General features: G+C 52.4%; 56 protein-coding genes and 1 pseudogene (1 of these 57 only partly in view). 9 read left to right on the forward strand and 48 right to left on the reverse strand.

Translation table 11 applies throughout. From position 1 onward, the window contains the following. Positions 1-93, reverse strand: the 5' end (the start) of a protein-coding gene (locus QZX60_RS05070) for an MBL fold metallo-hydrolase (protein WP_295362026.1). The gene continues 636 nt to the left of window position 1, outside the view; the window shows 93 of its 729 coding nt (coding positions 1-93); its start codon is at positions 91-93; the stop codon falls past the left edge of the window. A gap of 41 nt (positions 94-134) precedes the next feature. Further along, the gene (locus QZX60_RS05075; protein ID WP_295362028.1) at positions 135-626 is read right to left on the reverse strand and encodes a GNAT family N-acetyltransferase; all 492 of its coding nucleotides are present in this window, start codon (positions 624-626) and stop codon (positions 135-137) included. Between the two features lie 264 nt (positions 627-890). Between QZX60_RS05075 and QZX60_RS05080 the strand changes: the two genes are divergently transcribed. After that, positions 891-1094, forward strand: a complete 204-nt coding sequence (locus QZX60_RS05080) for a hypothetical protein (protein ID WP_295362030.1) — start codon at positions 891-893, stop codon at positions 1092-1094. Between the two features lie 42 nt (positions 1095-1136). Here QZX60_RS05080 and QZX60_RS05085 read toward each other — a convergent pair whose 3' ends face one another. Next, complete coding sequence (locus QZX60_RS05085) at positions 1137-1658, reverse strand: TetR/AcrR family transcriptional regulator (protein WP_295362031.1); 522 nt, start codon at positions 1656-1658, stop codon at positions 1137-1139. A gap of 255 nt (positions 1659-1913) precedes the next feature. Between QZX60_RS05085 and QZX60_RS05090 the strand changes: the two genes are divergently transcribed. From QZX60_RS05090 to rho, 4 genes are all read left to right on the forward strand, one after another. Next, on the forward strand, positions 1914-3335 hold the full coding sequence (locus QZX60_RS05090; protein WP_295362033.1) for a B12-binding domain-containing radical SAM protein: 1422 nt from the start codon (positions 1914-1916) through the stop codon (positions 3333-3335). 111 nt (positions 3336-3446) lie between these two features. Continuing rightward, positions 3447-3752, forward strand: coding sequence for a hypothetical protein (locus QZX60_RS05095; RefSeq protein WP_295362035.1), 306 nt, complete (start codon positions 3447-3449; stop codon positions 3750-3752). Positions 3753-3802: 50 nt separating this feature from the next. Next, the gene (locus QZX60_RS09295) at positions 3803-3904 is read left to right on the forward strand and encodes a hypothetical protein (RefSeq protein WP_363174773.1); all 102 of its coding nucleotides are present in this window, start codon (positions 3803-3805) and stop codon (positions 3902-3904) included. A 161-nt stretch (positions 3905-4065) separates the two neighbouring features. Beyond that, on the forward strand, positions 4066-5682 hold the full coding sequence (rho, locus tag QZX60_RS05105) for a transcription termination factor Rho (RefSeq protein ID WP_295362039.1): 1617 nt from the start codon (positions 4066-4068) through the stop codon (positions 5680-5682). Between the two features lie 468 nt (positions 5683-6150). On the opposite strand, the gene murI is transcribed toward rho, so the two are convergent. Continuing rightward, positions 6151-6933 (reverse strand): glutamate racemase, encoded by a 783-nt coding sequence (gene murI / locus QZX60_RS05110; protein WP_295362040.1) that lies wholly within the window; start codon positions 6931-6933, stop codon positions 6151-6153. 134 nt (positions 6934-7067) lie between these two features. Here murI and QZX60_RS05115 point away from each other — a divergent pair, with 134 nt between their 5' ends. Continuing rightward, positions 7068-7913 (forward strand): polysaccharide deacetylase family protein, encoded by an 846-nt coding sequence (locus QZX60_RS05115; protein ID WP_154576209.1) that lies wholly within the window; start codon positions 7068-7070, stop codon positions 7911-7913. Between the two features lie 17 nt (positions 7914-7930). Continuing rightward, positions 7931-10885 (forward strand): vitamin B12-dependent ribonucleotide reductase, encoded by a 2955-nt coding sequence (locus QZX60_RS05120; protein ID WP_295362042.1) that lies wholly within the window; start codon positions 7931-7933, stop codon positions 10883-10885. Positions 10886-10935: 50 nt separating this feature from the next. On the opposite strand, the gene QZX60_RS05125 is transcribed toward QZX60_RS05120, so the two are convergent. From QZX60_RS05125 to QZX60_RS05340, 44 genes and pseudogenes are all read right to left on the reverse strand, one after another. After that, positions 10936-11367, reverse strand: coding sequence for a putative toxin-antitoxin system toxin component, PIN family (locus QZX60_RS05125; protein ID WP_363174772.1), 432 nt, complete (start codon positions 11365-11367; stop codon positions 10936-10938). Further along, positions 11367-11633: an AbrB/MazE/SpoVT family DNA-binding domain-containing protein gene (locus QZX60_RS05130; protein WP_295362045.1), complete on the reverse strand. Its 267-nt coding sequence runs from the start codon at positions 11631-11633 to the stop codon at positions 11367-11369. The genes QZX60_RS05125 and QZX60_RS05130 overlap by 1 nt, the downstream gene beginning before the upstream one ends. A 237-nt stretch (positions 11634-11870) precedes the next feature. Continuing rightward, positions 11871-12260, reverse strand: a complete 390-nt coding sequence (locus QZX60_RS05135) for a hypothetical protein (protein WP_295362047.1) — start codon at positions 12258-12260, stop codon at positions 11871-11873. Further along, on the reverse strand, positions 12260-13393 hold the full coding sequence (locus tag QZX60_RS05140; protein WP_295362048.1) for an aldo/keto reductase: 1134 nt from the start codon (positions 13391-13393) through the stop codon (positions 12260-12262). The genes QZX60_RS05135 and QZX60_RS05140 overlap by 1 nt, the downstream gene beginning before the upstream one ends. 108 nt (positions 13394-13501) lie before the next feature. After that, a complete protein-coding gene (locus tag QZX60_RS05145) occupies positions 13502-14005 on the reverse strand; it encodes a nitroreductase family protein (protein ID WP_295362050.1) in 504 nt (167 codons plus the stop codon). Positions 14006-14105: 100 nt separating this feature from the next. After that, positions 14106-14885 (reverse strand): Cof-type HAD-IIB family hydrolase, encoded by a 780-nt coding sequence (locus QZX60_RS05150; protein ID WP_295362052.1) that lies wholly within the window; start codon positions 14883-14885, stop codon positions 14106-14108. Between the two features lie 175 nt (positions 14886-15060). Next, positions 15061-15414 (reverse strand): dimethylsulfonioproprionate lyase family protein, encoded by a 354-nt coding sequence (locus tag QZX60_RS05155; protein WP_295362053.1) that lies wholly within the window; start codon positions 15412-15414, stop codon positions 15061-15063. A 2-nt stretch (positions 15415-15416) separates the two neighbouring features. After that, positions 15417-15875: a hypothetical protein gene (locus tag QZX60_RS05160; RefSeq protein WP_295362055.1), complete on the reverse strand. Its 459-nt coding sequence runs from the start codon at positions 15873-15875 to the stop codon at positions 15417-15419. A gap of 3 nt (positions 15876-15878) precedes the next feature. After that, positions 15879-16649, reverse strand: a complete 771-nt coding sequence (locus tag QZX60_RS05165) for a ParA family protein (RefSeq protein WP_295362056.1) — start codon at positions 16647-16649, stop codon at positions 15879-15881. A 131-nt stretch (positions 16650-16780) separates the two neighbouring features. Then, positions 16781-17329 carry a BMC domain-containing protein gene (locus tag QZX60_RS05170; RefSeq protein WP_295362057.1) on the reverse strand — a complete coding sequence of 183 codons (549 nt, stop codon included), beginning with the start codon at positions 17327-17329 and terminating at the stop codon, positions 16781-16783. A gap of 39 nt (positions 17330-17368) precedes the next feature. Next, positions 17369-18694 carry a 4Fe-4S dicluster domain-containing protein gene (locus tag QZX60_RS05175; protein WP_295362058.1) on the reverse strand — a complete coding sequence of 442 codons (1326 nt, stop codon included), beginning with the start codon at positions 18692-18694 and terminating at the stop codon, positions 17369-17371. 11 nt (positions 18695-18705) lie between these two features. Beyond that, positions 18706-20121 (reverse strand): aldehyde dehydrogenase family protein, encoded by a 1416-nt coding sequence (locus QZX60_RS05180; RefSeq protein ID WP_295362060.1) that lies wholly within the window; start codon positions 20119-20121, stop codon positions 18706-18708. A 19-nt stretch (positions 20122-20140) separates the two neighbouring features. Then, positions 20141-21148 (reverse strand): cob(I)yrinic acid a,c-diamide adenosyltransferase, encoded by a 1008-nt coding sequence (locus tag QZX60_RS05185; protein WP_295362062.1) that lies wholly within the window; start codon positions 21146-21148, stop codon positions 20141-20143. A 14-nt stretch (positions 21149-21162) separates the two neighbouring features. Then, positions 21163-21465, reverse strand: a complete 303-nt coding sequence (locus QZX60_RS05190; protein ID WP_295362064.1) for a EutN/CcmL family microcompartment protein — start codon at positions 21463-21465, stop codon at positions 21163-21165. A 9-nt stretch (positions 21466-21474) separates the two neighbouring features. After that, positions 21475-22281, reverse strand: coding sequence for a flavoprotein (locus QZX60_RS05195; RefSeq protein ID WP_295362066.1), 807 nt, complete (start codon positions 22279-22281; stop codon positions 21475-21477). Positions 22282-22356: 75 nt separating this feature from the next. Beyond that, a complete protein-coding gene (eutJ, locus tag QZX60_RS05200) occupies positions 22357-23181 on the reverse strand; it encodes an ethanolamine utilization protein EutJ (protein WP_154576777.1) in 825 nt (274 codons plus the stop codon). 17 nt (positions 23182-23198) lie between these two features. Next, complete coding sequence (locus tag QZX60_RS05205; RefSeq protein WP_295362069.1) at positions 23199-23852, reverse strand: PduL/EutD family phosphate acyltransferase; 654 nt, start codon at positions 23850-23852, stop codon at positions 23199-23201. Between the two features lie 41 nt (positions 23853-23893). Beyond that, positions 23894-24310 (reverse strand): BMC domain-containing protein, encoded by a 417-nt coding sequence (locus tag QZX60_RS05210; protein WP_154576779.1) that lies wholly within the window; start codon positions 24308-24310, stop codon positions 23894-23896. A gap of 28 nt (positions 24311-24338) precedes the next feature. Then, positions 24339-24704, reverse strand: coding sequence for a glycerol dehydratase reactivase beta/small subunit family protein (locus QZX60_RS05215; RefSeq protein WP_295362071.1), 366 nt, complete (start codon positions 24702-24704; stop codon positions 24339-24341). A 1-nt stretch (position 24705) separates the two neighbouring features. Continuing rightward, positions 24706-26520 (reverse strand): diol dehydratase reactivase subunit alpha, encoded by a 1815-nt coding sequence (locus tag QZX60_RS05220; protein ID WP_295362073.1) that lies wholly within the window; start codon positions 26518-26520, stop codon positions 24706-24708. Between the two features lie 29 nt (positions 26521-26549). Then, positions 26550-27059, reverse strand: coding sequence for a diol dehydratase small subunit (locus tag QZX60_RS05225; RefSeq protein WP_295362075.1), 510 nt, complete (start codon positions 27057-27059; stop codon positions 26550-26552). A 15-nt stretch (positions 27060-27074) separates the two neighbouring features. Then, the gene (locus tag QZX60_RS05230) at positions 27075-27737 is read right to left on the reverse strand and encodes a propanediol/glycerol family dehydratase medium subunit (protein WP_295362077.1); all 663 of its coding nucleotides are present in this window, start codon (positions 27735-27737) and stop codon (positions 27075-27077) included. Positions 27738-27754: 17 nt separating this feature from the next. Next, positions 27755-29416 carry a propanediol/glycerol family dehydratase large subunit gene (locus QZX60_RS05235; RefSeq protein ID WP_295362079.1) on the reverse strand — a complete coding sequence of 554 codons (1662 nt, stop codon included), beginning with the start codon at positions 29414-29416 and terminating at the stop codon, positions 27755-27757. Between the two features lie 51 nt (positions 29417-29467). Next, positions 29468-30250 (reverse strand): propanediol utilization microcompartment protein PduB, encoded by a 783-nt coding sequence (gene pduB / locus QZX60_RS05240; RefSeq protein ID WP_295362081.1) that lies wholly within the window; start codon positions 30248-30250, stop codon positions 29468-29470. Between the two features lie 21 nt (positions 30251-30271). After that, positions 30272-30547 carry a BMC domain-containing protein gene (locus QZX60_RS05245; protein ID WP_154576786.1) on the reverse strand — a complete coding sequence of 92 codons (276 nt, stop codon included), beginning with the start codon at positions 30545-30547 and terminating at the stop codon, positions 30272-30274. 264 nt (positions 30548-30811) lie between these two features. Beyond that, entirely contained in the window at positions 30812-32041 is a 1230-nt protein-coding gene (metK, locus tag QZX60_RS05250; RefSeq protein ID WP_295362083.1) for a methionine adenosyltransferase, read from the reverse strand. Continuing rightward, positions 32038-33069 (reverse strand): response regulator, encoded by a 1032-nt coding sequence (locus tag QZX60_RS05255; protein ID WP_295362085.1) that lies wholly within the window; start codon positions 33067-33069, stop codon positions 32038-32040. Before QZX60_RS05255 ends, metK begins: the two co-directional genes overlap by 4 nt. Continuing rightward, positions 33062-34273 carry a histidine kinase gene (locus QZX60_RS05260; protein ID WP_295362088.1) on the reverse strand — a complete coding sequence of 404 codons (1212 nt, stop codon included), beginning with the start codon at positions 34271-34273 and terminating at the stop codon, positions 33062-33064. The genes QZX60_RS05255 and QZX60_RS05260 overlap by 8 nt, the downstream gene beginning before the upstream one ends. A 114-nt stretch (positions 34274-34387) precedes the next feature. Beyond that, positions 34388-35713: an aldehyde dehydrogenase gene (locus QZX60_RS05265; protein ID WP_295362089.1), complete on the reverse strand. Its 1326-nt coding sequence runs from the start codon at positions 35711-35713 to the stop codon at positions 34388-34390. Positions 35714-35978: 265 nt separating this feature from the next. Next, a complete protein-coding gene (locus QZX60_RS05270) occupies positions 35979-36884 on the reverse strand; it encodes a glycyl-radical enzyme activating protein (RefSeq protein WP_295362120.1) in 906 nt (301 codons plus the stop codon). Between the two features lie 56 nt (positions 36885-36940). Continuing rightward, on the reverse strand, positions 36941-39559 hold the full coding sequence (locus tag QZX60_RS05275; RefSeq protein WP_295362091.1) for a glycyl radical protein: 2619 nt from the start codon (positions 39557-39559) through the stop codon (positions 36941-36943). A gap of 240 nt (positions 39560-39799) precedes the next feature. Then, entirely contained in the window at positions 39800-41626 is a 1827-nt protein-coding gene (gene glmS, locus QZX60_RS05280; RefSeq protein ID WP_295362093.1) for a glutamine--fructose-6-phosphate transaminase (isomerizing), read from the reverse strand. Positions 41627-41756: 130 nt separating this feature from the next. Further along, positions 41757-42209, reverse strand: a complete 453-nt coding sequence (locus QZX60_RS05285) for a hypothetical protein (protein ID WP_295362095.1) — start codon at positions 42207-42209, stop codon at positions 41757-41759. Then, entirely contained in the window at positions 42151-42693 is a 543-nt protein-coding gene (locus tag QZX60_RS05290; protein WP_295362096.1) for a type II secretion system protein, read from the reverse strand. Before QZX60_RS05290 ends, QZX60_RS05285 begins: the two co-directional genes overlap by 59 nt. Continuing rightward, positions 42629-43060 (reverse strand): type II secretion system protein, encoded by a 432-nt coding sequence (locus QZX60_RS05295; RefSeq protein ID WP_295362098.1) that lies wholly within the window; start codon positions 43058-43060, stop codon positions 42629-42631. Before QZX60_RS05295 ends, QZX60_RS05290 begins: the two co-directional genes overlap by 65 nt. A gap of 37 nt (positions 43061-43097) precedes the next feature. After that, positions 43098-43550: a hypothetical protein gene (locus tag QZX60_RS05300; RefSeq protein ID WP_295362100.1), complete on the reverse strand. Its 453-nt coding sequence runs from the start codon at positions 43548-43550 to the stop codon at positions 43098-43100. Positions 43551-43557: 7 nt separating this feature from the next. Continuing rightward, positions 43558-43950, reverse strand: a complete 393-nt coding sequence (locus tag QZX60_RS05305; RefSeq protein ID WP_295362102.1) for a type II secretion system protein — start codon at positions 43948-43950, stop codon at positions 43558-43560. Between the two features lie 25 nt (positions 43951-43975). Further along, positions 43976-45070 carry a type II secretion system F family protein gene (locus tag QZX60_RS05310; RefSeq protein WP_295362104.1) on the reverse strand — a complete coding sequence of 365 codons (1095 nt, stop codon included), beginning with the start codon at positions 45068-45070 and terminating at the stop codon, positions 43976-43978. Next, positions 45045-46142 carry a GspE/PulE family protein gene (locus QZX60_RS05315; RefSeq protein ID WP_295362106.1) on the reverse strand — a complete coding sequence of 366 codons (1098 nt, stop codon included), beginning with the start codon at positions 46140-46142 and terminating at the stop codon, positions 45045-45047. The genes QZX60_RS05310 and QZX60_RS05315 overlap by 26 nt, the downstream gene beginning before the upstream one ends. Before the next feature lie 439 nt (positions 46143-46581). Then, the gene (locus QZX60_RS05320) at positions 46582-48471 is read right to left on the reverse strand and encodes an RICIN domain-containing protein (protein ID WP_295362108.1); all 1890 of its coding nucleotides are present in this window, start codon (positions 48469-48471) and stop codon (positions 46582-46584) included. A 188-nt stretch (positions 48472-48659) separates the two neighbouring features. Then, entirely contained in the window at positions 48660-49406 is a 747-nt protein-coding gene (locus QZX60_RS05325; RefSeq protein ID WP_295362110.1) for a YdcF family protein, read from the reverse strand. Between the two features lie 3 nt (positions 49407-49409). Continuing rightward, positions 49410-50207 (reverse strand): carbon-nitrogen hydrolase family protein, encoded by a 798-nt coding sequence (locus QZX60_RS05330; protein WP_295362111.1) that lies wholly within the window; start codon positions 50205-50207, stop codon positions 49410-49412. Between the two features lie 183 nt (positions 50208-50390). Continuing rightward, positions 50391-50867: pseudogene (locus tag QZX60_RS05335) on the reverse strand (aldo/keto reductase); the annotation flags it as partial. 48 nt (positions 50868-50915) lie between these two features. Further along, positions 50916-51083, reverse strand: a complete 168-nt coding sequence (locus QZX60_RS05340) for a hypothetical protein (protein ID WP_295362113.1) — start codon at positions 51081-51083, stop codon at positions 50916-50918. Positions 51084-51462: 379 nt separating this feature from the next. Here QZX60_RS05340 and QZX60_RS05345 point away from each other — a divergent pair, with 379 nt between their 5' ends. Both QZX60_RS05345 and fucO read left to right on the forward strand, forming a co-directional pair. Next, positions 51463-52314 (forward strand): LysR family transcriptional regulator, encoded by an 852-nt coding sequence (locus QZX60_RS05345; protein ID WP_295362115.1) that lies wholly within the window; start codon positions 51463-51465, stop codon positions 52312-52314. A 146-nt stretch (positions 52315-52460) separates the two neighbouring features. Then, positions 52461-53609, forward strand: a complete 1149-nt coding sequence (gene fucO, locus QZX60_RS05350) for a lactaldehyde reductase (RefSeq protein ID WP_295362116.1) — start codon at positions 52461-52463, stop codon at positions 53607-53609. The last annotated feature ends 89 nt before the right edge of the window (positions 53610-53698 follow it).

Here is a 53698-nt window from a genome sequence, read left to right on the forward strand (position 1 = left end):
TTCCGCGTAGCCGGTGTCAATCAACACCGTCAGGCCCCGGTTCTGGACTACCCAGCTGTGGACGAAATCCGTCCCGCAATCGGCAATTTTCATTTTTTCTATTTCCTATGTTTCTCGTTCTTTTAAATTTTTTCTTATAAGTAATACACGTGGGGAATGATCGCTTCGTAATGGCCATCGTCCATTCTAAAGCCCCGTTCAATGGTCCCGAGCTGCTTGAAGCCGATGTCCTTGTACAGCTTCAGCGCCGCCTGATTCGTCGCGACCACGGCGTTCAGCTGAATGATGCCGTAGCCCAAATCCCGAGCCTGGGCGATCGAATCCTCTACCAGCAGACGGCCGATGTGCTGCCCGCGGACCTCCCGGTCGACGGCATAGCTCGTGTTGGCGATGTGCCCGCAGCGGCCGACGTTGTTCGGGTGAAGAATGTAAAGGCCGACGATGGCGCCGCTTTCAGTGTCGTAGGCGATGCCGGTGTAATCCTGCTTCGCGAAAAAGGCCTTCCCTTCTTCGTAGGTCAAAAGGTTCGTCTGCGGAAAGGCCTTGCCCTCTTCGACGATCTGATTCCAAATGCGCACGGCGCTTCCCACTTCTTTTACGGTCCATTTCTTAACTGCGATTGTCATGATTGCCTCCAAATGCGTCGTATTTTCAATGCGATTGGTCATTGAATATGCTTTATTTAATTAAATTGTATATTTTCATTATATCACAACCGCATCGCGCAAAAGAAAAAAGAATGTAAATCCAAATGAAGAAAAAGCGCCGTTTTGTAACCTGTGAAATTGTACTGAAAAAAGAACAAAAAAAGATAATATTTTGTGATTGCCTTGAATTTCCGCGTCAACCCGCGTAGGATACGGGTAAATCCACTTAGGGAGGTAAAAAACATGACTGCTCTTAAACGCCATGGCACGTTCATTGATTTTCTCGTGATTGTGATGCTGCTTTTGGCTTGGCCCATGGGCGTGATTTTGATGTGGGCGTACACCCCGTGGTCGAGATCCGTCAAAATTGCAATCACCGTTTGTCTCGCCCTTCTCACGATCCTGACCGTCAATTCAGTCTGTTATTTCCGCATCATGCCCTCTTAACTATTTTCTGACTGCTCCGCCGCTGCCTTTCGGCAGCGGTTTTTATTTTTCCGAGGTCTTTTCAAAAATCGGACTGGCCAGCAGATCGTCGATCAGCTGTTTGGCGTCCGCCATCGTCGCGTCGCTGTCCCTTTCTACACCGCTGGCGAAAATAAACCCCCACAGCCCAAAAGTCAAAAAGGCGTCCAATTGTCCCGGATGGTACTGCGTCTTCAACCGATCCGCGTTGATCTTTCCGAACATTTTCAAATTCTTTAGGACAAAATGGTAGTACATCGAAACGGCCGGGCTCGCCTCCGTTTGAACCGACGCTTTGACAAAGGGCGTCGTCACCTCGATGAGCACCATCAGAAAATGCTGACAGGAAATGTTCAGCCGGTGTTCGGGGTTATCCTGCTCCAATTCCTCAAACCGCGCCGTCGCCTCTTCTTGAATGTCCTCAAAGCAGTGCTCCAGCAGGTCGTACTTGTCGCTGTAATAGGTGTAGAAGGTGATGCGGCTGGTGTTGGCCCGCTTACAGATTTCCGTCACTGAAATCTTTTCAAAGGGTTTTTCCAAAATCATCTGCCGCAGGGTATTTTTTAAATTTTTTTGAGTTTTAATGATCCGCTTATCCATTTTCCTTTTTTTATCTAGTTAATCTACATTAATTAAACGCATTTCACAAATTGTAATTGCGAAAAACCGGGCCAATGATTATAAATAGATTTAGTCATGTTAATTAACATCGGTTTACCAAATGTGACTTAATTATACAATCATCCAATAAACTTTACAAGTATATAAATAACTGTTTTACACACATTAAAGAAAGGATAAATGAAGATGAAAATCGTCATGATCACCCCGACAACCGCGCTGCGCCGACTTCCTTTCTACCGCTGGGGCGGCAAAATCTACGGCCAGTCCAATTCCATTACTGGCCCGCTGATCCTCGGCGGCATCTTAAAAAAAGCCGGTCACGAAGTTGCCGTTTACGAGGAGCTCAACGCCAACATCCACGTCAACCGTCTCATCGCCGACCCCAGCGTCGACGTCTTTTGTTTTTCGCTGATGACCTCTAACGCGCCGAGGGGCTACGAGCTGGCCGACCGCATTCACAAGGAGAGCCGCGCCCGGGTCATTTTCGGCGGCATGCACCCGACCGCGATGCCCGAGGAGGCGCTGAAACACGCCGATCAGGTGGTGGTCGGCGAGGCGGAAAAGGTCATCGTCGACGTCGTCGAGGGCCGCAGAACCGAGCCCATCGTCCAGGGGATTCCCCTGACCTGCCTCGACGAGGTGCCCTTCCCCGATTATTCGATTCTCAAGACGCCCTGCGAAGCGGCCAACGTCATCTCGACCCGCGGCTGCCCCTACCGCTGTACCTTCTGCACGACCTCCCGGATGTTCGCGCCCTACCGTCAGCGCTCCGTCGACAACGTCATCGAAGAAATCCGCATGTACAAAAAGATGGGCTTCAAGTACATGAATTTTGAGGACGACAATTTCACCGCCGACAAGGAACGGGCGAAGGAAATCTGCCGCCGCATGATCGCCGAGGGGCTGACCTTCAAGGAAACCTTCTTCTTCGGCCGCACCGACTTAGCTGAGGACGAGGAGCTTTTGACGCTGCTCCACGACGCCCACCTAACCCGGGTTCTCATCGGCATCGAATCCTTGAACCAGGACGCCCTCAACGACATCCACAAGGGGCAGAACATCGAAAACATCCGGGCCGCGGCGAAGGCCTGTGAGCGCCACCACATTCGGATGATCGCCAGCGTCGTCCTCGGATTGGACGCCGACAGCCGCGAGGACATCCACCGCAGCGTGCAGTTCGCCAAGCACATCCACGCCTACCAGCTCCAGCCCGCGATCCTGACGCCCTACCCCGGCACGCCGGTCTACGACCAGATGGTGAAGGAGGGGCGGATGCTCTCGAAGAACTGGAGCGATTTCGACATGATGAACGCGACCTTCCTGCCGAAAAACATGACGCCCTGGGAATTGCAGGACGCCTTTTATCAGGAATCGACCTATTTCTACGATTTCAAGTCCGCGCGGGAGATCGGCGCGCGGTTCGGCTCTGAGTACAAATGGCGCCGCTACGGTCTGGCGATCCTGGCGCGCCTCGGCGGCTTTGGCGCCCACCTGGCCTCCCGCATCGGCAAGGGCAGCGTCTATTACAACCTGCGGCATTACGGCCTGACCCCCAAGCCCAAGCGCGGCCGCCTGCGGCATCAGCCTCATCACGCCTGAACGCGCTGTGCCTTCATTCTGAAATAATCGGCCTAAAAATTTGAAAAAAAGAAAAAGACCCTTTATAATAGTATACAAACCAGTTTGATCACGCAGAAAGGAGTATTCGAAATGAACTCAAAAAAATTTCCCGAACAATCCAAAGAATCCGCCACCATGATTGAAGCCGCGAACGATCTGCTGACCGAAATCACCGAATTGGCCAATAGTCTCGACGATGTTCTGGACCGCTACCTCGGCATGTACGATTTTGAGGCCATCGAAGATTCCTTTTGGAGCGACGCCCTCGAGGGCATCGACGTCAGCAAGAACAACTTGATCAACGATCTCGACGACCTGACCGGCAGCATCAGTCCGGTGCTCGGTCTCGAAAAGGGCACCGTCGACTACGAAACCAAAGACGAAATAGGGAGATGAGCATTGTGGCATCATGACTGAAACGTAAATGGCAGGCCTTCCTCGACCGCCTGGCTCAGCAGAACAATCAGACCTTTGATGGCGGCAAGCCTTCCTGCTGCAGCGACACTAACAAAAAAGTGACGCCGAAGGAAGCCGCTCAAAATCACTGATTTTGACAAAAATTCAATAAATTTCACAAAAACAGCCATTTTTGGCTGTTTTTTTCTTGCGGCCTTTGATAAAATAGACCCACTTAATCGCATTTAAATACAATTTTGCGCCGCGGCGCATTTTTAAATTTACAATTTATTTTAATTTTCAGGAGTCTTACTTGCAGTCAATAGATTTAACGCAAAAGACCATCGCTGATCTGAAGCAGATGGCCGATCAATTATCCTTATCCTACAAAAGCAAAATCAGAAAGGCCGACCTCATCGCCTTGATCGAAGGCGCCCAGGCCGAACAGCGGAAAAAGCGCGAAAAGGAAGCGCAGGAGCACAAAAAGAAAGAAGCGGCTCACATCAAAAGCCGCTACAAGCTCAAGGACAACTTAAGCGACTCGACCTATTCCGAGGGGCCGGTCAAAATTCTGCCCGCCGGCTACGGCATCATCGAGCGGGACGGCGGCGCCCTGCCGGTCTACGTCTCCTCTTCTCAAGTGCAGAAGTTCCGCGTCGAAACCGGCGACATCCTCGGCGGACGGGTGCGCTCGCCAAAACGGGGCGAAAAGTACGCGGCGATGCTCTTCCTCGAAAAGGTGAACGGCGTCAAAACCGCCGATTTGATCAAGAAGATGGAAAAGCTGATGAACGCGCCGAAGAACAACCACGCGGACCGCTACGCGAAGACGCAGACGGGGGTGCTCGACGTGAATCCCGATGGCTATGGCTTTCTGCGCATCGAAAAGAATTTCTACCCAGGCGACAACGATGTCTACGTGCCGGCCAACATCATTCGGCGCTACAACCTGCGCACCGGAGATCTGATCGCCGGCCACCTGCGCAAATCCGACGAGAGCGAAAAGCAGGACGCCCTCCTCTACGTCGAAACGGTCAACGGCGCCATCCCCGAATCCATCGTGCACCGGCCGCGGTTTGAACGGCTGACCCCGATTTTTCCGAGAGACAAAATCACCCTCGAAACCAACCGCGACGCGATCTCGGCTCGGATCATCGACCTGTTTGCGCCGATCGGCAAAGGCCAGCGCGGGCTGATCGTCGCGCCGCCGAAATCCGGCAAGACGACGCTGCTCAAGGCCATCGCCAACGGCGTGCGCCAGAACGCGCCGGACATCAAGCTGATGATCCTCCTCGTCGACGAACGGCCGGAAGAAGTCACCGACATGGAACGCTCGGTGGACGCCGAAATCATTTACTCGACCTTCGACGAATCGGCTCACCGCCAGCTCAGCGCTGCCCAGATGACCCTCGCCCGGGCTAAGCGCCTCGTCGAACAGGGCCAGGACGTGATGATCCTCGTCGACAGCTTGACGCGGCTTGTGCGCGGGAACAACCTCGTCATCGAACCCTCAGGCCGGACCCTGACCGGCGGTCTCGACCCGGCAAGCCTCCACTTCCCGAAACAGTTTTTCGGCAGCGCCCGCAACATCGAAAACGGCGGCAGCCTGACCATTATCGCCACCGCCCTTGTCGACACCGGCAGCCGCATGGACGACATCATTTACGAGGAATTCAAGGGCACCGGCAACATGGAACTCCACTTGAACCGCGATCTCGCCGAACGGCGGATCTACCCAGCCATCGACATCAAGAAAAGCGGCACGCGGCGCGAAGAACTGCTCTTAAGCCCTGAAGCCCTCACCATGTCAGCCAATATCCGAAAGATTTACGGCAAGGACGGCGCCGACGAAATGGCGGAAAAAATCATTCTGCTGCTCACTCGAACCGAAAGCAACGCCGTGTTTTTGAAACGCATTTTGAAAAAATAAAATACAAAAATTCAGGCGCCAGCTTAAAAATAAGCTGGCGCCTGTTTTAATGATCAAAAAAGAAGGGCAGGAACTATGCCCACCCTCCAAGTATGTATCCGAAAACACATACCGCAATTAATATATTTATTATATTCAAAATGGCTCAAATTTGCAATACTTAGACATGTTGTTTTAAAATATTCAACCGAATATTTAAATCTTAAGGAATTCTTTTTTCAGAATAGCGAAAAAATCTATATCCTTTGTAACCATGATAATATCCAGTATTAATGAGTTGTCTCTTTTGGAGAGAACCTGAAATATTAATACCATTGTCTCTCAAATGACGCATAAGACCATTTGTTGTTTTATAACTCACTTCCACTCGCTCCAAAACTATTACTTATTTTACATACATTGTAAAACTTTTATGGAGAAGTCACAAGTTATTTCACATCAGGTTTAAAACTTTATGGAACAATAAATTTACGACAAATCCGCGTGATAGAACTTCTTATACAGCTTCATTTCCTCCGGCGTGTCGATGCTGGAACGGAAGACGACGCCGCCTGGGCCTTCCTCCGGAGATCTGAGGACGCCGCGCTTCGCGAGAACTCGGCGCAGCTCTCTGGCGGTGCCGCGGCCGCCGTCGTAGAGCTTGACGTCATTGCCGAGCACCCGGCGGATCTGCTTTTTCACAAAGGGATAATGAGTGCAGCCGAGGACGAGGCTGTCGATTTTCCCGCGGTAGGGCCCGAGAAACCGTTCGAGCATCGCGGCCAAATCCGGCGCGTCGAGGTGGCCCGCCTCGATGCGTTTCGCCAGCCTCGGGCAGGACTGGGACGCGCAGTCGGCGTAGCCCGCGTACCGTTCCCACAAATCGTGATATTTTTTGAGCGACAGCGTCACCGGCGTCGCCATGACGAGGACCCGATGGCTGCTCTCCGCCGTCGCCGCCGGCTTCAGCGCCGGTTCGATGCCGACGATCGGGATTGTGAACGTCGTTCGCAGCAAATCCGCCGCGGCGCTCGTCGCGGTATTGCAGGCGATGACGATGGCCTTCACGCCGTCGTCGACCATGCGCTGCGCGATGGCCATGGTCATCTGCTGGACCCGTTCCACCGACTTTTCGCCGTAGGGTGCGTTGGCCGAGTCGCCGAAAAACAGAAACCGCTCGTCCGGCAGCTCCCGAGTCATTTCCTGAAGGACGGAAATCCCGCCGAGCCCGGAGTCAATGACCCCAACGTAATTGTGAAATGCTGGTCGCATAAGGCCCTCCTTGTCGTGTAATCTTTTGATATTATACGTCATTTTTTATTTAATTGAAAGAGTGGTGAACAAGTAAAATTTCTGTGTTATAATAATCCCTACACGAATTCATACAAAAGAGGTTCAGTGTTATAATGCGAATTAAAAATATTGTACAGACAAGCATCGGTTTCGCTGCGGTGCTTGTTTTTTGTTCCCTGTTTGCGGTCGGTGCCCGCGCCGCGAGCTTAAGCTCCTACATCGCCTACACCCAGGCGACGGGCAGCTTCTCTGTGCTGGGGTCCTCCGAATCCGACGAGGCCTCTCCCGACGCGCTGATCCCCGGCAAGGCGCCGGGCCGCGACACCCAATCCGACAAAAAAATCGTCTATTTGACTTTTGATGACGGCCCATCGGAAAACACCGACGCCATTCTCTCCATTCTGAAGCAGAATCACATCCACGCCACCTTTTTCGTCTCGGGCATGTACCCCCAGTACCGCCATTTGATCAAAAAGGCTTACGATGAAGGCAATACCATCGGCCTGCACACCGAAACACACAAATATGACATCTACCGCTCGGAAGACACCTATTTTAACGATCTGAACCAGATCGCCCAAATCGTCAAATCGGAAATCGGCTTTGTGCCCGCCTACGTCCGCTTCCCCGGCGGCTCGTCCAACACGGTGTCCCGGAATTACGCCCAGGGCATCATGGGTAAACTAGCCGCGGAATTGAACAAACGCGGCTACCAGTACTACGACTGGAACGCCGATTCCACCGACGCCGCCCACAGCGAGGACGCGGTGGACGACCTCGTCAAGCACGCCACCGCCTGCAATGACAACAACGTCGTGCTGCTGTGCCACGACGCTCCCGGCAAAGGCACGACCGTCCAGGCGCTGCAGCGCATCATCGACAATTACCGCTCCCGGGGCTACACCTTCAAAGGGATTTCCCGCAATTCTTACGCCCCCCATCAGCCCATTGCAAATTAATGAAACGGAGAACGATCTTGAAACACCTATCCCAATTATTCGAACGCGTTTTTACCAAGTCTCTCGAAAACAGTGACCGCACCGTCTACGACCTATTCGACTGGCAAACCGTTGACGTCTCATTAACCGACTACCGCACCGGCCAAATTGCCTTCGAAATGAAAGGCCTGGAATTCCCGAAGGCCTACTCCCAGAACGCCTGCAACATCATCGCGAGCAAATACTTCAGAAAAGAAGGGGTTCCCGGCACCGGCCACGAAACGTCGATGCGCCAGGTCGCCGACCGTCTCGTCGGCTTCTGGACTGACGCGCTGCGCGAGGAAGGTCTCATCGACAACGACGCACAGTGGCAGATCGTCTACGACGAGCTGGTCTTCGCCTTCTTGAGCCAGATGTGGGCGCCCAACTCGCCCCAGTGGTTCAACACCGGCATCAAACGCAATTACGGCATTGAAGCCGAATCGGACAACCTCTATTACTACGACGAAAAGGCCGGCAAAGTCGTGCTGTCCAACGACCGCTACACCCGAACCCAGTCCTCGGCCTGCTTCATCCTCTCGATCAAAGATCAGCTTTTGGGCGAAGGGTCGATCTCCGATCACTACGTCTCCGAAACGAAGCTCTTCAAAGGCGGCTCCGGCGTCGGCACCAACTTCTCCTCGCTGCGGGGCGTCAACGAAAAGCTCTCCTCCGGCGGCAAATCCTCGGGCATGATGAGCTTTCTCCAGGGGCTCGACCGCAACGCCGGCGCGATCAAATCCGGCGGCACCACCAGACGGGCGGCCAAAATGGTCATCGCCGACATCGACCACCCGGAAATCGAAGCCTTTATCAATTGGAAGGCCCACGAAGAACAAAAGGTTCGGGATCTGGGCAAGATGGGCTACGACACCAGCATGGACGGCGAAGCCTACCAGACCGTTTCCGGCCAGAACGCCAACAACTCGGTGCGCGTCAACCGGGATTTCATGGACAAGGTCATGCATTTAGACGACGATCCGGACGCCACCCTGACGCTGAAGGGCCGGGTAGACGATCGGGTGAACCGCGACGTCAAGGTCCAGGAGCTTTGGCACGAAATCAACCAGGCTGCCTGGGAATGCGCCGATCCGGGGCTGCAGTTCGACGACCGCTTCAACGCCTGGCACACCTGCCCGGCCGGCGAGGACGGCAGCGTCGGCGCTAAATACAACCGGATCAACGCGACCAACCCGTGCTCGGAATACGCCTTTCTCGACGACACCGCCTGCAACCTGGCCTCCATCAACGTGTACCGCTTTTATCACGACGGCGTCTTCGACGTCGAACACTTCGTCCACCTGGTGGGATTGATTCAGCTGGTGCTGGAAGCGTCCATTTACTGGGGACAGTTCCCCACCGAGGAAGTGGCCCGCAAAAGCTACCTCTTCCGCACCACCGGCCTGGGGCTGGCCAACATCGCCTCATTGGTGATGGATGCCGGCTACCCCTACGATTCCGACGAAGCGCGGAACATCGCCGCGGCCCTCGCCGGCATCATGACCGGCGCCTCCTACGCGGTGTCCGCGCTGATGGCTGAAAAAGTCGGGCCCTTCCCGTGTTACGCCGTCAACGCGCCCTACATGGCCCGGGTCATCCGCAACCACGCGAGGATCGCCGGCGCCCGCACTGACGCCTTTGAAGATCTGGGATACGACCCCTACATCGTCGACCATCCAATTCTGAACCAAATCGGCATGTCCAATCTGTCCGACACCGTCAAGCAGGTCTGGCACGACGCGATGGATCTGGGCGAGGCCTACGGCTACCGCAACGCCCAAGTGACCGTCATCGCGCCAACAGGTACGATCTCCTTCGCGATGGACTGCGGCGCCACTTCAATCGAACCCTTTTACAGCCAGGTCGTGCTGAAAAAGCTCATCGGCGGCGGCGCGATGCAGATCGTCAACCCAGTGCTGGAAACGGCGCTGCACCATCTGGGCTACCCCGATGACCAGGTGCAGGCGGTGATGGATTACCTGCTCGAAACCGACGACAACGGCATGCTGAAGCACGGTGGCCTGAAGGGCGCGCCTTATATCAAAGAAAAGGATCTGCCGATTTTCGACTGTGCCAACGACATTCGGCCGGAAGGCCACGTGTTAATGGTCGCGGCGATCACGCCGATGATCTCCGGCTCGGTCAGCAAAACCGTCAACATGCCGAACAGCGCGACGGAAGCTGACATCGCGAACATCAACCTGATGGCTTACCGCTCGGGCTGCAAAGCCATCGCCACCTACCGCGACGGCTGCAAGGCGGCCCAGCCGCTGTCGACCGGCGGCCAGCAGGACGGCAAGCGCAAGCTGACGGACCTGAGCTACGACGAGCTCATCGATTTGGTCCAGAGCAATGCCAACGTACTGGAACGCAAAAAGCCCAAGGGCATCCGCAACAGCCGCACCCACGCGGCCAAGATCGGCGACATCGAACTGTACATCACCGTGTCCTTCTACGACAACGACCAGATCAGCGAAATCTTCGTCTCGACCGACCGGGAAGGCACCGTCGTCAAGGGGCTGCTGGCGTCATTGTCTAAGTCGATTTCCCACATGCTCCAGTACGGGATCCCGCCGAAGGACATCTCCGCGATGCTCAGAGGCCAAAAGTACGAACCTTCGGGGCTTGTGCTGCGCCACCCCTACATCAAGAGCGCGTCGTCGATTTCCGATTTGATCTCCAAGGTCATCGACATCGAATGCGGCGACTATTCCCGCTGCCAGGTCAAGCCGACCCACCACTACAAGCGCTCCGAATTCGTGCCGACTCAGGTCGACATGTCCTCGATGTCGGGGATGACCGAGCTCGACGACGGCGAACAGCCAGCCGACGACGCCGAATCCGGCGAACGCCTTTACGGTGAAATCTGCCCGAACTGCGGCAGCGACCGAATGGTGAGAAACGGCACCTGCAAGGTCTGCCTCGACTGCGGATCCACCACCGGGTGTTCCTGATTCACACACGCAAGAAAGCCTCAAACGCAATGTTTGAGGCTTTTTTCACATTATTCTTTTTGCTTAGTGTAGAGACGCTCCACATTTAAAAAATCATGCGGGGTCATAATTCTCGGATCCTTAATGCCTGATTCCAAAAAATCTTTATCGCCTGTCAAGAACACATCGGCACCTGCCATAACGGCTGCTCTAAATATAGGTTTGTCTTTCTCATCTCTAATTTTACTTTCATCATCAATTGATGCTTCTGGAACCTTGACGATTGTAATAGACGTCATAATGGCAGAAAGAAACTGATCCAATATCAAGATTTTTGTTGGAAATTTTCTATTGAAGACCTCTTTTAATTCATCGATATTCAAATCACAAATTATTGCACTATTGGGATAGCTCACTGCTCTGCAATACGCTTGAAATGGAATGCTATTAGGAAATAAAGCTGCAGAAATCAATATATTCGTATCAATAAAGACCTTCACCATTAGTCCTCATTTCGCACAGACTTCACCATTTCAACAACGTCTTGTTCGTTCTTAATGTCTGCTTTGCTCGCTTCACCTTTAAGACTATCCTGCAGCATACGCATCGCGTAAACAGCGGCATTCACAACTTTGACCTCACCATTGTTAACGATAAAACTAATGCGGTCGCCACTATCGACACCAAGGACTTTTCTAACGTCTTTAGGAATTGTAATTTGTCCCTTTGATGTTACTTTTGCATTATCGACAAATACATCTGTGTCCATAAATATACCTTCTTTCTAAATCACATAAATTTATTTTCCAGATATTCGACGTATGAATTCCTTACTTTTCTTATTTTCATTATACTCGCATTTCTAAAAAGCGCAAGTTAAAGAGCGCTATTTAATCCACCGAAGGATAAAATGATATTTAGAGAAATTTTACAAATTTGAAAAATAAATCATGATACAAAAAAATCGTCTCAAACAAGTCTAAGACGATTTTTAATAGCCACAGCATTATAACGCTACTTTCGCCGTCCGCCCGCGCTGCCGGTTCTGATCGCACCACCGGGCGGCGGCCGCGGCCGCGCTGTCCGGCCAGGCGGCTTCGAAAGTCAGGGTTTTGTGCTGCCAGGCCCGCAGCGTCACGGGGGCGACGTCCTCGAGCACAGGCGTCTCGCTCAAAACCCGGTCCCCTTCGCCGTAAAGGACGAGGGTGAAATCTGAGAGGACCGCCGTGTCGTAAGACGGATTCTCGAGCCGCAGCCGAAAGCGGATTTCGTGCCCGTTTTCGGGCTTTTCAGCGGGATAAACATTCAGCCGACCTTCTGCCCGGCCGAAGCGCATTCGTCCCGAAATCAGGGCCTTGAGCGCTTCAGATGGGCTGCCAATAACCGCGGAAGCCATCAGTCCTCCAGCGCAGCGGCGCAGTTTTGCAAGTCAGCGATAATCGGCAGGTGCTGAGGGCAGGCCCTTTCGCATTGGCCGCAGGCGATGCAGTCCGAAGCCTTCCCGGCCCCAGCCGTCGCGTTGGCGTAGCGGCGCTTGGCGTCGCTGGTCTGGCCGTAAACCATTTCCCGGTTCATGGCCGAGAAAATATTCGGAATCGGGATATGTTTCGGACAGCCCGCGACGCAGTAACGGCACCCGGTGCACGGGATCGCATCGATGGCGGCAATGGCCGCCTGCGCCTTTCGAATGACGGCCTGTTCGCTTTCGGACAGCGGTTCAAAATGCGTCATATAGGACAAATTGTCCGCCATCTGGGCTTCATCCGACATCCCAGAAAGGACGGTGATCACCCCAGGCAGCGACGCCGCGAACCGGATCGCCCAGGACGCCGCCGACACGTCCGGATTGGCCTCGGTTAAAATCTGCTGTACCGACGCCGGCGGCTGGGCGAGGAAACCGCCCTTGACCGGCTCCATGATCACGATCGGCTTGCCGAATCGGCGGGCGATGTCGTAACACTGCCGGGACGCCACCGCCGGATTGTCCCAATCGGCGTAATTGATCTGGAGCTGAACAAATTCCGCTTCGGGGTGATCGGTCAAGAGTTTTTCCAAGAGTTCCGGCGTGCCGTGAAAGGAAAAGCCGATGTGGCGGATCTTGCCCGCGGCTTTCTGCGCCTTCACAAAGTCCCACAAGCCGTAGTCTTCGTATTTCTGGTAATTGGTCAGCATCAGGGAATGGAGCAGGTAGAAATCGAAATAGCCCGCGCCGGTGCGCTCAAGGCTGACCGCGAGCTCGCGCTTCGCTTCTTCCGCGCTGTTCACGCCGATGGTGGCGTGCAACTTTGACGCCAGCATGAAGCTTTCTCTCGGGTAGCGGTCGACCAGCACCTGCTTCGCGGTCTTTTCCGAGCCGCCCTTGTCGTAGACGTAGGCCGTATCAAAATACCGCAGCCCCGCGTCCATGAACGCGTCGACCATCTTAGTCACCGTCTCCAGATCCGCTTTCCCGCCGCCCTGGGTGCCGGGCAGGCGCATCAGGCCGAAGCCAAGCTTCGGAATATCTTGGGCCCATTCTGTTTTCTGCATGGTGTTCTCCTTTTTTCTTAATTCTGTGCTGTTTTTTCTTTTATTATGCCACAGCTTTTCCGATTTTAAGCGAAAAAAAAGCGGCAAATGCCGCTTTTTTACCGCGATTTAATATTGATCCCGATGCACCTTTGAAAAGTTGTAATCCCGCCCGTCTTCGGCTTTGGGGTCAGCCGGGTAGCCGACGGAAGCGATCGCGAAGGGGATGACGTTCTCGGGCAGTCCCAGCGCTTTTTGTGCATTCGCGATCCGATCCTTGAAGGGCGCGATGGCCAGCCACACGGCCCCAAGATCCAAATGCACTGCTTCGAGCAGGATGTTTTCCATCGCGGCAGCCATATCGGCGTCAAAACATTCCGGGAAGCGGCAGGATGCCGGGTCGCCCACCGGCACGATCAGCACGCCGGCCTTCGCCGCGCATCCGGCGTAGGGCGAGGCAGCCGCCACTTGTTTTTTCACTTCCGGGTCGGTGACGACGACAAATTCCCATTCCTGCTGGTTGCCCGCTGTCGGCGCGGCCATCGCGGCTTTGATCAGGGTTTCAATTTTTTCTTCTTCGACTGGCCGGTCGGCGTACTGCCGGACCGAGTGTCGGGTAAATAATGCGTTCATACATTCTCCTTCGTGGGTTTGATCTTAGTGCCGATATTTTATCCTGTCTGCCCCAAGAAAAACTTAAATAACCCTTCAAAAATCACTGCGCTTTCCGGGGTCAGATCCAGCCGAAATGGGCGAGGGCCGCAGCGACCCCGTCTGCCGCGCATGGCGCGGTGACGTAATCGGCGATGGCCTTGACCGCTTCGCTGGCGTTGCCCATGGCGACGCCGGTACCGGCGAAGGCGATGAGCCCTTTGTCGTTGCCGCCGTCGCCAAAGGCGGCGCAGTCGTCCCTAGTCAGGCCGTAGGCCGCCAGCAGCTTCTCGGCGCCGAGAGCCTTATCGCTCTCTTTCCCGACGATGTCGCAGGCGCGGTCCCACCAGCGCAAGGGGTTCACGTTAGACGTGCCGGCCAGCAGGGCGGCGTCCTGATCGGCGGTCGTCCCGGCCATGATCTGGTAGACGTCCCCGGCCATCAGACGCCCAAAGGTGTCGCGATCGACGACGTGGTGCGGGTAATCGGCGAATCTCATGTAGTCCTCGAGGTTTTTCTGATAAAAATTGCTGCCTATGGTCTCTGCGCCCGCCAGCAGCATCGGCAGGCCCATCTGCTCGCCGTTTCGGACCATCTGCTTCACGTCGGACTTGGGGATCGGTGCGGAAATCACCGTCCCGCTCTGGTCGAAACCGTAGGCCCCATTGAAGCACAGGGCGCCGTCAAAGCAGAGATCTTCCACCTTCGGCAGTAAAATCGGCGGGCGGCCGCTGGCGAGAAAGAGCTTTGTCCCCTTTTCCTGCAGGCGCTTTAACGCATCCACCACCGCCGGGCGGATGCCGGAGGCGTCGAAATCGATCAGGGTCCCATCAATGTCAAAGAATACGATTTGGGGTTGCATGGTGTGTCCTTTCCGTTCAGTTTACTCTTATTATAGGCAAGGCGGCCGGATTAATCAAACATCCTTTATCGGCCTACATCGGATTATTTCCCGGGAAATAAAAAATCCCGCTGCGGTCAGCAGCGGGATGTGAGGTCCAACATGTAAGCGGAACGATTGAACCGTTCCCGAAAGGTCAGTCCCATTTTTCGTCGAGGTTTTCCTTGTCGCCTTCTTCGAAAAAGGGCGTGGTCGTCACCGTGTAGACGCAGGGCGCGTCGAAATCGTTGCGGATCATGTGCGCTTCGCCCGGTTCCATGTGGATGAAATCCCCAGGGCCGGCGTCGTGGCGCACGCCGTCGATGTAAAAAGCGGCCTGGCCTTCCAATACGTAAAAATCCTCCTCCATCTTGTGATGGACGTGGGGGCCGAAGGTCTGTCCCGGCTTCACCCGGACGATGCCGAAATTGAGCCGCGGCCCGTGAATAAAATATTTTGGACCGCTGTCGCCGTGGCGGTAGGCGCAGTCCCGTTCGTTGATGATTTTCATCGTTAAAGCAGATAAACCGGAAGATCCGCCTGTTCTTGGATATGCTTCTTTTCTTCCGCTTCTTTACGGGCTTTTTCTTCAGCCGCAGCCTTTGCCGCCGCTTCAGCCGCCTTGCGTTCGGCTTCGGCCTTTTCTGCCGCCGCTTTCGCTTCTGCTTCGGCTTTCGCCTTGGCTTCAGCTTCTGCCTTGGCTTTCGCTTCCGCTTCTGCCTTAGCCTTTGCTTCGGCTTCTGCCTTGGCTTTCGCATCAGCTTCTACCTTGGCTTTCGCTTCAGCTTCTGCCTTGGCCTTCGCTTCGGCTTCTGCCTTGGCCTTGGCTTCGGCTTCTGCCTTTAATTTTGCTTCAGCTTCCGCGTTTTTTTCACTGGCTTCAGCCATGGCTTCCGCCGCTTTTGGCTGTTCTTTAACTTCTTCTGTATGATTCTGAAGCATTGATTTTAATTTGTTCGTCTTTCTGGCCATAATTTAAAATCCCCCTTTGGCTTTAATTTCATCGTACAGCGCCCGATAATCCAGCGCGCCGTTCGCTTTGGGCTTGTACTCGAAAATCGACTGTCGAAACACCGGCGATTCCACGAGCGCCACATTTTTCCGGATGGTGTGCCGCATGAATTTGTCGCCGAAGGCGTTTTCCAGGTTTTCGTACTGGAGCTGGTTGATGTTGTTGCGCTTGTCGTGCATCGTCGCGAAGATGATCGAAATTTCCTTTTCGACCCCCAGCGAATCGTTGACGTACTGGAGCGTCTCCTGCAGCAGGTGGACGCCGTCCACCGCGTAGTACTCGGTCTGCACCGGAATGAAGATTTTGTCCGTCATAACGAGCGCGTTGGTCGTCACCACCGAAAACGACGGCGAGCAGTCGACGATGCAGTAGGCGTAGTCGTCCGCGATTTCCTTGAGCCGGCGCTTCAGGATGAATTCCCGGCCGACCATGCCGGACAGCCGCGGGTCGATCGTCGCCATGAGCAGGCTCGACGGGATGATGTCGACGTTGTCTTTCAGGTGAAAGATCGTGTCCGCCAGCGGGCGGTCGCCGGTCATCAAGTGGTAGATGCACGGCCGGTCGTAATCCGGCTCCATCAACGAGCTCGTCAGATTCGCCTGCATGTCGCAGTCGATCAGCAAAAGCTTCTGATTTTTTGCGGCCAAATCCTTTGCGAGGAGATAACCCAAATTGATCGCGGACGTGGTCTTGCCGCATCCCCCTTTTAAATTAAAAAAACTGATAACTTTCAATCTGCAGGCTTCCTCCTCTCCGCGTTGTGCCATCTGTTAAACCTTCAGATGAAATGCTTAACACATGGCACAAATAAAAGCTCCGAAGGGCTTGCGCCCTCCAGAGTTTCCATCAATCCGTTTGACTAAAGTTAGAGAATGAGCTTGCGCACATCCTGATGCGGCGAGGCGATCACAGAAGTGCTCGTGATCACGCCGTATTCGCGCATGGCGTTTTCAGCCGCCTTGACGGCCTGTTTCACAGGCGAGACTTCGCCGGTCATGATGACGAAGGCCTTTCCGCCAAGTCCGCGCGCCATTCTCACTTCAACCAATGTAATATTTGCCGCTTTCACTGCGGTATCCGCCACAACAATCGATGAAATGGCGTTGATCGTTTCGATAATCCCAATCGACTGAACGTTTTCGACATCGACGTTGGCCATCAATGCTGGGAAAACAGCCTGATGAATATTTGGAATCACGTGTGATTCGATGACGAACATTCCCCCGACAACTTCACCATTCTTGACAGAAGATCTTACCGCTCCTACATCGCCAGAAATGATGGTGATATATTTACCAGGACAAATCGGTGTCGCTGTCACCAACTCAACATTTCCGGATTTGAGCATTTGGTCAGTGGATTCGATACCGATAGGGATGCTTTTAAATTCGATAAATCCTATTGCGTTTTTCAAATTTCCACTCTTTCTTTATGCATCGTTCAACGCAAATTCTCACGCCTTGACGGTGACCACACCGTTTTCGACCGATGTGACTTTGCCATCAATACTTGAGAAAATACGTGCACTCAAAGCCCCTTCCGGAATTTCTCCGACCAGCTGACCCCGTTTGACTTCATCGCCGACGGCGACGACCGGTGTTGCCGGTGCTCCAATGTGTTGAGACATCTGGAGATGGACTTCTTTAAACTGCTTCTTGCACGGTTCCATCGGCGCGTCCTTGTCAAATTCATCCAGGCCTAAACGCTTGGTCAGGCGGTGAACATTGAAACGACGGTCTTCGATGAACGGATTGGCCGATTTCGGCTGATCGTGATGCGGGTTCTTGATCCCGTTTTTCTTCAATTCCCCTTTGAGGAATTCGTTGACCTTCCAAGGCTGGAGGTCCATCACGCACGCATACTGGCAAAGCCCGCAGTCGCAGCACAGGTAGGCGTTCGTCGGCAGGGCGACGTTGTCGCAGGTCGACGCGTAGGCCGCAATGCGCATCATCTTATGCGGTTCCAGATGGTGGCCGAGATTGTGTCTCGGGCAAACTTCCGTACACAGGCTGCACTGCATGCAGTAATTCGCAGCCAGCTTCAACGAGCGCTCTAAGCTTCTCGTTTTCGAGTGGATCAGATAATGATCTTTCGGCAAGACGATGAGGCCCTTCGTTCCCTTCGTGATGTACGAATCTTCGGAAACGATTTTCCCCATCATCGGGCCCCCATTGATGATCACATAATCACTGATGGTTGGGCCGCCAGCCAGGGCCAGCGCTTCTTTTACCGTGATCCCCAAAGGCACTTTTGTCGTAATGCGGCGTTTGACGTTCCCGGTGACCGTCAAGTATTTGTCGATAACCGGTTTGTCTTCGGTCACACAGTCGTGAAGGTTGAGTAAGGTTTCAACGTTCATGACCAATGCGCCGACCGCCAATGGAATACCGCCTTCTGGAACAATCTTGCCGGTGCATTCGTAGACGAGAGTCTGTTCGTCGCCAGCCGGGTAGAAATTGTTCATGATGTGCAGTTTCAGCTTTGGATATTTCGGCAAAAGTGAATTGAGTTTATTGATCGCCGGCACGTATTTTTTCTTCAGGCCGATAATGCCTTCTTTTGCTTTCGTGTGTTCGACGACCATGTTGAGAGCTTCCAGTAAGTCGGAAGCTCTCAGGTCCATTAATTGTTGATCGACTCGAAGCAGAGGTTCGCATTCAGCACCGTTGACAATAACGACATCAGCCGTCGCATCGATTTTGACGTGGGTCGGAAAAGTGGCCCCGCCAGCACCGACAATGCCAGCGCTTTTTACTTTGTCAACCAAGCTCATATGCAACTCTCCTCTGATTATTTAATGTTGAAGGCGTCGCAGAGTACGCATCTTCTTCTTCTTGCGAAGGTCTTTGCTGAGGTCAAGCCTTCACCGGTCGGGCCAGCGATGGTAAAGGTCGGATAGCCTTCGCCGCCAGCGCCCAGTCCTGCGTAGGAAGGACCGTTCTTGACAAAGATCGTGGAAGCGATCTTCTTGGACATCTTAGACAGCGCGTCGACGTTCTTGGAGTGCATCGTCGCGGTGTGGCGGTTGCCGTGTTCCAATTCGCAGGCCAGGTCGATCCCTTCGTCGACGTTGTCGACGCGGACGATCCCGAGGATCGGCATCATTAATTCGATCTGTACCAATGGATGGTCAGCCGGCAGTTCGCCGATTAAGACTCTGGTGTCTTCCGGTACGTCAATGCCAGCAGCCTTTGCGATGTATTTCGCGTCTTTCCCGACATAGTCACGGGAGACACGGCCGTCCGGTGCGACCATCGCAGCCAAATCGTCGAGCACCTTGCGATCCTTGATTTCGAAAGCGCCGTTCTTCTTCATGTTGAAGATCAGGTAATCTGCAACCTGGTCGACGACGACAACTTCTTTTTCAGCGATACACGGCAGGTTGTTGTCGAAGGTGCAGCCATCGATGATATCTTTTGCTGCTTTTTCGATATCGGCCGTTTCGTCGACGAGTGCCGGTGGGTTCCCAGGGCCAGCGCCGATGGCTTTCTTGCCGCTTGACAGAACCGCGTGAACAACGCCAGGGCCGCCTGTTGCGCAGAGGAGTCTGACATCAGGATGGTGCATCATGACGTTAGCGGATTCCATTGTCGGGTGTTCGGTAGACACGACCAGGTTAGCCGGGCCGCCTGCTGCTTCGATGGCCTGGTTGACCAGTCTGACGCAGTAGAGTGAGGTCTGGAGTGCGCCTGGGTGCGGAGCGAATACGATCGCGTTCCCAGCCGCTAACATGCTGATCGAGTTGTTGACGATGGTTTCATTCGGGTTGGTTGACGGGCAGATCGCACCGATGACACCGAATGGCGAGAGTTCAAGTAAGGTTAAGCCTTCGTCGCCTGTCCAGCAGTTCGCCTGGAGATCTTCCATCCCAGGTGTCTTTTCTGCACAGAGATAAGCCTTTGTCAGTTTATCTGGCACATTGCCCATGCCTGTTTCTTCAACAGCCATGTTGACGATGGTTTCGACGGTTTCCTTTTTCGTAAAGGTTTTGCGAATTTCGTCAATAATTTTGTAGCGCAGTGACAACGGGCGCATTTTGTAGTCGTTCCATGCCGCCTGAGCTGCTGCGATGGCATCTTCCATATCTTCGAAAATGCCGTCTTTGCCCTTGGCATCCTGAGTCGCTGGTGCAACACCGTTAGCTGCGTCAATGGATGTCATCACTCTTTTAACGATTGCTTCAATACCAGCTGTATCTATATTCATACTGCCTTCCTCCTAAAAATTAATCATTTTGTTGAATCACCGCAAGGCCTGCTTTGGCAATGGCCATATCTTCGTCGGCAGTTCCGCCGCTGACTCCGATCGCTCCGATCTGTTTGCCATCGACGATCAACGGATACCCTCCGCCAAAGGTAACAATGCGGTTTTGATTTGTAAATTGAATACCGAATAAAGGGCTGCCTTCCTTCGCCAGATCCTGCACATCCTCAGTCGGGCATTTCAGCGCGTTGGCGGTGAACGCCTTGTTCTGGGAAATGTCGATACTCGCGATCAGCGAATCCTTCATCCGTTCGTAATAAGCTAAATTTCCGCCACGGTCGACTGCTGAGAAGACAATCGGAACACCGAGTTCCCGGGCTTTTACCCGAGAGCCGGCGGCTGCGCGCTTCGCGAGCACCAGCAGCAGTTCGTTGTCGTCTTCAGACGTTTCAACCGGACCCTTTGCTTGTTGTTGATCCTTCATACCTTTTTCCGCTACATCCCGGATATCCTGTTCAAATTCTTCAACCCGTGCCAGTGTAAACAGCAGGTCTGACAGGCGGTTGACGTATTTGACCACTTCCGGTCTGAGTTCCGGGTCCTGCGCTTCGTAAGACACGATCCGTCTTTCTCCCCTTCGGACGACGGCGCGCGCGGTGTGCAGGGCTGCGGATGCGGGATTTCTGCCTGGGATCACAAACTTGGTCTGTTTGCCGACAATCTGTAAATAATGATCGATCTGCTGTTCCATCAAATCAATATCCGATTGTTCGACCCGATCCTTCAGCATTTTTCTGCCGCGGTCATCACTGGCCAGCTCAGCCTCCAGAATGTAGATTCTTTCTTCAACGTGCAGAAGGATATCTCGAATTTCTTCGTCTTTGGTCAGGGACGCTGCCATACCGATGAAGGCCTGGGCTTCGTCCATGGTCCCGTAGGCTTCGATCCGGATGTCGTCTTTCGAAATCCGGCTGCCGCCAAACAGGCCCGTCGTCCCTTTGTCCCCTGTGCGGGTGTAGACATTAGGCATTCTGTTCTCCTCTGCTATAGTGTTTTCTTAACCTCCGGTGCCGATGTTTGAATTTCATCGACAATACCGACGATCGTCATGTCCATTGGCGTCGTTTTATCGCCGTAGACAAAACGCGCCGTACTCCCTGTCGTGACAATGACGGTTTCGCCAATGCCGGCTCCGACCGTATCAACAGCGATGGATGTGGAGGAACTCGAATACTTTTCGAATTCGCCCTTTTCGTTGATTTTCTTGATGATCATCAACTTGCATCCCATCAGGTGCTGATCCTTCTGCGTAGAGACGATGGTGCCAACCACTTTCGCTAGCTGCATCCCGTTCACCTACTCTCTAACTAATTTCATCCCAAATTCTTCAGCCGCTTCAGCTGCAAACGCGGTTATGATCGCGTCTTTTCTGACTTTGACGACTTTCTGTCCCTTGCGGGTCATTAAATCTTTCCGACTGACAATATGGGAAACAATGATGTCACCTTCCACTGGTGCCGAAACAGGTGCGGCAGGTGCCGGTTCAGCTGCTTTGGGTGCAGCCGTTTCCGGTGTTGTGCATTCGCTGACTGGCTTTTCAGCACAGACTTCGTACAGATCAGCCGCTGCGCACAGCGTCCAGCCGAAAGTCCCAAGGGTCGCCAGATTGTCGCGAAGGACTTTGCGGTAACCGGCTGGGACTTTCCCCATTCCGAGCTTAGCGCGGACTTCATCGTCGGGGTCTGCCCCGTCGATGGCACAGACAAACGACTTGCCCGACATAATGGCCTGGCTGATCGTTGTCAATACAGGTGTGTCCGCAATGCCGTGAGCAATTTTCGCCGCCGTGTTGATGGTCAGCGTCGGCAGAATCACTTCATCGGCTGTCTTCACAAATTCCTTGAGTTCAAACACGTTTTCGTTCGTGTAAACCTGATCGACATCTAAAGCCTTTTTTATTTTATCAAGATCAAGGACTTGTTTCGAACTGTCCGTCACTAAGACTTTAAGCTGCCATCCGTCTTTGCGAAGCTTTTCCATTGCCTTCAGGCCGTTGGTGTAGCCAATCGCGGCACCTGTAAAGCAAACCAATGCGGTTTTCGGTCTATTGTTTAACCGTTTGATGACTTCATCGACGATCCGCTGAACCAGAAGATTAAACATGTCTTCATTGTTCACCAAATCTTTTAAGTCCAATTGATCACCACATTTCTAATTCATTAAACTTCTTTTTCCGCCTCAAGCCTTGCAATTAAATGCAATGCCTAACGGCGTTACCAATAAGGGTTCTACAGGTTTAACGGTTTTGATGCCGATTTCCCTTTCGAAGACGCTTTCGAATTTTTTGAATTCGCAAGCCCCACCGACGACGTAAATGGTATCGACATTATAACCGTCGATGTAGCGCCGGACGATTTCAGCCATTTTTTCCACCGTGGGCTTAATCAGCGGGAAGATTTTACTCTCATCGTCATGGATTTTCATCTCTTCCGCTTCATCAAAACTGATGTGGTAGGCCCCGGCGATGACTAGACTCATGTGGGTCCCGCCTGTCGGCTCATCCGCGGTGAATACAACTTTTCCATGATCTAAAATAGAAATCCCTGTCGTTCCGCCGCCGACGTCCACAACCGCGCCGTTTTCGATGCCGAGCACCGTAGCGGCCGCTGTCGGTTCGTCGAGCACGTTGGTCACGTTGAAATCACAGGACTCCACAACATTGGCAATGATTTTAGTATTGCCTTCGATGATTCCCGGAGGAATGGCCGTTGCTGCCGGCGCATTGCTCAGATCCACACCAATCCGGTCTTCAAGCTGCCGCTTCAGGTCTTTGACAATGTCGACCGCACCGATATAATCGACGACGATCCCGTCTCGGACGACGTGGGCGCCTTGGGTCGCTCCGGCGACCGGCTTGTTGTTTTCGTCCACTACAGCCACAACGATATTAGCCGTCCCGAGGTCAACGCCAACTTTAAGCCTGCCTTCATAAGGCGCGACTCTTTTTTGTTTGATCAATTCGTCAAATGCTAATATGGTATCGTTGCCGCTTTTCCAATCCATTAATACGCTACTCCCTGTTATTTTTTAATTACGATTTTGACACAGCTGCCTTTTTTCAAGCCTGCCGCTTTCGCTTCGTCGCCGGTCAGCATCAATTCGTGCCGGCCATCTTCGGTGACGTGAACGAGGACATTTTCGAAAATCGTGCCGTCAACCCCTCTGGAATCGACTGACACCGTGTCTTTGTCTTTAAGCTGCAGCTGGTCTGCGATGTAAGTCGGCAGGTTTACACTTCGTCTCGGAATGATTGCCCCTTTTTCGCAGGCGACTGCTCCGGCCGGGCCGACAATTCTGCACGCCGCCGATTGATAATCATCTTTCGATTCGCGTATCGGCGCGTCGACGCCAATCGCTTCACTTTCCGACCGGGACAATTCAATGACCGGGTCTTGATCATCATCGAGCAGCGGTCCGAAAATGTAGCCATGGGTTGATCCCTTCGGCCCGCTGATGGCAACACCTTCTTCATAATAAAAAGAATTCAGATCTTTTGCCCGCGTTAATGTGGCGTGAGACCCGAAAAGCTGTTCCACCGTTTTCTGACTGCAGTAAATGTGTGCGCTGGGAATCCCCAGTGTGATGAGATCAGGCGACGCGTCGCATTTTTGTGCCTTCTGAAAGGCTTCCAAAATGATCTGAACCATCTGGCTGATCTGCTTTTCATTATACATTGCTCGGCTCTCCTTTCTTGTTATTGACAAGTCCAGATTGCTTAATTTTTCTTGTCTACCGGATCCGGCATTTCTGTCTTTGTGCCCCGTGAAGGTTCAAACTGACTGCCAAAAGTCGGAATATTCCAGTAGTACTTCATCCAGTATTTGTCCCGAACATTTTCGGGATCAAAGCCCTTTGTCTGTGTATTGTAGACCATCGGCATGAGCCCATCTGAGGGTCTGGCGATGACGATCGCTGACTGACAGCCATTGCCCTTATCGCAAGCTGCTTCTGCGGCAGCGACTGCCGCTTTGCACGCGCCGACATCTCCCAATACTTTGACAACATGCATGCCGCCGCCTCGGCTGGACTCAATGCCCAATAGACAGACATTTGCGGACTTGACCGCTGCATCAGCTGCTTCGATAGCTGTTGCAAGTCCCTTGGCTTCAATGAAACCAATAGATTGGCGCATTGACTTCTCCTTTCTTTGGCTTAAAGCATCACGCGTCTAATGACTTAAACGGCATCCGCTTAATCAAGCGCGCTGCGTTGGACCCGATGGCCCGCAGCTTTTCTTCTCCTGCGTTGGGCGAAATGGTAAACAACGGTTGACCGTCCCTTAATTTGATAAAATGCAGGACAATGCTGTGGCTGTCAATTCCGATGCCCACACCCAGGTGAGAATCCTCTGCCGCTTTATACGCTAAATCTTTTGCCGAAATTTTTTCTGTTATGTCTTCGTATTTATAAGGTAAGCCTTCTTCTTCGATCCCGAGGATGACTTCGGTGACGACGTCCTTCGGCACCGAACCCTTAATACTGTAGACCATTATTTCAGGTTTTGGTGCTTCTAATCCGGGATTCATATTACTCTCCTTTGCAATATGAGAGAACAAGACCTGTTGCCACGGCGTTTCTCGGACCTTCCGTCGCTCGGATATTGGCGCGTCCGGCTACGATGGAGTAGCGCGACAAGGCGTCAGTGATGAGCTGCGGAATTTCAAAGTCGAGTGACGATCCGCCAACCATGGTGACATATTCCATATCCCGTGCATTGCCCGTCGGGCTGACCCGTTCCAATGCGCGGATGGCGTTGACAACGAAAACCTTTTTCTTCGCTTCCTGACGAACCGTCTTGATCCGTTCAACTGTTAAGTTGCCCGGCAGCGGCACCATGCCGTCCGGTGTCAGAATAACGACTCTCGCAAATACTGTCGGCGAGAGTTGATTTTCGAAGAATTCCACAGAACCGTCTTCGTGGCGAATGTGGAACAAACTTTCAACCTTCGCAACCGGATATTTCTTCAGATCTTCCGCCATGTGCATGTCTTCGATGCCCAATTCTGAACCGATCAGCATCGTGACCATGTTGCCGGCGCCTGCCAAATGAATGAAATGAATTTTGTCTTCGCGGTTGATGATGGCTGCGTCGGTCGAACCGGCACCCATATCGAGAATGGCCATCGGTTTGTCCGCGCCCGGTGTCGTCAACGCACCGAGGATTGCCATCTGTGCTTCAACACCGCCGACTTCAACCTTGACGTTTAATTCTTTTTCAAGTTCATCTGCAATCATATTCATCTGCAGTTTGTCTGCCTTGACCATTGCGGCCAATCCAACCGCATTTTCCATTGAAAATTCGTTGGCCATCCCGCCTTTAACAGCTTGTGGGACGAAGGTATCAACTGCCAGAATATCCTGGATCTGAATTTTGTCCGGGGATTGATTTGTTAAGTTCGACATGACCTGACGGACGCGTTCGAGCATGCCGCCGGCATTCGTTCCCGGTTCCCCTGTCACATCTTCCACGGGCTGGACGCTTCTCAATGCATCCATGATCTGTTCGGCCCCTGCGTCAACAGGCACTTCGGTCTTTTTGTTTTCACCCTGAATGATGATTTTGCCGGCCGGGATCTTTCTTTCTTTGACATCCCCTGCCGGCGTTTTGATGATAACCGCTGAACGGTTTCCGATTAAGGCACGTGAAATCGGCACGACCTGCTTCGTTTCTTCTGGATTTAAATCAAAAACGGTCGCAATCCCGTAAGGGTTCGACAGCTGTTCGATGACCTTACCGGGTTCGGCGACTTCTACAGCCGCCCGCATGCCAATCGGCACCTTGTCGATTAATGCGACTTCATCTACAATCGGTATTTTTTTGTTTAAGCGGTTGTTGATCAAAACACCATCGTCGCGCTGCACGATCGCGCCGTTGACGTGAACGCCGCGTTCCACAGCTGTGTTGATCATCTTCGACGAGGTTTCAAAATCAACTTCTCTCGGAATCACCACAATCACCGCTTCGCCAGGTTTAACCTGGGTCAAGTTGCGGATATTGATGGTTTCGCCGACGCCGGTTCCCAATCCACCCGGAGTGGATGGATTGTGACCGATCATCGTGGATTCTGTGATAATCGTTTCTGTGATGGTTTCCATCGCCACATCGCCGATAACAGGAGCTGCTTCGTTAAGACGAATCAGCTCCACATCATCAAGCGTTAAATTGGCTTTGTCCAAGGCTTGCTTTAAGGAGGCGAAGACACCGTGGATGTTCTGCCGCGTCCCCTTAATCCCGGTTGTCGCGACGATCCCACTGGCTAAAAATTCAGGTTTATTGTGATCAACGCGTGCCAATGCCGTTTCGGTACTGGCGTTGCCGATATCAATCCCTGCAATAATCATATATTCCTCCAAACAATCCTATTTGAAACTTATTTAAATTCTTTGGTTCTCTTTCTCTTGTATCCGATGTAAGCAGCTTCTCTAACGAGCTGTGCGCAGACCTTTGCGCTGTATTTTGTTTCGAGTTCGTCAGCGATAGCTTCCAGTTCTTCTTTTGTTGAACGATACGGACGCAGTGCGTTGTAGATTTCGAGAACGCGGGCATCTGGAACGGCGATCAGTTCAGCCGCACGACGCAGGTTGATGCCGAGAGCATCACGGCCGACAGAGTCAGCAACCTGAGCCTGGAGTTCCAGAGTCTTCGGATTGATTCTTAAGTCTTCAGCTTTGAGGGTGCCGTCCAGAACCTTTTCAAGGGTTAATTCTTTCAGCGGAATCCCTGTTGCTGATGTGATTAATTCAGGTCTTTTTTCTCCCAAAGGATAATCAGCATCGGTTACTTTTACGTCACCATCTGCTGGTGCAGCTGCGCCAGTACCGGAGGACATCGATGCCATTACCTGTTTGACGATTTGTTCTAACATTTGTTCTTGTGTCATCTGTGCACCTCCCGATTATTTGTAGGAAACTTTCATGTTGACCGGTTTTTTACCTAAGACAACAGACTGGACTTCTTTTAAGTAGAGAAGTGCAGCTCTTGCCTGGTATGCCGGGCGAGCCATCTGGTCGTTCTTGACCGGAACTGGTTCCGGGCTTTCGCCTTTAGCGTAGCGAGCCGCATTCTTACCGATCTGACGATAAGTGTCAAGGTCGATCAGCGGGCACTGCGGGAATAATTCCAAGTTCCCTAACTGCGGCAGGTCTGCCTGATGGATCAAGCAAGTCCCACGAGACTGAATGCCGATTGCAATACCGGAGCCTGAAAGTTCAGCGCAGTCATGTCCGATAACCGCAACGTCACCTGAACGATAGACTTTGACGACACGAGCTTTCATGCCTTCTTCTTCGATACCAGCGATCATTTCTTTCATGATCTGCGCGTGAGGAACACCGATGATGTTGGTCTGCTGTTCTGCACCGAACTGTGCGGAAACACCGATGATAACTTCATCAGCTGCAGTGCCTTTCTGTGCTTCTCCGTCTGGTGTTAATACTAATGTTTCAGCTGGGCCTTCATCTACAGGAGCTGCTTTCGGCGCTTCTGCCGGTGCATCAGCTGACATTTCTTTAACAACATCTGCGATGATTGATTTTAACAATTCTTCGTTAACAGCCATTCTATACACCCCTCTCACTAAATTGTTTCTGGGTCATCTGCCCAAGGCAGATCAGCAATCTGATTCCAACGTTCTTCAGAAATCTGATACCCAGTTCCGACACCATGGTAGTCGTTCTTGTAGTTAACTGCAGAAATGACTTCCCAGTCAGAAGACAATTTAGAAGCTGTATGCAGGTAGTCACCAGCGCATTTGATGTACTGGATGTTAAAGATCGACTGTGCGACATCGTGGAAGCCTTCTTTGTCGAGCGCTTTGATGAAGTCAACAGCAGTAACGCCTTTGTTCATCATGTCTTCGATAGCTTTCAGGTCAGCGACAACGTCACGGTCCGGCATATCTTTTGAGCCGTCTGCGTATGTTGCAGCTTCGACTTCTTCATCAGTGATTTCCGGAAGTCCCATGCCTTTGAACAAGCCCTGAATGGCTCTAGCAGCTTTCGCACGTGCTTCGACCAATGCGTCTTCAGTGATTGGCTGTAAGCCAGCATCGATTCTCAAGTCACGCTGGATAACGTTCCAGTCATCGTAGTCGTGAGCATCCCAGTTGGATCCTGCGAACATGTTATCGTAGTTCGGTGTGGATGAGTAACCGGAGCAGATGTAGTCTGTCCCTGGAACCATCTGCATCAGTGAACGAGCGACACGGCGTAAATCCGAGTGTGTGAATGTCTGGTCGTTTGATGATGCACATTCGAGGTCGAGGCAGGCAGCCAGCAGGTTTTCTGCCAAGATTTCACGAATACCGCCAGGTACAGCAGCCGGAACACCAACGCAAGAAACAGAACCGTTCTGAGTCCCCTGAACACCAGCACCTCTTGTGACATACAAGCAGCGGGCTTCAAGGTACAGCATGGAGTGACCTTCTGCATAACCCATCTGAACTTCTGAACCAGAACCAGATGTGAAACGCATTTTCAGGCCGCGTGATGCGTATGCGGATGCCAAGAATGCTTTTGAATATGGGGTATCGTCACCATCCATGAAGACCTGTTCAGTCCCATAAACGGAAATGGTTTCTGCGTAAGCGGTGAAGCCTCTCATACCCATATCCAGTTCGGTTGCTTCTTCAACAGAGCACTGAGTCAGGATGCCTGGACGGCCGCAGTTTGCACCGATCATGATCCCTAAGGCGTTGAATGGTGCGTAACGTGCGATACCAACGGTTGTTTCCTGTTCGTCGAAACCACGGATAGCTGCTTCAGCAGCGTCAGCCGCGATCTGAACCATGTTATCTTTAACGTTTGTGACGTGGCACTGGTTTGATGGCATTAAACGTGCACGCATTTTGTTCTGAGCCATCATCATTTCGAGAACACTCATGTATCCGAGAACTTCGGTCATCTTAGCTGGTGTAACAGCTGTTGTGATTTTGATGATGTCTTTTCTTGGCACGTGGATGTCAACGAGTTTGTTTGCGATGTCGATTGATGGAATAGCCATCGCTTCTTCTGCATCTTCAATATGAATTGCGTGGTCAGCGATGAACTGATCGAGCATATCGAAATCTTCTCTTGCTTTGCCGTCCATTTCGACGATCTTGCCGTCGACAACTTTGATGCTTGGCTTTGGATCCAAGTCAGAGTTCATGGCGATCAAGCCAACTTCTGGCCATTCCTTAACGAAACCGTCTTTTTTAATTGGACGAGCTTCCAGAGCTTCAAATCTTTTTGATCTCATTTAGTCATTCCTCCTTAAATCTCTTTGTGTATTAGTGTGGGTCTAATCACATTAAATGTAAGGAGTTGTTGCTGATGGGCAAGGTCCGCCTAATGCTGATAATGCCTGGATACCTGCATCACGGGCTGCACGGACTGCCTGACGAACTGCGCCAGCATCGCCGTAAACATTGATGAAGCCTTCGTTTGAAGCCTTTGTGCCGTGATCTGGTGAGCAGTAGCTGATGAGTTCTACGTTAGCTGCTTTCAGAGCGATATCGGAAATGAGGATACCAATACCAGCAGGAGCGCCTAAGATCAGAGCGTATGCACGGCCGATCGGTGCGCCGAATGCTGCGTTGCAGGCGAAGGAAGCACGTGCGGTGTACTGGAATTCCAGGTGGCCAGCGTCGTTGCCGTAAACATCGCCGAAGTGTCTTTCAGTTTCAACCAAAGCAACTTCAACAGCGCGTTTCGCATCGGAAACATCTTCTGCACCGAAGACAACCAGTGAACCATGTCCTGCGCCGCCCTTGGTATCACGAGCCATTTCACAGATAACCATTTCGGTGTTGGTCGCTTTAACAGCTTCATCAGCTGCCATGATCTGCGGGCCAGCCCCAGTACGGCCAGAAATGATACCGATTGAACGATACTTCGGATCGATTTCCATTGCTTCGTGTAAGTTAGGATCTACGTTAGCGATGACCAGACCAATTGTATCCCCCATGGTCTGTCCTACGTATTCAGTCAGTCCACAAGTGCCTGTGGCTTCAGAGACGGTACCCGTTTCTTCAACTTCGTCCATCTTCTTCATGACTTCTTCCATCAATTTGTTCATAACATCGTCTTTCATTAATTCACACCTCCACTATTTTTATAAAGTTGGTAACATTTTTTCCACATCTTGATGTGGTCTCGGAATCACATGAACTGAAACAACCTGGCCAACTTTGTCAGCTGCCGCTGCACCTGCATCAACAGCTGCCTTGACCGCACCGACATCGCCGCGAACCATGGTTGTGACAAGACCGGAACCGATCTTTTCATAGCCTGTGAACGTGACGTTGGCAGATTTGACCATGGCATCAGTTGCTTCAATGCATCCGACGAGGCCTTTGGTTTCAATCATACCCAAAGCTTCATTTGTCATAAGCTTTTCCTCCTTTTAGGTTATCTGACTAACAATATTGTAAACCATTTGCACAGATAATTACTTGTGATATTATTATAAAAAAACCACTTCCCCCTGATTTTATCAGTGTTTCCTTGTGTCTTTAAATTTTTCACCACAAGATATAGTCTGACGAATGATTACGTTTTTAGTATAAATGATTTTTGTAAAAAAGAGCTGAGATTTTGACAAATTCCTTTGGTAAATTTGTCACCTCTCAGCTCTTTTAGGCTCATTATTTTATTATTTTTTTACCGATTCAAAGGCGTCGACCTTTTCCCAGGGCAGGCCTTCCTTTCCGAAATGGCCGTAGGCCGCCGTCTGTTTGTAGATCGGACGGGCCAGTCCCAGGCCGTCGATGATGTCCGGCACCGCGAAGGACACGTGCTGCTCAATCATTTTTTTGATTTTCCCTTCGTCGGCCTTCGCCGTCCCAAAGGTGTTGATTTCAAACATTTCCGGTTCTTCCCGTCCGATGGCGTAGGCCAGCGCCACCTCACAGCGCTTCGCCAGTCCGCAGGCGACGACGTTTTTCGCCAGATACCGCGCCATATACGCGCCGGAGCGGTCTACCTTGGTCGGGTCCTTGCCGGAAAACGCGCCGCCGCCGTGATGGCAGGCGCCGCCGTAGGTGTCCACCATCAGCTTGCGCCCGGTCAGCCCGGTGTCGCCCAAGGGCCCGCCGATGACGAACCGGCCCGACGGATTGATGTGCAGCTGCGTGTCCGTCGTGATTTGATCGGCGCCGATCGTCGCCTCAAAAACCGGTACCACCACGTGCCGCACCAAAGCCTGCTGCAGCGCCTGCAGCTCGATCTCCGGATCGTGCTGCGCCGACAGGACAATCGATTTGACCCGGTTTTGGCCGTCGAGGGTCACCTGAGACTTGCCATCGGGGCGCAGCCAGGGCAGGGTGCCGTCCTTACGGACCGCCGTCAGACGCTTCGACAGCGCCGTCGCCAGCACAAAGGGCAGCGGCATAAGCGTCTTGGTCTCGTCGGTCGCGTAGCCGTACATAATCCCCTGATCGCCGGCGCCGACGTGGCGGACCTTGTAATGCTCGCCGGGTGCTCTGTCCTCCGGCGGCAGCCATTTGCAGCGGACCTTGCCGCCGACCCACTTCGCCGTTTCAATCGTATCTTGTTTGGAAACCGCCGCGTTGATGTCGGCAGATTGAGCGTTGATGTTGGTCATGACGATGCAGTTTTCCGCGTCGAGCCCAACGTCCGCTGAGGTATAGCCAATCTCCGCCGCCGTTTTCCGCGCGATTGCCTCGATCTGGATCGCGCCGCTTGATAACAGTTCCGGCGAAATTTCTCCCGCCAGAAAGAGCATATTTTTTGAAGCCATCACCTCAATGGCCGTGTGGCTTTCTGGATCGGCCGCGAGGCAGGCGTCGACAATGCCGTCCGCAATCTGATCGCAGAGCTTATCCGGATGACCTTCTGTTACAGATTCTGCTGTTCTTTTCATTTTTTATCACTTTTATTCTTGGCTTGCGCCTTTTTCTTTTCTTCCCGAACCATTTTCTTGTAGGTTGAAATGGTCATCTTTTCGTATTTCTTAAACAACTTGCTGAAATAAGAGCTTTCGTTGTAGCCCAGCCGGTAGGCGACGTCGGTGACGCTGTCGCTGGTGACGCAGAAATACCACTTGGCCTGCATCATGCGGCACAGATGGATGTACGTCATCACAGAGATGCCGAGGGTTTTCTTGAAAATCCGGCTGAGGTATCCCTGAGACAGCCCGCTGTTTTCCCGCACCTCTCTGAGTCCGATGTTCTCGCCGATGTGTTCATCTATATATAGGAAAGATTTTTTCATCACCGGGTAAAGGGCGATGGCCTTGTGCCGGAAGATCAAATCCAAGGTCGCGTAGAGCCTGAATTCCAGCCAGCGCTCGACCGGCAGCATTTTCCCCGCCGGCCGATTGACGTAATTGGTTTCGTCCAGGCAGTCGTACTGGGCGAACAATTTATTTTCAATCGTGTAATAATAATCGATGATTTCGTCCGTCGCGTCCCAGCTTTCCTGCTTGATATTGTCGATCAGCTCGGGCAGCACGTAATACATCGCGGCGTAATCGCTGCTGTCCACAATGCCGCAAATCTTATCGAAGGTGGCGTTGCGCCGCTGCTTAAGCCCGCGGAAATTTTCCAGAAGCCGCTTGACCCGCGAAAAGCTCAGCGGCTTGAGCAGATATTCGTCGACGCCGATATGCACGGCCTCCTTCGCAAAATCAAAGGTATTGTAAGCAGAAACGAGGTAAATCGTCACATGGGGCAGCAGCTCCCGGATCTTCTTGGCGGCCTGGATGCCGTTTTCGTCCGGCATCACCACGTCCATAAAGACAATATCCGGCCGAAAGTCCTTCACCTTCTCGACTGCTTCGGTCCCTGTTTTGGCAACGGTACAGACTTCAAATCCGTCGACCATGCCGATCATCTGTTCCAGGGCTTCGCGCATCAACGGCTCGTCATCGACAATGAGCACCTCAAACATCGCCGCGGCCTCCTTCAGGAATACTGATCACGAGACAGTTGCGGCCGTTCTCCGTGGTCTGGGCGATGTGATAGCCCGTGCCGTAAATCTCTCCTAACTTGTCGCGGACCGCTTCAATATTGGCCGCTGCCGAGTAATGCCTTTTCGCTTCCGACGGCAAATCGGACACCGCCTCACGATCCACATTGTCCTGCACCTCGCAGATCAGCCGGCCGGATTCCTGCGCAATGCGCACGAGAATCTGCCCGTCTTTATTCTGGTTGATCACCCCGTTTGTGCTGTGCTCGACAAAGGGAACGAGCATCATTCTCGGAATCCTGCACTTCATCATATTCCGCGGCACATCGATTTTATACTGGATGCGGTCGCCGAAGCGCACGCCCTGAATGTGCAGATAACATTCCACCGCTTCGGTCTCCTGCGCGACCGTCCAGAACGTGTCGTGCTCAAACAAGGTGTCACGCAGGAAATCTGAGATCAGCGTGATCATCTCATTGGTCCGCATGGCGCCTTCGATGATCGCCAGGTTCGCGGCAGACGTCAGGGAATTGAACCAAAAATGCATGTTCAGCCGATTCTCGAGATTTTCCTCCCGCGGCTGATGTTCCCTTCTCTCGTAGGCTTCGATTTTCCGGTATTGCTGTTCAATGATCGTCGCGTTCTGTTTATTCCGCTTTGCTTGTTGGTCCAGCTGTTTTTCCAAATCAATGTATTTGCCGAGCCATAGTTTCGCCATTTCGGCCGTCCCTTTTAACTGCTCAGGCGTAACAACGGGCAGCGCGTCAATCAGTTTGCGATTGACTTTAAAAAAAGTCTGGGCTTTCTTGTTCTGGCCCGCTTCGTCATTCACCACCTCATGAAAATGATCTGCGACGCGCACCGGTCCGCCCTGAACCGCTCCGAGGTATTCCCCGTCCCGTTCAAAGGGGACGACAAAAAAAGTCAATTCCTCAAGTGCCCGGTACATGAGAACGTCCCCATCGGTAACGGCCTGAATGCTGGCTTCCCGCGCCGATTTTTCAAGCGCTTTTTGGATTTCACGCCAATTTTCGCTTTCTTTTAAAATCGATACGCTTTCGTTTTCCGGCGCGACCGCACGCCCTTTGTAATCAATCAAACGGCAGGCGACGCCGGTTGCTTTTTGGAAAACCTGCTGAATTTGTTTAAATTCTTCTGTTTCAGCCCATTTTTCAAGATCCAACATGTTCCGTCCTCTTTTCTCTCAATTTGTTTTCTTATTTGTTATTTTAAGGAAAAAATGAGGATTTTTCAACACATAGTTGTTTGACGCATTAAATAATTGTATTTTATTTTTCAGTTATCGTATTTGAAATGCCTCCGACAAAACACAACGTCTGCGATAGGTGAAATGTCTTGCCGAAATCGGGCCTTCACCGGTCCAAGACGCGATGGAAAATGCGCAGGGCACATCCGCGCCAAAACCAATTGATGAAATAAAGGGCGCGTTTTTAACAAAAATGGCGGTTTGCATTGTCCGCGCCGCGCGATCCAAGCGCTCAATACTGCGGCTGTGGATCCCTGCTGTGTGGTGGTTGTTTTGTTCAATCTGCAGTGCTGCCGTGAGCGCCGCCTTGAAATCAGGCATGCGAACCATCGGCACAATCGGTACCTTGACCTCTTTCATGACGAGCAAATCGCTGAGGCGCGCTTCACCCACGACAAGCTTCGCCGGATAATGATACACAACGCCTGCGCTGTCTAGAATTTCTTTTAAGGGCCGGCCTTCGAACCGCCTGGCGACATCGCCGTCGGCATTGAACATCAGGCGCTCTACCTTTTCCATGTCTTTGCTGTCAAGCACCTGAACGCCCACTCTCGCGAAAGCGGTCAAAAGCGGCTCCGCGACGCAGTCCAGCGTCACGATGGCTTTTTCCGACACGCACATCAAATTGTAATCAAAGGCCGCGGATTCCGCGATAGCCGACGCCGCGCGGTCGAGATCCGCCGTTTCGTCGACGATGACCGGCGGATTGGCCGGTCCCGCGCCGATGACCTTTTTGTCAGCCCGGAATGCTGCGCTCACCGCTGTGCTCGATCCGGTCACGACAATCATGTCCACGTCGGGATGATTCATCAGCTGTTCGCTGACATTGTGGCCTGTCATCGGCAGCATCGAGACCAGATGGTCAATGCCAATCGCTTCCTTGATACTCGCGTTGATCAGTGACACTGCCGTCTGGCTGCACTGACACGCTCTCGGATGGGGGCAGTGGATGATGGCGTTGCCCGCCGCCAAGGCCGAAATCGTCGTGTTGATCAATACCGCGATGGGATTGGTGCACGGGTGAACCGCGGCGATAACGCCGCAGGATGAAAGCTCAGTCAAGACGATGCCGTCGTCATTGGTGAGCACCTCTGTCTGCAAATCCTCGACCCCTGGCGTCTTGTCGACGGCCAGCGCAATTTTTCTCGCCTTGTCTACGGAATGCCCCATGCCGGTTTCACGACAGGCCATTTCCGCGAGATTCATCACGGCGCCCTTCAGCCCTGTCCGAACGGCTTCGATCGTTCTTTTCCTATCTTTAAGTGTGCATTGTCTGTACGCCGTGTAGGCTTGTCCTGAAGCGCAGACAATTTGTCCTATCGTATCCATTGTTTTCCTTTCTGAATTTCTTTGTATCATCGTTGTTCGAATGGCTTGTCTACTTATAAAAATAGGGCCCGAAAGTCGGACCCTGAAATCAAAACAGATCAAGACATCCTGAGATCAAAAAGAATGGGCTCTGAAAGCTCGTATTTCGGCCGCGTCACCCCACATTGTGACGCAGCCTATAAATAAATTTGTCTTGTCGTTTGTTTTGATTATTGAACGGCAATCCCTTTGTTGACCGCCGAATCAACCGTAATATTTGGCTATTTAACCTTGTTTTAATCAACCATCTTTTGTATTAACCGCCGATTTTGCACTTCAGGCCTGCCGCTTCGACCATGTCTTTGAAATGATTCATCGTTTCCCGAGAAGGGGTTTTGGTCTCTGGCATCCGGTAAGGAATACCCAGCAGCTCGTATTTGTTTTCGCCTAAAGTATGGTAGGGCAGCAAATGTATTTCGTGGACGCCCTGCAGCGATTTCGCGTATTCGATAATTTCCGCGATGGTTTGATCGTCTGCGTTGACGCCCGGAATCGTCGGCACGCGAATAATGGTTTCGCCTGCCTCCCGCGCGATGCGCACCGCATTTTTTCTTATGACTTGATTGCTGACGTTGGTGAATTTCTTGTGAATCTCGTCATTGGGTGCTTTCGCGTCGAGTAATGCCAAATCAACATGAGGCAGCACCAGATCCAGCGCTTCCTCGTTGGTCGTGTAACCCGTCGTTTCAATCGTGGTGTTCCACCCCTGAGCCTTTGCAGCCTTGAGCAGTTCCGCCGCGAATTTGTACTGCATCAGCGGTTCCCCGCCCGACAGGGTCATGCCGCCGTTAGTTCTCCGGTAATAACTGGCGTCTTTTTTGACTTCCCGGATCACCTGCTGGACGGTCATCTTTTTCCCCTTCTGAACCAGGGCGTCCGCCGGACAGACAGCTGCGCATTCGCCACAGCCGTTGCACTTATCGTAATCGATAAAATGCGGATTGTCCGGCGACAGGGCCCCCGGCACCGGACAAACCTTTAAACACGAGCCGCAGTGAATGCAGTTTTCAGCTTGATACAAAACAACGGGCTGAAGCTTCTGAGATTCCGGGTTGCAGCACCACAGGCATCTCAGCGGGCATCCTTTCAAAAATACGATCGTTCGGATGCCCGGGCCGTCGTTGAGAGAAAATCGCTGGATGTTGAAGACACCGCCTTCCATCCCATAATTGATATTATCATCTGCAAGCAACGCGGCTTCTCCTTCCGTTTAGATTATTATTCGAATGTCTGTTCAGTTCTCGCGATGATGTCATCCTGAACGTCTTTAGCCAGAACGATGAACTGTGCGGAGTAACCGGCGACGCGGACGATCAAGTCTTTGTGCTGTTCCGGATGTTTCTGCGCTTCGAGCAGGGTTGCACGGTCGACGATGTTGAACTGAATGTGATAGCCCTTGTGATCAAAGTATGCTCTGACCAATGCCGAGAAGCGTTTCAGGCCTTCGTCGCCTGCAACGGCTGACGGTAAGAGTTTCTGGTTCAACAGCGTCCCATTACCGAAGTCGAGGGCGTCGATGGTTGCGGACGATGCGTTCGCTGCGGTCGGTCCGCTGACATCACAGCCGTGACGCGGTGAAATGTTGTCGGACAATGCGGTCTGCGCTAAACGGCCATCTGGCAGTGCGTCGACAGCACGGCCCATCCCAACGTTGGCTGAAACGGTGTAGCAGCCTGCGTGGTAAATCCCGCCACGTGGGTTCTTCTTGCCGTGAACGTTGCTGGAGTAGATCTTCGTGATCCGGCGTCCGAGCAAGTCGACTTCTGGAATATCGTTCCCGAAGTGCGGTGAGTTCAGCAGCAGCTGATGGATCTTTTCCCATTTTGCCAAATCTGCTGCGGTCGGGTTCTTCTTGCAGCCTTCGCCGCACGGTGCGGATGAAGCGGATGCCGATTCTGCGATCGATGCGATGTCGACATTGCTGCTGCCCTTGAGGACAGATTGGACCACATCCCAGATCTTCTGTTCCATTGCGGAACGGCCAGCTGCTGAAGTGGCGCTGCCTGCGCCGCCGCTTGGCGCCACCTGGCTGCGGTCTGAGCCGCTCGGTGCACCTGACGGATCGACGGCGTAACCGAAGTTGTTGTCGACAGCTTCCATCATGTCGGCCATGGTCATGGTCTTGTCGTCGAAGATGTTCTTCTTGACGGCGACGAAGGAGTCGATAACATCGGCTGTCCCGAAGGCCTGCGGCCCGGTGAAGTTGTAGATGGCGGCACCTTCCTGAACGGTTGCGCCCTTGTCCATACAGCCGTCAACCAAGGCGGATTCGAACGGCAGGGTCATGTTCATCATGTGGGCGTAGTCGACGCAGTTGTCGGCTTCTACCAAATAATCGATGAAGAATTTCATCTGTTCTTCGTAAGCGGCGACAAAGTCTTCAAAGGTCTTGAAGTCGGTCATTTCGCCGGTCTTTGGTCCGAGCTGTTCGCCGCGGCAGCGGCCATTGTGCATCGTGATATCCAAAACCTTGCAGCAGTTGAAGAACGCGGCATCGTGCCAGCCGTCTGTCTTGTGCTGCGGCTGCGGTTCAACGCATCCGATTGGCAGCCAGTCACGGGCATCTTCCAGTGAAACGCCGTCGTTTTCGAGCATTGGAATCGCGACTTCGTCGTTGTACATCGCCGGCAGGCCGTGTCCTAAGCGGACCACTTCGCATGCGCGGTATAAGAATTCGTCTGGCGTGCCGTCCCAGTAACGGATGGACATGGATGGCTGCGGCAGACCGGTGTGGGCGATGGCATCCAGCTGCATGTAGGAAACGTCGTTGGTTGCGTCAAGCCCTTCAGGGGTCTGGCCGCCGGCGCACATGTTCTGGAAGATCGCGTAGCCCGCGAACAATTCGTCGGAAACCGCGTCACGGGTTTTGTTCAAGTCGTTGAGTTTGATGAAGATGCAGTCAACCAATTCCTGCGCGAAATCGCGGGTCATGTTGGCATCGTTCTTGTAGTACGGATACATATACTGGTCGAAACGTCCCGGTGAAATGGAGTGACCGGAAGATTCGATCTGCATAATCAATTGGACAAACCAGAAGGACTGGCAGGCTTCCCAAAAGTTGGATGCCGGTTTTTCCGGTACGTTCTGGCAGTTCTGCGCGATGACCAGAAGTTCTTTCTGGCGCTGCGGATTGATTTCCTTCTTCGCCATATCGAGGGCCATTTCAGCGTAACGATGAGCGTAATTGATACATGCGTTGTAGGTGATGATGACGGCATCGTAGAACTGGCGTTTTTTGATGGTCGTCGGATCGTTCGGATCGAGGGCTGCTTTCTTTTCAGCTGCTTCTTTGATGATGCCGCTGAAGCCGACTCTCAATACTTTGCCGTAGTCGACGCAGACGTGGCCGATCCCGTTGTAGTAATAGTTCCCAACGGTGAAGACGCCGAGATCCTGGCATTTCTGGCAGGTGTCGGACATCAGTGAGCTGGCCAGTTCGGAGTTGGTTCTGCCCGGCCAATATTCAAAAACTTTTTCCAAGCGGTGCTTGGTATCTTCTGGAATTTCAAATGGGTCGCATTTACGTGTGGCCATTGTATCGAATTCAGCCGCTACCCAGTCGTATGAATATTCCGGGAAGAGCTGGCAGCCGCGGTCTGTTAATGTGGCAGACCCGACAATCAGTTCGTCCGGGCGAATCGTAATTGGAATATTATTTAAAATATGTTCGTTCGCGTGCGCAATCCGCATCACCGGCGCTTCTTTTTCGTGTGCGCGGTACGCTTCTGTAACCAGTTCCGCACGATCCGCTTCGACTGTTGGGGTCGCGTCAATAATGCGCTGTTTCAGTCTTTTAACTCGATCAGTCGGTTCGGTGAATCCTTTAGCAATTCCCATAATAGCCTCCTCTGTAAGCTTTCATATCATTTTATTGTTCGCACTGTTTCACACACACCAGCAGTGCTTACGGTTTCATTATAGGGCAATTTATGTGATGCCTAATAATACAGGACAAACCAAAATTATGTAATTTTAAATTTCACGCTTCAGTGCTGAAAACCCCCGGCGGCATCAAAAAAACGCCCGAATCCGAAGATTCGAGCGTTGACGATTCGATTATTTATTTTATTAGTTTGATTATTCGACGGTCACAGATTTAGCCAGGTTGCGCGGCTGATCTGGGTCGAGGCCTTTGCCGACGGAGGTGTAATAACCGATGAGCTGGCAGATCACAGCGGTTTCAAAAACCGTCAAGTCGTCGGGCACGTCTGGAATAGACAGGTGGACGTTGCAGATCGTCGGGTCGTTGATTTCCTTATCCTTTGAGATCAGAATGACAAAGGCATCCCGCGCTTTGACTTCCCGAATATTGGAAATGACCTTTTCGTAGACCTTCTGCTGGTTGGCGATGGCGATGACCGGCACGCCTTCTTCGATCAGCGAAATCGTCCCGTGCTTAAGTTCCCCTGCGGCGTAGGCTTCCGCGTGAATGTACGAAATTTCCTTGAGCTTCAGCGCCCCTTCCATCGCCACGCGGTAGTCCAGACCGCGGCCGATGTAGAACGCGTCCTGGGCGTTGACCATTCGGCTGGTCAATTCCTTGATCTGGTTTTCGTATTGCAGCACTTCTTCGATGTGGCCCGGGATAGCCTTGAGCGCCTGTACCTTTTCTCTCGCTTCGTCTTCGGTCAGGCGGCCTGTCGCAAGGCCGAGCTTAAAGCCGAGGAGGTACATCGTCGCGACCTGAACCGTGTAGGCCTTCGTCGAGGCCACCGCGATTTCCGGACCCGCGTGGGTGTAGACGACGTAATGACTTTCTCTGGCAATCGACGATTCCTTGACGTTGACAATCGACAGCGTCCGATCGGTGTACTGCTTCGCCAGCTTTAGCGCCTCAAAGGTATCGATGGTTTCCCCGGATTGGGAGACGACGATAACAATAGAATTTTTGTCGATGACTGGCTGAGAATATCTGAATTCCGACGCGATGGAAACCGTCACCGGCATTCTTAGATGATTCTGAATGAATTCCGCGCCGACCATGCCGGCGTACATCGCGGTGCCGCAGGCGACAATCGTGACGTTTTTTGCCCCTTTGAAGAAGTCGTCCGGCACCTGATCACCAGAGAAATCTGGTAAATCGTTCTTGATTCTCGGCGTGATGGTCCGCGTAATCGCGGCCGGCTGTTCGTGAATTTCCTTGATCATAAAGTGCGGGTAGCCATCCTTTTCCGCCGCCGTCAGGTCCCAGTCGACCGTCATGATTTCCGGCGTCACCGGGTGACCTTCGAGATCCTCGAGGGCAATGCCTTCCGGCGAGAGGGATGCGATCGTATATTCCGGCACGACGAAATATTTGTTGGTGTGTTCGATAAAGGCCGTAACGTCTGAGGCGATAAACGCGCCGATTTCTGGATCGAAAGACGCAACCATCGGGCTGACGTTGCGCACCGCGTAGATTTCCCCTGGATGATCTTCGAACAAAATCCCAAAGGCGAAGGAGCCCTTGATTTCAGCGACTGCCTTGCGAATCGTTTCCTTCGGATCGTGGGTTTCTTCGTAAAAATGATTGAGCAGTGCAGCCCCAACTTCTGTGTCCGTTTCGGACTGGAGCTCATCCGCCAAATTGAATTTATTGGTGATCGCCGCGTAGTTTTCAATGATGCCGTTGTGAATCAGCGCGACCTTGCCGACGCGGTGTGGATGGGCATTGGCAGTCGAGACACCGCCGTGGGTCGCCCAGCGCGTATGGCCGATGCCGCAGGTCGACGGGTTCACTTTGTCACAGACCGCGCGCAGGTCCTTCACCTTGCCCGCTGTCTTTCTCAGGGAAATATGCGGCTGATTTTCACGGAAATAAGCAATGCCGGCGCTGTCGTAGCCGCGGTATTCCAAGCGTGAAAGGCCGTCGATTAAAACATTTTGAACCTCTAATTTTCCGGTATAACCGATAATGCCACACATAATCGTTTCCTTTCTTGTCGCAAGATGCGAAATCCAAAAAATAAACTTCTTGCTAAAAAATTACTTTTTAGTTGATTGACCATTTAATTTATTAGGATAGTTTACCACAAAAAAGGAAAAAGAAAAAGCACTATCTGGTTGACTTGCCGGTCACTTCCGCGCGGCCGTTTTGAAGGGTGACCGTCCCTCTCTGCGTGGCCTGCGCCTTGCCGCAGCGCGCCACACAGGTAAAAAACCAGCTGGTGTCGTTGAGCTGATCGACCTCAATTTTCACCCTGCCCCGTTTTTGTGTCAGGGTTTCTCCAGTATAAGCGGCATTCTGCTCGATTTGGCTCTTGCATTGGGCCACGCCGGAGTCCAGTAGCACGAGGCACGCCTCGTGGTCCCGATAGCAGGCCGCGGTCTGAAGCTCCTGCCCGTGAAAGGAAAAGAGCGACAGCAGTGGCACGACGGCGAGCATCATCACCACGAGAACCAGCGGCAGCACCGTCCCCTGCTGGTTGAGCCGCCTATACCGATTGGGTTCACGGCGTTCTGACCGTGACGCTCTGCGCGTGCTTCGGCGCGTAAATTTCTGTTTCATAGACATTGGGATCTCCGGTATACTGCATTTTGAGTCTAAATCTGCCGTTCGGCGTATCGCCCTGCCACTCCGGCGCCAATTCAAAATCAACGACTTCCGCGTCCAGCTGACTGCGGGAGCCGTTGTCGAGGGGGACAAAGTTATTGTAGTATTTGTCCCGATACAAGATATGTGTTTCTTGTCTCAATGTGTACAAATCATAATACAGTGGGGTTTCCATGTCCTGCACGTAGACATCATCCCCGTCGATGACGACGGTATCCGCCGAACGGATCGTCTTTTCGATAAACAGATGGACGTGTCTGAACTCCTGAACGTGGGAACGGGCCGATCCGGCCTTCGGTATTTTCGTCGAAATGGCGGCAAAACTCGGCAGCAGTCCGGCTGCCAAGCCGATGATGGCCAATGTCACCAAAAGCTCAATCAGCGTCATCCCGCGCTGACTCTGTATTTTCGTCTGTTTCAGCTGAAGTCGATGCCGCATAAATCACTTCCTGATAGGTTTCTGAACGCATGCCCTTTGGCGCGACCGTGATGTCCACATCGTAACGGCTACCGGTTCTTCCGGTCACGTTGAACCGATAGGTGATCCGGTCGTCCGATATGTCCTCGGCGACAGCCCGCAGCCGCGCATTGGCCGCCTCAACGTCCGGATGGTCCATCGCCGCGACAGCCGATGCCGCCCGATGATAGGCTTTAGGCAGTCCCCGTCCTTGGGCGTTGAGGCCGGCTGACGCGTTTTTCAAAATGGCCAGATTGCCCAGCAGTGAGATCATCAGCACAGACAACAGCGCCACGATCATAATCGCAACCAAGCTGTCGACCAGCGTGATGCCACGCTGAGAGGCCATCTTTTTTCTCACGCATTTTATCATCCGCTGCCTCCCGTCAATCCGACAGCCGAATCCGGCCCGTGACCGGCTGAAGCACCAAATTGCGCTTCAGCTGTCCCGGACCTCTTAATAGGATTGTTTGTCCCTTGTTAATGGTGCCCGTTGGTAAAAATTGAACGCGAATATATCTCCTTGTGTCAATAGTTCCATTAGCGAAAGAAGCTTGCATTTTCTCAAAATACACGTATTTGGAGTAAAACTTTTCTTTCTGGTCATCCCAAGTCTTAATCTCGTACCTATTGTAGAAGATCTCCACAATGACCCCTCGATTAGCGTCCTGCATCAACGCTCGGTCCCGCGCGTCGTTGAGGGCATCCTTCAGCGCTTCACACTCCGCGTCGAAGGCTTCCCGGTTCGCCATCTGGACACCGGCCGTCCCGATGACGGCCACGCCGCCGCTCAACAGACCGATCAAAATCAGCACGACGAGCATTTCCGCCAGGGTCATGCCCCGGTTATTCTTTATCCGCGACAGACACCACACCTTCAACCTTGTCGTAGACGAAGACCTTGTCCTTTGCCTTCGCGCTGTAATCATTATCTGCTTCCTTCTTGAGGTATTTGTTGGTAATCAAAAGCTGAACGACTTCATCGTACGCGGCATTCGTATTGGATGCTGCCGTAACAGCTGGCAGCGCACCTTGATCGGCTTCATACAGGGTGACCGCCGAGGTCACCTGTTTGGCGTTGGCCTTGTCAACCTGGGTCCTCGAGCGGTTGACGATCTGCGGCACCGCGACAATCATCACGCCAGCCAACACCCCGATAATAATCAGTGTAACCAGCATTTCCGCCAGGGTAAATCCCTTTTGATTGCTGCGCTTTTTGATTTGCTTTGATTTAGGCATCGTGTCGCCTCCTTTATTTTGAAATTTACATCATTGCTGCGTAGCCACCGTAAATGGTGTAGAGCAGACTGATAAACGAAATAACCACACATCCCACCAGCACGCCGACGACGACAATCAGCGCCGGCTCCAGCACCGCTGAAAACCGTGCGAACATCCGATCGTACTGTTTGCGGCAGCGTGCGCCTGCCTTTTTCAGCATGGGCAGCAGTGCCCCTGATTTCTCCCCTACTTTAATCAGCCGCTCACCTCCTTTGTCGAGCAGGCCCGTCTGCGCTAGTCCCGCCGACAGCGGCTGCCCGTTGCTCGCCGCCTCGGGCAGTCCGTCGATCTGTGACTTAAAATAAGCGTTGGTGACGGGTTTTCCAGAAACAACCAATGCGGTGATCAAATCGACGCCGCTTTCCAGCGCCAGCACCAGCATATCCAAATAGGCCGCCCAAAGTTCCAGACGGCGCATCCGCCCAAACAGCGGCGATTCTAACAGCAGACGGTCCAATCCCTTTCGAAAGGCTGTCTGCTCCGGCAAAACCTGATGGAGCACCCAAAGCGCAATCAGCGCGGCCGCAAGCGCGCACAGTATATCGGCCACGGCGCCATTTAAGCTGATCAACATCCGCGTCCCCGCCGTCATCGACAAATCGAGACTGGCGAGGGTGTCAATCAAGCTGGGCAGTACGCTTGTGACCAGATAGCGAACCACTGCCATCGCCATCGTCAGGACGATGGCCGGATAAATCATAATTTGAATCAATTTATTTTTCTGCCGGCTCAGCCGGTCGTAATACTTTTCCAGACGCTCCAGCACTGAAATCAGCCGGCCCGAGGTTTCCCCCACCCGCAGCGTTTCGATCATCAGCTGGGGAATGCCCAGCCCGCAATCGGCCATCGCCGCGCTGAAGGGTGCGCCTTGTTGAATCGCGCGCACCACTGATTCGATGCCTGCCTTCAAAGGCCGACGGGGCTCGCCATCCAAGAAGGTTTTTAAAGATTCGACCAAGTCGAGGCCGGAACTCATGAGCACCGCTAATTCGCCGCAAAATGCAGCCAATCCCTCGTCGTTTAATTTCCGCCGCCGCCTGTTTTGAGCGGCCTCAAAGGAAAAGGTCAACGTCTTCATAAGCCACACTCCCGGTTTTCAAATGAGCCACCGCGCTTTTGCGAAAAGGGCGGCTGTGCGCATTTGGCGTGTCCGCCCCTGCATCCACTAAATCAAACAGCCCGATGCGCCCGAATTTCCCTGTCTGCCGGCAGGCCGGGCAGCCTCTGCCGACGCGCAGCTTCCCCGGACGTTTCAAGTTTAAGCGCTTAGCCTGCGCCGCGTTCATCGCGACGGTTTCGCCACATTTCGGGCAGATCTTCGGAACCAGCCGCTGCGCCATCATGCCAATTAACTGATCGTCCGCCATGTAATCCGGCACGCCAAAATCCAAAAGCCGCTCCCGGCAGCCCCAGGCGCTTCTCGCGTGGATCGTCGCAAAGCACAAGTGGCCCGTCGCCGCAGCGCGAATGGCCGCGTGGGCCGAGCGGCTGTCCCGAATCTCGCCGAGGATAATGACGTCGGGATCCTGCCTGAGCACCGCGCGGACGCCCTTTTCAAAATCCATATCCCGGACGCCGGACAGCGACACCTGAGTCACCCCGGGGATCAAAATTTCCGCCGGCTCCTCTAAGCTTACGAGGTGCACCCCTTCACGGTTCAGACGGTTCGCAATCGAAAACAGCGTCGTCGTTTTGCCTGAGCCCGTCGGGCCGCTGATCAAAATCAAGCCTTCCCGCCGGCTGACCATCGCCGTCAGCTTCCTAATGTCCGCTGCCGTCAGCCCCAGACGGGATAAATCCTGAATGTAATACCGGCTGTCGAGAATGCGGATCACCATGTGTTCCCCGTGCACCGTCGGCAGCACCGAGACCCGCATCGGAATCTCGTGAAACACAAAGGCGCCGTCCTGCACCGAGCGTTTGTCGCTGATATCCATCTGCGCCAGAATTTTAATTCGCGAAATCATGCTGGTGTAGTCTTCTGACGACAAAGAAGTGTAGAAAAAGAGCGCACCATCAATCCGAAAACGTACGCGAAAAGTGTCTGACCCGATCGGCTCAATATGGATATCCGAAGCCCGTTTATCCATCGCCACGGTCAATAATCTCTCTGTTAATAAGACAATCCCATCGCCGTGTTTTTGATTCATGGTGCGCTCTTTGGTCGCACGATTTGTATCAGAAGAGTGCTTATTTTTAAAAAAATTCATGTTAAGCTACTCTCTTTGATTTGAAATTTTTCAGAGTATATCACGATATTTTGATTTTTGCAATCGTTTTTAGTAAATTCTTTAAATGATCTTGGTCTGTAACTGCTTAATAATGCGTTGCAAAAAAAGTAAAGAAAATAACTTGAAAATTGAAAAGAAGGTGAGGTGGAAATTTGATCTTTATTTAGATAAATGGATGAAATAGTTGATGACATACATTTGAAAAATGATTGAATAATTTGGGGGAAAATAAGGTACGTCTCTCCACAGGCCGAGATGATCTAAAAATTCCCTTTTATGTTATGTCTTGCAATAAAAAAGAGGACTTTAAAAGCCCTCTTCATAACTCATCATTGTCGTGTTTGATGAAATTCTAAAATCAATAAGTCGGCGTAGCGTATCCGAAAATATCGGATGCTTTGATGTTTCGGTTAACCCGTTTGACCTTATCGCTCCAATTCCCGTCGATTGTCGTCATGGTATTGCCAGAGCGCTTTTCAACAATCGCCACATGTGTGGCCATGCTCTTGCCAATGTAGACCAGATCGCCGGATTTCGGTGCGTAACCTTTCCACCGCCAGCGTCCACGGCTTTGGTACCACTGCACACCATTTCCTGTATAATTGTGATAACAGAACACCTTCGATGAAGCGCCGGCCTTCGCCCCACACCAGGAAACAAATGTCGCACACCACGGCTGATAGTTACAATGTGCCCATGCGCCATATTTTGTGCCGTTATTGCCATATTCGTGGTAGCCAACTTCCTTCTGTGCCACTTTCACAATGCGTTGACGCGTCGTTTCTGGCGGAGTTGGTGTCTTGAACTGCCTGGCATTTGCCTTTTGAATTGTGAACAGCTGTGCCTTGCTATTATTGGCCGTGTATAAATCGACGTTTGTGTTTTCCTTCGATGAATTGCCAGCGACGTCAATTACCCGTGTTGTTGAATTTTCCGGCATAAGCGTATACTGGCCTTTACCCTTGCTGACAACGACAAATTTCTGCGCCCTAGAATTATTTTGATTATAAATCTGCACATTTGCACCGTCCGCATTTCTGCCGCCCGAAATATCAAGGGCCTTGCTCTTATTGGACAGTGGAATCAAAGTGTAGGAGTGGTCCAAATTACGGACAAACGTCCACCCCTTCGTCGTCAACCAGGAAGCACTCTGCATCACCACATTGGAGCCGGATACAGTGAGCACTTTACCATTCGCATTTTTCACAAGCGCCGTAAAGGTGCTGCCGAGATTGGCGCTGCTGGTTACGGCTCGATTCTTTGGCACAACACGCCATTTCTGAGCTGCTGAATTATTGTAAGTGTACACTTGTACATTTGCACCGCTGTTTCGGCTGCCGCCGCTTACATCGAGTACCAAACCAGATCCGCGATTCCTAAACGTGTAGGTATCCCCGCTTTTGGTGACAATCCATTTCTGCGCGTCGGAGTTATTCACGCTGTACTGCCAGACGTTTGCGCCCTTTCTCTTCGATCCGCCTGCAACGTCGAGAACCTTGCCGTTTTTGGCGTTTTGAATCATATAACTGCCATCGCTTTGACGTTTAAGATTAAACAGCTGTGCTGCTGAATCGTTATATTGATAACATTGAATATTCGCGCAGCTGAAAATGCTTCCGCCAGAGACATCTAATACAGTGTTCGACGTGTAAGATGGATTCAGCATCACATTGTTTGCGCTGTAATCTGGGATCGTCCCTTTTGAAACAAGTGTCCATTTCTGAGCCGCGCTGCCATTTCCTGCGTAAATTTGAACATTAGCGCCGTTTCGTCCGCGGCCGCCATTGACGTCAAGCGCGCATTTTTCTGAATTTGCAGGCTGAATCGTCACTGTACCATCAGCGTTTTTCGTGAGCTTCCACTTTTGCGCTTTTGTGCCATTTGGATTGTACTGCCTGACATTGGTGCCGCTTTTGCTGCTGCCGCCGCGCACATCCAATGCCCGGCTGCCAGCCATCGTCATGATCGTATAAGTGTCGTCGTTGTTTTTGACAAAGCGGAACCGCTGCGCATTAGAACCATTGGCAGCATGAATCTGAAGATTAGCCTCGTTGACCGGACTGCCGCCAGCAATGTCCAGCACTTGATTATTCCCAACACCTGAACGAATTTCATAAAGCTGAGATGTATCGACCGCGACAGCTTCCTGCGTTTGCGTCTGTACTTGATTTTGTGTTTGTGTCTGATTATTTGCAGCCGCCGGCTCCGCGAAAGCGCAGGGCGTAACTGCCAACGTCGATGCCAGCACAGCTGCCGCTGCCCAGAGTCGACCTTTTCTATTCTGTGTTTTTCGTTTACCTAATAAAATAAAATCACTCCTTTTCCAAATAACGAATCGTGCAATTAAAACTTAATTTTTCGTCGTTTATATACTACAACATTTTTATTATAACACGTTTTCTCCTACTTGAAAAGTTACTTAAATTGATCGTTGAGCTATATATTCCCCGCCGCTTTATCCTTTACGACCCCAAGCACTTCTCTAAGCATATTGTTCGCCAGGTACAGCGGCGTGGACGGCGCGGCAATGCCGTACACCTGCCGGTAGCCTGTCTTTTTCGCGAGGCTCAGTCCGCGGTAGACGTGAAAGTTATTCGTCACGATTCCGATGCGGTCACCCTTGATATCGATCAGCTTGGCCGAATATTTGATGTTCTCGACGGTGTTCTGCGACCGGTTCTCGACGTGAATTCGATTGGGCGCGATGCCCTTTTGAATCAGATATCGGCGCATGGCCGACGCCTCGGTTTCCGGCTCATTCGGGCCGCGTCCGCCGGAAACGACGCACCGCGTTTTTGAATTGGCTTTGAGGTAAGCCGCTGCCGTGTCCAGCCGATAAGCCAGTACTCGGCTCGGTCCCGTCGTTTTGACCTGCGCGCCGAGCACGACGATCACATCCAGCCCCTTCGGCGCCTTTGCGTTAAACTGTGTATGGATCAGCGCGCAGACCGCCACAATGCTTACAATGACCACCACCAGCATCACATCCACCGCAATCCGCACGCCGATAGGCATCCGCGCCCAAGCGCCGGTGTGCACCCCGACGGCCGCAGCGGCGAAAAGCGCGCCAATGCCAAACCACACCAAATAAAACCGCGTGCCGGAAGCGATGCTGAGGATCAACACGCCGTAGACGCACGACAGCGCCGCCAGCGCGCTCAAAATCACCACACTTTTTTCCATCGCTCACACATACCATTCCGGCCGTCTCAGCCCTGTGTAAGGCTTAGTTTGGCGCCGAGCCGCGGCCTGTCCCAGCTCGATTTCCGCGTACAGCATCGCCTCGTCCCTGCCTGCCAGAGCCAAGGTTTCGCCGTCGGGGCCCGCCACAATGGATCGGCCGGAAAAGGTCATGTCGTCTTCCGTGCCGACCCGGTTGCACATCGCCGCATACACGCTGTTCTGAAAGGCCTGCACCTTAATTTCCCACTGGAACAGCTCATCTGGCTCACCGATATTGTTTGCCGTCGGAATCAAAATCAGCTCGGCGCCCTTCAGCGCTTCGGTCCGGATGCTTTCGGGATAATGCCGATCGAAACAGACGACAATGCCGATTTTTCCAAACTTCGTCTCGAAGACCTGAAAACCGTCGTCCGCCGGCGTATAATAATCCTGCTCGTAAAATCCCGGGCACTGCGCGATGTGCACCATCTTCTGCGTGCCGAGGATGGCGCCGGTGTCGTCGATCAAAAAGCTCGTGTCGTAGTGCTGCCCGTCCAGGGCCATATAAAAATTGGGCGAGGCGAAAATGCGGTGCGCCGCGCACGCGTCCTGCACCGCCCTCAGGTATGGGCTGTCCATCGTCATGCAGTACCGTGACGCGTCCTGCCCGGGATGCTTCGGAAAAAACGGGCTGAGCTGAATTTCCGGAAAGAGAATCAGGTCGGCGCCCTGCGCCGCCGCTTCCTCGATGTGTGCCAGTGTACGATTTAAATTAGCGGTCATGTCTGCCGACATGCGCATCTGCGCCATTGCGATTTTCATAAGTGCTTCCTCTCGTTTCGTTTTAGCCCTATCATAACACAGGGAAATGAATCGCTGCACATTTTTAGAGAAAGCCGCTCACATAAAAAAGACTGGCTTGATGGAGAACAGCCAGTCTCGGTTTGTATTGGATGTATTAAAGAGAAGGAGAAGTTTTCATTTACGCGTGAATGCGCCACTGCGTCAGCAGATGCTCTGTGCCGGCGCGTAAAAATCCATGATTTCGCTGCGGCCCTCGTCCATTTCAGCGATGGCCGCCATTTCGGACGGAGTCAGCTCGAAATCCCAAATGTCGCGGTTTTCCCGCATGTGTGCCGCATTTTCGCTCTTGGGAATGACGACGGCGCCCCGCTGCACATTCCAGCGCAGTGCGGTCTGGACCGCCGTTTTGCCGTGGCGAGCGCCGATCGCCTCTAAAACCGGATGGGTGAAGATGCCGCGGAGTCCCTCGTTAAGCGGTGCCCAGGCTTCACAGACAATACCCTTCTGGGCCAAGTCGTCGAGATAATCCTGCACGCCGTAAAAGGGATGCCGCTCAATTTGATTGACCATCGGGCCAATATTCGCCACTGACAGTAATTCATCCATCCGCTCCGGAATGAAGTTCGAGGTACCGATGGCCCGCACCACGCCTTCCTCGCAGAGGCGTTCCAGCGCCCGCCACGCTTCCCGCCACTGGCCAAAGGGCTGCCGTTAACCATCATCTTTTCACCTCATTTTTTCATCTGAATCTGTCTGAACGCTGATATCTTTCCATTTTTCGACAGAGGCCAATCTCGCTTGAAAAGCGTCACTGACGATTTTGACTGCATCCGACCTGAGGGGCAGATAATCCGGCAGCTCCTCGTCGGTTCCTTCCGTCTTTATTGATTTCATTCTAATCCCCGAATGTTCAAATGTACAATGCTTAGGGCTGAAGTTGATATAACTCTAAGTTATACTTTCTCGTCGTGCGGCTTTAATGCGTCCCGAAAAGCCAACCCAAGACTTCGGTATCCGACGCTGCTAGTCCGCCGCCGCGATGACGCCAATCGTTTTTTTGTTCATATCTGCTCTGCTCCTTTGTTTCTAATTGATTCCATCATACGCAGTCTGATCCCAAAAGTACAATGCCAGCGGTGCAAAGCAGTATGTGTTTTGTGAATAGGCTTTGTGCACTTTTTCATAAACAGCGCCCAAATTATAGAAAATTTTATAAACTTTTGTTAGAATAGTTTTATTTACAGACAGCTTGGAACCTCAGGAGGTGACCTTCATGATCGAGATTTACTTGTTAGAGCAGCTCGCCGCGTTTGCCAAATACGGCACACTGTCCGCCGCGTCGGAACAGATTCATATCTCCCAGCCAGCTTTGACCCGCTCGATGAAAAAAATTGAAGAAGAACTGGACGTCAAATTATTTATCCGCCAGAAAAACCGCCTGATTCTCAACGAAACCGGAAAACTGGCGGCCACTTTAGCCGAACAGCTCGTCAATCAGGATAATCAGCTGGTTCAGCAGGTGCGTGCCTTTGACCGAAGCCTGCGCACCATTGCCTTGGGCTCCTGCGCGCCGGTTCCGATCCTCGAAATTTCACCAGTACTCCAGACCCTTTTCTCCCAAATGACCATTTCAACGGAAATTCACAACGACGAGGACCTTCAAAAGGGCTTCGACAATCACCTTTTCCAGCTGATCGTCACCCATGAGATGCCGGAGGACGACACGCTTTTTGCGGTCCCCTTCGGACACGAAAAACTGTTTATCGCGGTGCCGCCGGCCCATCCGCTGGCCGGCTTCGATGAAGTGCGTTTTGCCGATTTAGACGGCGTGCCGATTCTGCAGTACTCAAAGGTCGGATTCTGGTACGATTTGGTTCACGAAAAAATTCCCAACGCCAATTTGCTGCTGCAGACGGACCGCCGCACCTTCACAGAAATCGCCTCAGCCTCGGCACTGCCCACTTTCTGCACCGACTACGTTTTGAAGGATCGTGATTTGTCAAATCGAAAAATCATTCCCATCTCAGATCCCGAAGCGTCTGTCCATTACTTTATCGTCTGCCGGAAATCCGACCGCGCGCGTTTTAAACCGTTGTTCGATCATCTGCCAAAATGGCCAATCTAAAACAATATCCGACCAAAATAACTAAAATGTTCAGTTTCTTATCCGTTTACTACAGGAAAGAAACGATTACAGATGTTATAATGGATTTAAATCAAATTGCAATCCTTTAAATTTCATTAAAGAGCTGCATGAGGAGGGTATAATATATGGCAAATCGTTTTATTTTAAATGGCGCTTCCTACCACGGACACGGCGCAATCGAAGTCATTCCGGATCTCGTAAAAAGCTACGGCTGGAAGAAAATTTTCGTCACCTCTGACCCAGATTTGGTCAAATTTGGCGTCACCGCAAAGGTCACCGACTTATTGGACGACGCGGGTATCGCGTACACGGTATACTCCGGCATCAAACCGAACCCGACCATTCAAAACGTCCAAGACGGCGTTGCAGCTTTCCGCGAAGCTGAAGCAGATTCCATTATCGCCATCGGCGGCGGCTCCTCTATGGACACCGCAAAAGCGATCGGGATCATCATCAATAACCCGGAACACGAAGATGTCCGTTCCCTCGAAGGGGAAGTGCCGATGAAAAAACACGCAGTGCCGACGATCGCTGTCCCGACAACAGCAGGTACTGCCGCTGAAGTCACCATCAATTACGTCATCACCGACGTCGAAAAAGAAAGAAAATTCGTATGTGTCGGCCCGGATGACATTCCGGAAACCGCCATTATCGACCCGGACATGATGTCCTCAATGCCGAAGGGCTTAACCGCCTCAACCGGTATGGACGCCCTGACCCACGCCATCGAAGGCTACACCACAAAGGGTGCTTGGGAATTGTCCGACATGTTCCATCTGGAAGCCATTAAGCTGATTGCTCAGAACCTGCGCGGCGCCGTCGACAACACGCCGGAAGGCCGTGAAGGCATGGCACTCGGCCAGTATATCGCCGGAATGGGCTTCTCCAACGTCGGTTTGGGGATTGACCACGCCATGGCACACACCCTGTCTGCACACTACGATATGCCGCACGGGGTCGCTTGCGCGATGCTCCTGCCAATTTCTATGGAATTCAACCGCGATTATGTCGGTGACCGTCTCCGCGATGTCGGACGCGCCATGGGCGTTGAAGGCATCGACGATATGGACGCCGAAGCCGCGAAGGATGCCGCTATCGCCGCAGTTAAACAGTTGGGCGAAGACGTCGGTATTCCAAAGACGACGGACAAGATCCGTGAGGAAGATCTCGATCAGATCGCAGCTGACGCGTTGAAAGACGCCTGCTATCCGGGCAACCCGCGTGAAGCGACACCGGATCAGGTTAAGGAAATGTTCCGCATGTTAATGGCTTAAGCCGATTGATAGTTGTCTCTACTTATTAACTCATAAAAAAGGGCGTGTGAAAAAACAAAAATTTTTCACACGCCTTTATTTTTTGGGGG

Source organism: uncultured Pseudoramibacter sp. (genome assembly GCF_903789625.1).
Classification (GTDB): Bacteria; Bacillota; Clostridia; order Eubacteriales; family Eubacteriaceae; genus Pseudoramibacter; species Pseudoramibacter fermentans.

Excerpts from the sequence above, each read along its gene's own strand:
- QZX60_RS05075 (WP_295362028.1), bottom strand. The coding sequence starts at position 626 with ATGACAATCGCAGTTAAGAAATGGACCGTAAAAGAAGTGGGAAGCGCC.
- QZX60_RS05080 (WP_295362030.1), top strand. The coding sequence starts at position 891 with ATGACTGCTCTTAAACGCCATGGCACGTTCATTGATTTTCTCGTGATT.
- QZX60_RS05085 (WP_295362031.1), bottom strand. The coding sequence starts at position 1,658 with ATGATTTTGGAAAAACCCTTTGAAAAGATTTCAGTGACGGAAATCTGT.
- QZX60_RS05090 (WP_295362033.1), top strand. The coding sequence starts at position 1,914 with ATGAAGATGAAAATCGTCATGATCACCCCGACAACCGCGCTGCGCCGA.
- QZX60_RS05095 (WP_295362035.1), top strand. The coding sequence starts at position 3,447 with ATGAACTCAAAAAAATTTCCCGAACAATCCAAAGAATCCGCCACCATG.
- murI (WP_295362040.1), bottom strand. The coding sequence starts at position 6,933 with ATGCGACCAGCATTTCACAATTACGTTGGGGTCATTGACTCCGGGCTC.
- QZX60_RS05115 (WP_154576209.1), top strand. The coding sequence starts at position 7,068 with ATGCGAATTAAAAATATTGTACAGACAAGCATCGGTTTCGCTGCGGTG.
- QZX60_RS05125 (WP_363174772.1), bottom strand. The coding sequence starts at position 11,367 with ATGGTGAAGGTCTTTATTGATACGAATATATTGATTTCTGCAGCTTTA.
- QZX60_RS05130 (WP_295362045.1), bottom strand. The coding sequence starts at position 11,633 with ATGGACACAGATGTATTTGTCGATAATGCAAAAGTAACATCAAAGGGA.
- QZX60_RS05135 (WP_295362047.1), bottom strand. The coding sequence starts at position 12,260 with ATGGCTTCCGCGGTTATTGGCAGCCCATCTGAAGCGCTCAAGGCCCTG.
- QZX60_RS05140 (WP_295362048.1), bottom strand. The coding sequence starts at position 13,393 with ATGCAGAAAACAGAATGGGCCCAAGATATTCCGAAGCTTGGCTTCGGC.
- QZX60_RS05145 (WP_295362050.1), bottom strand. The coding sequence starts at position 14,005 with ATGAACGCATTATTTACCCGACACTCGGTCCGGCAGTACGCCGACCGG.
- QZX60_RS05150 (WP_295362052.1), bottom strand. The coding sequence starts at position 14,885 with ATGCAACCCCAAATCGTATTCTTTGACATTGATGGGACCCTGATCGAT.
- QZX60_RS05155 (WP_295362053.1), bottom strand. The coding sequence starts at position 15,414 with ATGAAAATCATCAACGAACGGGACTGCGCCTACCGCCACGGCGACAGC.
- QZX60_RS05160 (WP_295362055.1), bottom strand. The coding sequence starts at position 15,875 with ATGGCCAGAAAGACGAACAAATTAAAATCAATGCTTCAGAATCATACA.
- QZX60_RS05180 (WP_295362060.1), bottom strand. The coding sequence starts at position 20,121 with ATGAATATAGATACAGCTGGTATTGAAGCAATCGTTAAAAGAGTGATG.
- QZX60_RS05185 (WP_295362062.1), bottom strand. The coding sequence starts at position 21,148 with ATGCCTAATGTCTACACCCGCACAGGGGACAAAGGGACGACGGGCCTG.
- QZX60_RS05190 (WP_295362064.1), bottom strand. The coding sequence starts at position 21,465 with ATGCAGCTAGCGAAAGTGGTTGGCACCATCGTCTCTACGCAGAAGGAT.
- QZX60_RS05195 (WP_295362066.1), bottom strand. The coding sequence starts at position 22,281 with ATGTTTAATCTTCTGGTTCAGCGGATCGTCGATGAAGTCATCAAACGG.
- eutJ (WP_154576777.1), bottom strand. The coding sequence starts at position 23,181 with ATGGATTGGAAAAGCGGCAACGATACCATATTAGCATTTGACGAATTG.
- QZX60_RS05205 (WP_295362069.1), bottom strand. The coding sequence starts at position 23,852 with ATGTATAATGAAAAGCAGATCAGCCAGATGGTTCAGATCATTTTGGAA.
- QZX60_RS05210 (WP_154576779.1), bottom strand. The coding sequence starts at position 24,310 with ATGCGCCAATCTATTGGTTTCATTGAAGCCAAGGGACTTGCAACAGCT.
- QZX60_RS05215 (WP_295362071.1), bottom strand. The coding sequence starts at position 24,704 with ATGAATCCCGGATTAGAAGCACCAAAACCTGAAATAATGGTCTACAGT.
- QZX60_RS05220 (WP_295362073.1), bottom strand. The coding sequence starts at position 26,520 with ATGATTATTGCAGGGATTGATATCGGCAACGCCAGTACCGAAACGGCA.
- QZX60_RS05225 (WP_295362075.1), bottom strand. The coding sequence starts at position 27,059 with ATGACACAAGAACAAATGTTAGAACAAATCGTCAAACAGGTAATGGCA.
- QZX60_RS05230 (WP_295362077.1), bottom strand. The coding sequence starts at position 27,737 with ATGGCTGTTAACGAAGAATTGTTAAAATCAATCATCGCAGATGTTGTT.
- QZX60_RS05235 (WP_295362079.1), bottom strand. The coding sequence starts at position 29,416 with ATGAGATCAAAAAGATTTGAAGCTCTGGAAGCTCGTCCAATTAAAAAA.
- pduB (WP_295362081.1), bottom strand. The coding sequence starts at position 30,250 with ATGAAAGACGATGTTATGAACAAATTGATGGAAGAAGTCATGAAGAAG.
- QZX60_RS05245 (WP_154576786.1), bottom strand. The coding sequence starts at position 30,547 with ATGACAAATGAAGCTTTGGGTATGATTGAAACCAAAGGCCTCGTCGGA.
- metK (WP_295362083.1), bottom strand. The coding sequence starts at position 32,041 with ATGAAAAGAACAGCAGAATCTGTAACAGAAGGTCATCCGGATAAGCTC.
- QZX60_RS05255 (WP_295362085.1), bottom strand. The coding sequence starts at position 33,069 with ATGTTTGAGGTGCTCATTGTCGATGACGAGCCGTTGATGCGCGAAGCC.
- QZX60_RS05260 (WP_295362088.1), bottom strand. The coding sequence starts at position 34,273 with ATGTTGGATCTTGAAAAATGGGCTGAAACAGAAGAATTTAAACAAATT.
- QZX60_RS05265 (WP_295362089.1), bottom strand. The coding sequence starts at position 35,713 with ATGATACAAAGAAATTCAGAAAGGAAAACAATGGATACGATAGGACAA.
- QZX60_RS05270 (WP_295362120.1), bottom strand. The coding sequence starts at position 36,884 with ATGGAAGGCGGTGTCTTCAACATCCAGCGATTTTCTCTCAACGACGGC.
- QZX60_RS05275 (WP_295362091.1), bottom strand. The coding sequence starts at position 39,559 with ATGGGAATTGCTAAAGGATTCACCGAACCGACTGATCGAGTTAAAAGA.
- glmS (WP_295362093.1), bottom strand. The coding sequence starts at position 41,626 with ATGTGTGGCATTATCGGTTATACCGGAAAATTAGAGGTTCAAAATGTT.
- QZX60_RS05285 (WP_295362095.1), bottom strand. The coding sequence starts at position 42,209 with ATGAAACAGAAATTTACGCGCCGAAGCACGCGCAGAGCGTCACGGTCA.
- QZX60_RS05290 (WP_295362096.1), bottom strand. The coding sequence starts at position 42,693 with ATGCGGCATCGACTTCAGCTGAAACAGACGAAAATACAGAGTCAGCGC.
- QZX60_RS05295 (WP_295362098.1), bottom strand. The coding sequence starts at position 43,060 with ATGGCCTCTCAGCGTGGCATCACGCTGGTCGACAGCTTGGTTGCGATT.
- QZX60_RS05300 (WP_295362100.1), bottom strand. The coding sequence starts at position 43,550 with ATGACCCTGGCGGAAATGCTCGTCGTGCTGATTTTGATCGGTCTGTTG.
- QZX60_RS05305 (WP_295362102.1), bottom strand. The coding sequence starts at position 43,950 with ATGCCTAAATCAAAGCAAATCAAAAAGCGCAGCAATCAAAAGGGATTT.
- QZX60_RS05310 (WP_295362104.1), bottom strand. The coding sequence starts at position 45,070 with ATGAAGACGTTGACCTTTTCCTTTGAGGCCGCTCAAAACAGGCGGCGG.
- QZX60_RS05315 (WP_295362106.1), bottom strand. The coding sequence starts at position 46,142 with ATGAATCAAAAACACGGCGATGGGATTGTCTTATTAACAGAGAGATTA.
- QZX60_RS05325 (WP_295362110.1), bottom strand. The coding sequence starts at position 49,406 with ATGGAAAAAAGTGTGGTGATTTTGAGCGCGCTGGCGGCGCTGTCGTGC.
- QZX60_RS05330 (WP_295362111.1), bottom strand. The coding sequence starts at position 50,207 with ATGAAAATCGCAATGGCGCAGATGCGCATGTCGGCAGACATGACCGCT.
- QZX60_RS05340 (WP_295362113.1), bottom strand. The coding sequence starts at position 51,083 with ATGAAATCAATAAAGACGGAAGGAACCGACGAGGAGCTGCCGGATTAT.
- QZX60_RS05345 (WP_295362115.1), top strand. The coding sequence starts at position 51,463 with ATGATCGAGATTTACTTGTTAGAGCAGCTCGCCGCGTTTGCCAAATAC.
- fucO (WP_295362116.1), top strand. The coding sequence starts at position 52,461 with ATGGCAAATCGTTTTATTTTAAATGGCGCTTCCTACCACGGACACGGC.